This is a genomic window from Streptomyces sp. NPDC001728, from assembly GCF_040297565.1.
Lineage (GTDB): Bacteria > Actinomycetota > Actinomycetes > Streptomycetales > Streptomycetaceae > Streptomyces.
The window spans coordinates 456,009-511,655 of record NZ_JBEOZK010000001.1; the positions used below are offsets into that span (position 1 = coordinate 456,009).

Consider the following 55,647-nt stretch of genomic DNA (forward strand, 5'->3'; position numbering starts at 1 on the left):
GGCGCTGTCCAACGCCTTCCGGCACGCGGAGGCGAGCCGTATCGAGGTGGTCGTCGACGCGGGCGTCACCCTGCCGGACGGTTCCGCCGGGGTACGGCTCGAAGTCGCCGACGACGGCATCGGCATTCCGGCGGGCGGGCGGCGCAGCGGGCTGCGCAACCTGGCGCGGCGGGCCGAGTCGCTGGGCGGCGCGAGTTGGTGCGGACCGGGCACCGGGGAGGACGGCGGCGGCACGACGGTGGTGTGGGAGGCGCCGCTGTAGCGCCGGGGGAGGCAGTGCCCGGCGGGTCGGTCGGCGGAGCTAGTGGCCGTGCGGTCGGCGGAGCCGGTCGCCGTGCGCGGCTGCCGTCGCTTCGGCCACCAGCTGCTCGATGACGACGGCCACGCCGTCCTCGTTGTTGCCGACGGTACGGCCGGAGGCGGCGGCGATCACGTCGGGGTGGGCGTTGCCCATCGCGTACGAGCGGCCCGCCCAGCTCAGCATCTCGATGTCGTTGGGCATGTCGCCGAAGGCGACGACCTCCTCGGCCGTGATGCCGCGCTCGGCGCAGCAGAGGGCCAGGGTGGAGGCCTTGGAGACGCCATGGGCGCTGATCTCGATGAGGGCGGTGGGGCTCGACCGGGTGAAGGCGGCGTGGTCCCCGGCCGTCTCCCTCGCCACCGCGAGGAACGCGTCGGGGTCGAGCTCCGGGTGCTGGGCGAGCAGCTTGAGCACGGGGGCGGCGGCTCCCGGCGCCTCCTCGAAGAGGAGCTTCTCGGCGGTGGCGACGGTCGCGCCGGGGTCGAGGAAGAACGGCGGGTACTGCGGCTCGTAGTGGATGCCGGTGGTCAGCTCGACCGCGAAGGAGGTGCCGGGTGCGGCGGCGCGCAGGGCCGTTACGACATCGAGGGCGACGGGCCGCTCCAGCGGACGCACCTCCAGGAAGGCGCCGCCCGCGTGGAGGTCGACGACGGCGGCGCCGTTGGCGCAGATCGCCAGACCGTGCCCGTGGACGTGGTCGCTGACGACGTCCATCCAGCGGGCCGGGCGGCCGGTGACGAAGAAGACCTCGATGCCGGCCCGCTCGGCCGCGGCGAGTGCGGCGACCGTGCGCGCGGAGACGGACTTGTCGTCGCGCAGCAGCGTGCCGTCGAGGTCGGTGGCGATCAGCCGGGGAGCAGGGGCGGACAGGTGCGGGGAACGGGGAGAGGTCACCGCCCCATTCTTCCGCACCGGACGCACGGGCGTGCGGGGAGCCGCACATATGAGTGAGTGGATTCCGGCCTTCCGTTCCTCCGGGCGTACTTCGAGGTGCGGAAGAGGCCGGTGGGCTCTCAGTACGCGACCTCCATGACGGCCCGATGGGTGCGGGGGTCGTCGACCCGGGTCAGGAGGCAGTGCGCGAGATCGGCGCGGGAGAGGGACTTCGGGCGGTCCAGGTGGCCGTTCTCGGCGGTCCGGTAGCGTCCGGTCAGCGGGCCGTCGGTGAGCATCGGCGGCCGTACCACCGTCCAGGCCGTGTCCTCGGCCGCCGCCGAGGTCATGAAGGTCTCCATCCGGGCCATGTCGGCGTAGCCGTGCCGGTAGAGGCGCTGGATCACGTACCGGGTGACCAGCCGTTGCGGCAGCGGCACGTCGGGGGTGATCTCCAGGCCGGCGGAGGAGATGCAGAGCAGCCGGTCCACGCCGGACGCGCGCATGGCTTCGACGATGTTCCGGGTGCCCTGCGAGTAGACGGTCGTCGGGTGCTTGCGGTCGGTGCTGCCGAGGCAGGAGAGGACGGCGTCGTGCCCGGCGACGGCCTGCCGCCAGGACTCCGGGGCGAGCGCGTCCCCGCGCAGGACCGTCAGCCGGGACGCCTGGTCCGGGGCCGGGTCCGTCATCGGTGCCGGTACGGGCACCGGCACCCGGGCGGGGTCGCGGGCGACGGCGGTGACCTGGTGGCCCGAGGCGAGGGCCTGGGCGAGGAGCTGAGCGCCGGTGCCGCCGGTGACGCCGAAGAGCAGGAACCTCATGACGCCGCCACCTCCGTCGCCTCGGCTGCGTTCGCCGCCGCCACCTCCGCCAGGGCCTCGACGAGCGCGACGGCGACGGCCCGCTGGCCTTCGGGGGTGAGGTGGATCCCGTCGTCGAGCTGCAGGCCCGCGGTGGCCGCCCGGGTGTCGACGGTGAGTTCGGGACGGCCGAGGAGGAAGTCGGCGACGCCGTCGACGTCCTCGGCGCTCCAGCCGATCCCGGCGCGGCGGAAGTGGGGGTAGACGTCGGCCCGTTCCTGGTCGACGGAGCTGGGGGTGAGCCAGATCCAGCGGTCCGCCACCGGGGGAGCGGCGAGTTCGCGGAGGGCCAGGAGGTTGCGCTCGGTCTCGGGACCGCTGACCAGCCGGGTGCCGGGCCCGTCGGTGCCGTGGCCGATCCGCTGGGTGTCGTTCGCGCCGAGCATGCAGAGCACCCAGTCGGGGCGCAGGTGGGGCAGTGGGGGCAGTTGGGCGAGGGCCTGGGTGGTGGTGAGCCCGGAGACGGCGAGGTCGACGAGGACGACGCCGTCCGGGAGGAGGTGGCGCAGGATCGCGAACCAGGAGAGCCGGTCGGCGGTGGTGCTCTCGCCGAGCGCCACGATCCGCTGGCCGGGCAGGATGGGCAGCGCGCCGACCCGCTCGGCGAGGACGGGGTCCTTGAGGAGTTCGGCGGCGGTGTTCCTGGCCTGGTCGTCGAGGTCCCGCAGCAGGGCGCGGTAGGTGTCGGGGTCGAGGCCGAAGAGGTCGGCGAGGCGGGCGTCGGAGAGTTCGCCCAGGTAGCGCAGGGACTTCTCGGGCCGCTGGAAGCGGAGGAGTTTGGCGATCAGGGCGGGGTCGGGGGCGCGGCTGGGCTTCGCGCTGTTGCGGGTCTCGTCGGGGGTGCGGTTCTCGGTCATGTCAGGACCCCTTACGGGTGTTGGTGCTGGGGCTGCCGGTGCTGGTGCGCGTGGTCCGGGCGCGGTGCCGGGGCAGCAGGAAACCGGCGGCGATCAGCCAGCCGAGGCAGGTGAAGCGGGCCAGCGGCAGCAGCAGGGCGGCGCCGTCGAAGAGCAGGGTGAGGGTGGCCAGTTCCGCGACGGTCGCCAGCACCAGACCGGTCACCGCCAGGGCGCGGGGCAGCAGTCCGGCGAGGAGCCCGGGGACGGCGATTCCGGCCACGAGCAGGCCGAGCGTCACCACGTGCCCGGGGCCGCCGGTGGCGAAGGCCAGGTACTGGAGGGCCCGTACGAGCGGCGGGAGTTCGAGGACCTCCGTACGGGACAGGGTCCAGCTCACCAGCCCGCAGCAGGCCAGGAATCCGGCGGCGAGGAGGCCGCCGGCCAGGGCGATCGTGGCGCCGGGGGCGCGGACGCCGAGCCGGTGCAGCCGGGCCGAGACGGTGGCGGCGTACACGGCCAGCGGGATCGAGGCGGCGAACTGGAGGGCGCCGGAGATCTGGACGGCGTCGGAGTGGGCGCGGAAGTAGGCCACGATCTCGCCGGTCTCCCCGAAGGGGGAGGGGAACGGGTCGCCACCGGCGAGCACGGTGCTGAGGACGAGCCCGGCGAGGAACAGCGCGGTGAACACCACGGCGAGCACGCCCGGCGGCGGCCCTCCCTGCGCTTCCCTGCGCTCTCGCTCTCGGGAGACCTCGGTCGGCCGGGGGTCGGTCCAGCTCTCTGCAGACACGGGTACGGTCCGTTCTCTGAGAAGAATAGTTCACAGTGGAGAATCATTCTTTTCGCGTACCCTAACTCCGTGAGCAGTGACCGGCAACCAGTGGAAGACCCGGACGACGCGGCGGCGCCTCCGCCCGCGCCTCCGCGCGGTGGCGCGTTTCTGCTCGCCCAGCTCGGGGCGCACGCGGCCGGCCGCTTCGGCGAACGCGTCGGCGCCCTCGGCCTCGCACCCCCGGACGTCGGTCTGCTGCGGATGATCGCCATGCAGCCCGGCCGGAGTCAGCGCTCCCTCGCCGCCGACCTCGGCGTCGTGCCGAGCCGTGTCGTCGCGCTGATCGACAACCTGGAGCAGAAGGGTTTCGTCGAACGGCGGCGCAGCGTCGAGGACCGTCGTCACCACGAGCTGTACGTGTCCGAGGGGGGCCGACGGGCCCTCGAAGGGGTAGGGGAGGTGGCCGCCGCGCACGAGGACGAGCTGTTCGCGGCGCTGGACGAGGAGGACCGGGTACGGCTGACGGCGCTGCTCGGGCGGATCGCCGAGCAGCAGGGCCTCACGCCGGGCGTCCACCCCGGCTACCGGAACCTGCCGAAGCGCGCGGGCGGCCGACCGAACTGAGCGGGAGGGGCGCCCGAGGCGACCGGGAGGGGCGGCCCGAGTGAGCGCGAGCGGCGCCCGAAGTGAGCGGGAGGGGCGGCCCGTCCCGACGTGGCCGTAAACGTCCGTTCGTTTTTCGTTCGACGGGGAAGATCTCTGGGAGCGGAAGGCGTCTCAGGGGGGCGGGAGCATGGGCTCGGGCCGGAGAAGGGACGGGTGCGACTCCTGCGGGGTGCCGTACGGGACCTGGGTCGCGAGCCTCGGAATGGCGCTGTGCCCGGAGTGCGAGGGGACAGGCGCGAGCCTGCCCGCGCGGGACCCGGTGCTGGTGGGCGACGTCCTGGCGGGCCTGGTCGATGCCGTGGCGCACGGGCGGCAGCCCGAGCCGTCCGTCGCGAACTGCCGTCGGTGCGGGGCGTCCGCCGCGTGGCACCGCACGGTGCGCGGGCGCTGGATCATGATCGAGCCGGGGGAGCTGGCGGCCGGTGTCGTCCCGGCGGGCAGCCGCTGGCGCGTCGCGGGCGACGGAACCGCCGTGAACCTCGGCTCCGCCGTGCCGTCCGACACCTGCCGGGTGAGCCACTTCGACGTCTGCCCGGCCGGACCCGAGCCGGCCGGCTCCCCCGTCATGCGGGCGCTGTGGCGAGACCACGCCCGACGGACCGCCTGACCGGCGAGGGTTTCCCCGTCTGACCGGCCGCGTCCGCCCCCGGCCGTGTTCGCCCCCCCCGGCCGTGCCCACCCCGTCGGGCCGTGCCCCCCGCGGCCTCGCCCGGTCTCGCCAGGCCGGGCCCGCCCTCGCTCCGGCGTCAGCCCAGCTGGGCGAGCGCCTCGGTGGCGATCCGCTCGAAGACGGCCTGGTCGGCGGCGAAGTCGGAGTCGGGGATCGGCCAGTGGATCACGATCTCGGTGAAGCCGATCGCGCGGTGGCGCCCGGCGAAGTCCACGAACGCGTCCACGGACTCCAGCGGCCGGCTCCGGTCCGGCGTGAAGCCGGTCAGCAGCACCTTGTCCAGCTCGGCGACCTCCCGGCCGGTCTCGGCGCACGCCTTGCCGAGCTTCTCGACCTGGCCGCGCAGCGCCGCCACCGACTGCTCCGGGGTGCCCTCCTCGAAGATCTTCGGGTCACCGGTCGTCACCCACGCCTGCCCGTACCGCGCGGCCAGCTTCAGACCGCGCGGCCCCGTCGCCGCCACCGCGAACGGCAGCCGCGGGCGCTGGACGCAGCCGGGGATGTTCCGCGCCTCGTCGGCCGAGTAGAACGTGCCGGTCTCCGTCACCGCGTCCTCGGTGAGCAGCCGGTCGAGCAGCGCCACGAACTCGCCGAAACGGTCCGCCCGCTCCTTCGGCGTCCACGGCTCCTGGCCCAGCGCGGTCGCGTCGAAGCCGTTGCCGCCGGCGCCGATGCCTAGCGTGATCCGCCCGTCGGAGATGTCGTCGAGCGTCATCAGCTCCTTGGCGAGCGTCACCGGATGCCGGAAGTTCGGCGAGGTGACGAGGGTACCCAAGCGGATACTCTGCGTCACCATCGTCGCGGCCGTGAGCGTGGGGATGGCACCGAACCACGGCTCGTCCCGGAAGGTCCGCCAGGAGAGGTGGTCGTACGTGTACGCGGCATGGAACCCGAGTTCTTCGGCCCGCCGCCAGATCTTCTGTCCTTCGACCCACCGGTGGATGGGGAGGATCACCGTGCTCAGACGCATGACCCCGACGATACGCGCGCTTCCCGCTGCCACGGATATGCCGACGGAGCAGATTCGGGAAGCCACGCCCACGTCGCGATGGGGTCGCTACCGTGGCGTCATGGGCACGCTGGGTAGGGCCGAACTCAAGGCCATGATCGAAGAGGCGACTGTCGACGCCTACAACGAGGACGAGCAGCTGACTGGTCTGTTCGCCATGCTTGAGGAGTGCCTCGACCTGCCCTTCACCACCGCGGTTCTCGGCGTCGAGGTAACTGTGCACGGCGTCGGCCTCGCGCCCGACGGCAGGATCGTCGCCCTGTGCTCTCGTGGCCGCGTCCGGCAGTCGATCGGCATCCTGGAGCTGCCGTTGCCCAGCCCGGCGCCCGAGGGGGCGGAGTGGATCGAGGCGTACCGCCACTGGGTCGGTTGACGCCGGGCACCTCTCACTTCACGCGGAACTGGCTCGTACGAAAGGGCTGAACGTGGCTAAGGCCGTACAAGGCGCGCATCAGGGTGCCGGTGAACCGTCGCTGGCCGATCTCATCGAGCACAGCGCCGAGTTGAAAGGGAAACTGGTCACCTTCGCTCAGAGCGCCAGCTTCGACCGGTGGTTGACGCCCCTCCTGCTGGATGCCGCTGGGCCTGAACGGCAGCTGGACGAGGGTGAGGCGATCCGGGTCACCGACCACTTCATCCTGCGGTATCGGCTGCCGGACGGTTCGACCGTGGTGGACCGGTTCGTCGCCGGACGGAAGGACTTGACCGCGTCCGACCGGGAGATGCTGCTCGGCTGGCGTGACCCGGTCGAGGGCATCTTCGAGATCCAGCGCAAGGACGGGGATGCCGTTGTCCTGCTGAACCTTGTCGACGACCTGGAATACCGCACGCACTCGAATGTCGGGCCGGCGGCGTTCCGTGGAGTGTCCAAGGGGGGATTCCTTCACACCTGCCTGGTGCCCGTCCACTCGGTCGACGGGGCGTGGCTGGTGTCCGGCGCGATGTCGTACTACCCCAGGTCGAGTGCCACCGATATCGCGCAGGCGGCGCTCGAACTGGCCACCAGCCAACCCGAGCTGGTCTTCCGCAACCCCCAGAAGATCGAGCAGGGATGGCAGCGGATGCGGGAGGACCGGGCCGCGTTCATCGAGTTCTGCGGCGGCGACGAGTTGGCCCTGCCGCCTGCCGAAGCCCAGGACCTCCTCAACGCCTACTACCGTCACTGCCGGGAGGCCGCCGTCGCCGCACAGCCCGGTCATGCCCGACGCGGGCGGCTCCCTGGCCTGGACCTGCCCTTCTTCGAATTTCCGTGGGAACTGGCGGACTCGGACACCATCGGTGTCATCTACGACCAGGTCGACGGGCTCAACTTCTACGCCGACTACGGGATGCTGCGGGACCTCTTCGCAGATCCCGCCCTCACGGGCCGCGGGCGGCACCAGGATCTGCTGCGCACGTACCTGCGCGAGGAGTCGATCGCGCCATTGCCGATCCGCCGTCTGGTCGCCGCTCACCCGGAGACCGCCGACGAGGTGTTCCGGAAGCTTCTGCGGAAACCCGGCTTCACCTGGCGCGAGCACGGTGAGACGCTGCTGCGCCGTCGCAAGCCCTGGTATTACGAGAACGATCCCCGTCCGGGCGTCTCCGTCATCGGCGACCGCCTCAGCAGGCTCGCCGCCGATCGCCGGTAGGCACCGCCGAACGCCAGCAGGGTAATAGGTCATGTACTACACTTCCCCTATGGACACGCCTCGCCCTGGCAAGACCCGAGTCACCAGCGTCTCCCTACGCGCCGAGACCCTGGAGGCAATCCGCACACGCGCCGGCAAACAAGGCGTCTCCTCCTATATCGAGGAGGCCGTACAGCGGCAGCTCCAGCGCGAGGCCATCGACGAGTACATCGCCACCGCTGAAGCGGAGCACGGTCCTGTCGATTCTGCTGAGGTGTCGGACAAGGCCGAGCGCATCCGCGCCCACCACGCTGCCCACCACGATGAGTCCGCTCCAGCGGACGCCGCATGAGCGGGACTCTCGTTCTCGACAGCGAGGCCCTCTCCAAACTCTCCCGTCGGCACCGTGACATGACCGTATGGCTGGACGTCGCCCGCAGACTGGACCTGCTCGTCGTGACGAGCGCCGCCACGCTGGTGGAGGCACGCGACCCGAAGGTGCCGCAGGCGGCGTTCGACCATGCCGTTTCCCTGGCCAAGGTGCGCCCCGTCACGGAGGAGATCGCACGTGCGGCAAGCAGACTGCTCGCCGCAGAAGGCCTGCACGGTCACAAGTACGCCATCGATGCGATGCTCGCGGCCACGGCTCACGTGGAGCACGGCGACGTCACTGTCATCACGAGCGACACGGATGACCTGCGCCGACTGTGCCACCCTCGCATCGCCGTCGAGCCGATCTAAGCGCCCATGTCGGCCCTTCCTGCACCCTTGCCATGTTTCCGCAGGTCAGCGTGCGATGGGTGAACAAGGCTTGACTGAGGTCACGAGCGTGCCGAGCCGCATCCGATGGGTGGCCGTCGCAGCCGCGGTGAGCGTGGGCAGCGCGCCGAACCACGGGCCGTCCCGGAAGGTCCGCCAGGACAGGTGGTCATAGGTGTACGCGGCATGGAACCCGAGGTCCTCGGCCCGCCGCCAGGTCTTCTGCCCCTCGCTCCATCGGTGGATGGGGAGGATCACCGTACTCAAGCGCATGACGCCACCCTACGCGCGCGCGTGGAACGGGATCCGGACCTTCGAATACCAGGCGGGGCAGACCCCGTGCGGGGAAACTGTGCTCACTGCACGGACTGAGGGGAGCGGGATCGATGAACGAGGCCAGCGGTACGGGCGAGGCCAGCGGTACGGGCGAGGCAGGCAGTACGGGCGAGGCAGGCGAGACCAGCGCTACGGGCGAGGTCCCCGCAGCCCTCGGCCCCCGTTCCCGTGCCGCCCGTCGGCGCGACACCGCGCACCGGCTGGACCACGATGTCGACGTCTGGGTCGCCACCGCCTCGGCGGACGGCGTGCCGTATCTGGTGCCGCTGTCCTTCGACTGGGACGGGGCCGCTCTCCTGGTGGCCACCCCGGCGGACAGCCCGACCGGCCGGAACCTGGCGGCCACCGGGACCGCTCGGCTCGGGCTCGGAGCCACCCGCGATGTGACCATGATCGAGGGCGATGTCGAGGTGCTGGAGATGGACGCGCTGCCGGAGGAGCGGAGGGACCGCTTCGCCGCGCGCACCGGCTTCGACCCGTACGCGCTGACCACGGCGTACCGCTGGTTCCGCATCACCCCGCGCCGCGTCCAGGCCTGGCGTGAGGCGGATGAACTGCGCGGCCGTGAACTGATGCGGGACGGCGACTGGCTGGCCTGACCCGCCCCACCGCCGCGGTCAGCGGGTCTGGCGGCTCATCCACGGGGTGAGCGAGACGCCGGGGACGAGTTTCCTGTAGGTCTCGTCGCCGGGCAGCGGGACGATCAGCCACCAGCCGGGCGGGAAGAAACGACCCTTCACATGGGCCAGGCCGCTGTGGAGGGAGCGGACGAACGCGGGGACCGCGTCACGGGGAACGTCCTCGAACGCGATGCCCTCCACGACGATCCTGGCGTCGTCCTCAGGGAAGATCTGGACCGTGACCGACGGGGAGCCGCCCAGCTCCACGTACGCCTCGTGCGGCAGCGAACCGTCCGCGTCGAGGACGGCGAACGCGCCGGACGAGGTACGCCGGGACGTCTGGTCCGCGCCGATGTCGTCGGTCACCGTCATCTCCAGCCCGAACTCCCGGGCGATCTCACGGATCGCGACAACGGCGGCTTCGGTGGTGGGCAGGTGCGGGTGTGCCATGGGGGCGATCATGCCTCAGCCGGGAAAGCGCAGGAACTCCGGCGGTACGGCATCGGCCAGCCAGACACCGTTGGCGCTGACGCGGAACACGTGTCCGGCCCGGTGCATGGCTCCGGCGTCGACGCTGAGCACCACCGGCCGGCCCCGGCGCGCGCCGACCCGGGTCGCGGTCTCCCGGTCGGGGGAGAGGTGCACATGGTGGCGGGCCATGGGGCGCAGCCCCTCCGCCCGGATCGCGGGGAGCAGGGCGGCGACCGTACCGTGGTAGAGGTACGCGGGCGGTTCCGCGGCCGGCAGGTCCAGGTCCACCGCGATGGTGTGGCCCTGGCTGGCCCGGATGCGGGTGCCCTCGATCGCGAAGCGCTTCTTGTCGTTGGTCGCGACGACGTGGTCGAGTTCCTCGCGGGTGATCACGAAGCCGTTGCGTGCGGCGGCCTGGAGCAGCGCCTCGATCTCGGTCCAGCCGTGGGCGTCGAGGACGAGACCGATGCGCTCCGGCTGGTGGCGCAGGTGCTTGGAGAGGTACTTCGAGACCTTCACCGTGCGGCGTTCGTCCGGCGGTTGTCGTCGTGCGGTTCCGTTCATCGCGCCAGGATGCCGGAGCACGGTTTTCCGGTGCCATCGATTTCCGCTGGGATGTTTGATCCACAGCCAAAGTGACTTATCCACAGGCGAGTTGACGATTCTGTGGACAACGGAGCAGTGTTTTCAGATAGATTGAGTAACTTCACCATCGATTGGGCGATTTGCGGTAAGCGCGTCCAATGTTCTCTTGTGGACCTCTCGTTCCGTGGCGGCGGCGACGAAGGCCGCGACGCCCTCCGGCCCCACCAGACCCTGAACCGCCCTTATCGTCCCGGCCGGAAGGGTCACCGGGCGCGGCTCGTCGTCCTTCACGGCCGGCGCCTCGGGCGCCAGATGCAGCTGGAGATGCCGGGTCGCCAACAGGCGCATGGCGCGAGCCAGTTCGGCATCCACCGTCTGCTGGGCGAGCGGCCGGAGCCGCCGCACCATCGTCGCCGCCTCGGCCGCGTCCGCGTCCGTCGGCGGGCGGTGCTCCAGATAGCGCGCGAAGACGTACTCGGTGGTGAACTCCAGGAAACGGGAAGCTATGTGCTCCACCTGGTCCCGAAGTTCCCTCAGATGTGCGGTGATTGCCGCGAGCGGCACCCCGGCCGCGTACAACTCGGCCGCCACCGCGAGTTCCTGGGGACTCGGTACGAGGTACTCCTCGCGCTCCCGGTCCGGGAGCCGCTCCAGTACGCCGAGCTCGACGGCCTCCAGGATGGCCGCCTCGTCCGGTGTGCCGCCGAAGCGCGCGTCCAGCTCCTCGCGGGAGATCCGGTCCGCCTCCTCGTCCGTCCACGGCCCGTGCACCTCCGCGACGAGGCCCAGCACCCCGCCGAGGCCCCGGCCGGTGTCCCAGGCCTCCAGGAGTTCCTTGATCGAGGCCAGGGTGTAGCCCCGGTCGAGGAGGTCGGCGATCTGCCGGAGCCGCGCCAGGTGCGCGTCCCCGTACACGTTCGACCTGCCACGCCGCTCCGGACGGGGCAGCAGCCCGCGGTCCTGGTAGGCGCGGATCGTCCGGACCGTGGCCCCGCTGTGATGGGCGAGATCCTCGATCCGGTACTCCGGCTGTGCTGACTGCTCGGACAAACCCGCTCCCACCGACCGCTCGCTCCACCCCGTCGCCGCGAGGCCCCTCCTGCAGGGGATCGTACGGCCGCCGCCCCCGACCCGGCCCCGCGCGGGTCGGACGGCCCGCGCCGGTCCCCCTCGCTACGTCGGCGGCTGCCACCGTGCGAACGCCCGCAGTACTCCCGGGCTCAGCCGGGAGATGAAGTGCGCGCTCCGGGCCTCGGGGGTCACCGGGACCACCGCGCGGTCGTGCAGAACCGCACCCAGGATCGCGTCCGCGACCTTCTCCGGCGGGTAGTTCCGCAGGCCGTACAGCCGGGACGCCTTCCGCTGGCGCCGCTTCTCCTCCGCCTCGTCCGTGACGCCCGCGAACCGCGCGGTCGACGTGATGTTGGTGTTGACGATGCCGGGGCAGATCGCGGACACCCCGATGCCCTGGCCGGCCAGTTCCGCCCGCAGACACTCGCTGAGCATCAGCACCGCCGCCTTCGACGTGCTGTACGCGGGCAGCGCGCGGGACGGCTGGAACGCGGCGGCGGACGCGGTGTTCACGATGTGACCGCCCTGACCGCGCGCGGTCATCTGGGCGCCGAAGACCCGGCACCCGTGGATCACACCCCACAGGTTGACGTCGAGGACCCGCTTCCACTCCTCGCTCGTCGTGTCGAAGAAGGAACCGGTGAGCCCGATGCCCGCGTTGTTGACGAGGACGTCGACGATCCCGTACTCGCTCGCCACCTTGGCGGCCAGCTTCTCCATCGCCTGCTCGTCGGCGACGTCGACGGTCTCGCCCCAGGCCTCGGGCGCACCGATCAGCCGTGCCATCTCGGCCGTGCGGACCGCGCCCTCGGCGTCCCGGTCGACGGCCACCACCCGGGCGCCGGCCTCCGCGAAGGCGAAGGCCGTGGCCCGCCCGATGCCGCTGGCCGCCCCGGTCACCAGCACCAGCCGGCCGCCGAACCGCTCCGCGTACTCCGGCTTCACCCCGCTCTTCGCCACGGTCTCCGCGACCGGCTTCGGCGCCCTCGCCGCCGGTTCCTCGTTGGCCCGGACGAAGTCGCCGATCCAGGCCGAGAGCTGGTCGGGACGGGTGCGGGGCACCCAGTGCTTGGCGGGGATCGTGCGCCGGGTCAGGTCCGGTACCCAGCTGCCCAGGTCGTCGTAGAGCCGCTCGGAGAGGAACGCGTCCCCGGTCGGGGTGATCAGCTGCACGGGCGCGTGCGCGTACGCGTCGGCACGCGGTCTGCCGAGACGCGCCCGGACGTTGTCCCGGTAGAGCCAGGCGCCGTTCGCCGCGTCGCTCGGCAGCGACGGCGTCGGGTAGTCACCCGCGGGGACCTTCTCGACGCGCTCCAGGATCTTCGGCCAGCGCTTCCCGAGCGGCCCGCGCCAGGCGAGCTCCGGCAGGACGGGCGTGTGCAGCATGTACACGTACCAGGACTTGGCGCCCTGGCCCAGGAGCTGGCCGACCCGGCGCGGAGTGGGCCGGGTCATCCGCCGCTTGATCCAGTGCCCGAAGTGGTCGAGGGAGGGGCCGGACATCGAGGTGAAGGACGCGATCCGGCCCTCGGTGCGCGCGACCGTGACGAACTCCCAGGACTGCACGGAGCCCCAGTCGTGGCCGACCAGGTGGACCGGCCGGTCCGGGCTGACGGCGTCGGCGACCGCCAGGAAGTCGTCCGTCAGCTTCTCCAGGGTGAAGCCGCCGCGCAGCGGGGCCGGCGCCGTGGACCGCCCGTGGCCCCGGACGTCGTACAGCACCACGTGGAAGTCCTCGGCGAGGCGGCCCGCGACCTCCGACCACACCTCCTTGGAGTCCGGATAGCCGTGGACGAGCAGGACGGTGGGCCGGTCCGGCTCGCCGAGCTCGGCGACGCACAGCTCGATCCCGCCCGTCCGCACCCAGCGCTCCCGCGCCCCCCTGAGCCCCGCCGTCGGACCGTTGAGCCCCGCCATCAGACCGCCCTCTCGTTCCAGCGCCGCACGTGCGGCAGATCGTCGTCCAGCCAGAACGCGCTCTGCTCGGGGTCCCGGGAGTCGGTGACGACCAGGATCTCCTCGAACTTCGCGCCCGTACCCCGGAATCCGAGGTGCGGCTCGACCGCCCACAGGCCCGGCTGCGGCTCGTGGTCGGAGAACGTGTACGGCGACCAGAGCGGCGACCAGCCGTCCCGGTGCCCGTGCAGGGCGTCGCTCGCGAGGCCCTTGAGCGCCTGGGCGCCGAAGCCGAAGAACGTCGGCGACCAGCGGCGCTCCTTCACCCGGTCGATCTTGTGGGCTATGACCCCGAAGGGATAGGCCCGGTGCCGGTTCGCGTACCCCTGGCGGACCATGAGCCCGTCGACGTCCTGGTAGATCTCGCGGAGCGTACGGCGCTCGCGCACCTCGCGCAGGATCAGTTCGCGGTGGTCCTGGAGGTCGGCGAGCAGCTTGTCGTGCAGGGGGTTGAGGCCCAGGCAGCCGCTGTAGCCGATGTCGGCCGTGTGCCCCTTGTGGACCGGGGCCATGTCGAGGATGAACGGCATCCCCGCTTCCAGGCGCTTGTCGGTCGGGAAGAACTGCAACGGGATCTTGAAGTCGACGAAGGCCGTGCGGTCCCCGAACCAGGCGAAGGGCCGGTGGAACCAGTCCCGCACCCCTCGCTCGTACAGCCACTCCCGCTGCATCCGGGCGGCCTCGCGCTCGGTCACCCCCGGCTTGAGCCGCGCCGCGACGGCCTCGGCGCACTCGTATGCGAGCCGCTGCGTCTCCCTGAACCCCCGCAGCTCCGCGGAGAGTTCCCCTGTCACTGCTGAGGCCATGCCACCCGCCGTCCCGTGTGAGCGCCCGACTGCGCTACGCGTCCGTAACTTGACACCGATGAATGTGACAATGCCCGGCGGCTGCGTCAAGGGGTCGGACCCGGCCCTGTGGAAAACCGGCCGCTCCGGTCCCGGAATCCCGGGGAACCGCCCTACCGAACACCCCGGGAAAAAGACTTTCGTCTCGACCTCCCCTACTGGCTTGTACTCCTCTGGTCGGAGAAGGATCGAGCCGTTGGGCTGACGACCGCTGTGGCGCACGCCACTACCTTCGAAGCGTGACTGTGATCGCGACCGAAAGCCTCAGCAAGCGGTTCCCCCGGGTGACCGCGCTTGACCGGCTCTCCCTGGACATCGGGCCCGGTGTGACCGGACTCGTGGGTGCCAACGGAGCCGGCAAGTCCACCATGATCAAGATCCTGCTCGGACTCTCCCCCGCCACGGAGGGCCGCGCCGAGGTCCTGGGCCTGGACGTGCGGACGTCCGGCGCCGAGATCCGTGAGCGCGTGGGATACATGCCCGAGCACGACTGCCTCCCACCGGACGTCTCGGCCACCGAGTTCGTCGTCCACATGGCGCGGATGTCCGGGCTGCCCGCGACCGCCGCGCGCGAGCGGACCGCCGACACCCTGCGCCACGTCGGTCTGTACGAGGAGCGGTACCGCCCCATGGGCGGCTACTCGACGGGCATGAAGCAGCGGGTGAAGCTCGCCCAGGCCCTGGTCCACGACCCGAAGCTGGTCCTCCTCGACGAACCGACGAACGGCCTGGACCCGGTCGGGCGCGACGAGATGCTGGGACTGATCCGCCGGGTCTGGACCGACTTCGGCATCTCCGTCCTCGTCACCTCCCACCTCCTGGGTGAGCTGGAGCGGACCTGCGACCACGTCGTCGTCATCGACGGCGGCCGGCTCCTCCGCTCCAGCTCCACCAGCGAGTTCACCCGCAGCACCACGACGCTCGCGGTCGAGGTCACCGACTCCGACACCCACCCCGACGGCACGGCGGCGCTCCGCGCTGCCCTCTCCGCAGCGGGTGTCGTCCTCCACGCGGGCGTGGAGGACGGTCTGCCCGGTGCCGGGCACATCCTGCTCCTGGAGGCGCCCGGCGAGGAGACGTACGACCTGGTGCGGGACACCGTCTCGGACCTCGGTCTCGGTCTCGTCCGCATGGAGCAGCGCCGCCACCACATCGCCGAGGTCTTCAAGCCGGAAGCCGCCGAGGCGTCCCCGCAGCACGAGGAGGTGCCGGCCCGATGAGCACCCAGACTCCCCAGCCCTCCCAGGCCGCTCCCGACACGACCCGGATCCACAACATCGGTTACCGGTCGTACGACGGCCCGCGCCTCGGCCGGTCGTACGCGCGCAGGTCGCTGTTCTCGCAGTCCCTGCGCGGCGCGTACGGCCTGGGCCGCAGCGCCAAGTCGAAGGTGCTGCCGATGCTGCTCTTCGGCGTGATGTGCATCCCGGCGCTGATCTTCGTCGCGATCGCGGTCTTCACCAAGCAGTCCAAGCTGTCGATCGAGTACACGCAGTACGCGGTCTTCCTCCAGGTCGTCATCGGCATCTACCTGGCCTCGCAGGCCCCGCAGTCGGTGTCCCGCGACCTCCGGTTCAGAACCGTGCCGCTGTACTTCTCCCGCCCGATCGAGCGCGCGGACTACGTCCTCGCCAAGTACGGCGCGATGGCGTCGGCGCTCTTCATCCTCACGGCCGTCCCGCTGCTGATCATGTGGATCGGCTCGATGCTGGCCAAGATGGACTTCGCCGAGCAGGCCAAGATGTTCGGCCAGGGGCTCGTCTCCGTGGCCCTGCTCTCGCTGCTCTTCGCCGGCGTCGGCCTGGTCATGGCCGCGCTGACCCCGCGCCGCGGCTTCGGCGTCGCCGCCGTGATCGGCGTCCTGACCATCTCGTACGGTGCGGTCTCGACGCTCATGGGCATCGCCTACACCACGGAGAACAAGGGCGCCATCGAGTGGCTCGGCCTGTTCTCCCCGATCAGCCTCATCGACGGCGTGCAGACCGCCTTCCTGGGCGCACCGCCCATGTTCCCCGAGCTCGGGGGACCGGGTGCCGGTGTCGGCGTGGTCTATCTGCTGGTCGTCCTCGCGCTCATCGCCGCCTCGTACGGCATCCTGATGCGCCGCTACCGAAAGGTCGGGCTGTGACAACGCTCCACATCGACCACGTCTCCCGCTGGTTCGGGAACGTCGTGGCCGTGAACGACATCACGATGACGGTGGGTCCGGGCGTCACCGGCCTCCTCGGCCCGAACGGCGCCGGGAAGTCGACCCTCATCAACATGATGGGCGGCTTCCTCGACCCCTCCACCGGCGCCGTCACCCTCGACGGTCAGACGATCTGGGGGAACGAGTCGGTCTACCGCCAGATCGGTGTCGTGCCCGAGCGGGAGGCGATGTACGACTTCCTGACCGGCCGCGAGTTCGTCCTGGCCAACGCGGAGCTGCAGGGCCTCGGCGCCAAGGAGGCCCAGCAGGCCCTGGCCACGGTCGAGATGGAGTACGCCCAGGACCGCAAGATCTCCACGTACAGCAAGGGCATGCGGCAGCGCGTGAAGATGGCCTCGGCCCTCGTCCACGAGCCGTCGGTGCTGCTGCTCGACGAGCCGTTCAACGGCATGGACCCGCGCCAGCGCATGCAGCTGATGGAGCTGCTGCGGCGGATGGGCGCGGAGGGCCGCACGGTCCTGTTCTCCTCGCACATCCTGGAGGAGGTCGAGCAGCTGGCCTCCCACATCGAGGTGATCGTGGCCGGACGGCACGCGGCCTCCGGTGACTTCCGCAAGATCCGCCGGCTGATGACGGACCGGCCGCACCGCTACCTGGTCCGCTCCAGCGACGACCGGGCACTCGCCGCCGCGCTGATCGCCGACCCGTCCACAGCCGGCATCGAGGTCGACCACGCGGAGGGCGGCCTGCGCGTGCAGGCGGTGGACTTCGGACGGTTCACGGAACTGCTGCCGAAGGTCGCGCGCGAGCGGGGGATCCGTCTCCTGACGGTCTCGCCCTCGGACGAGTCCCTCGAATCGGTCTTCTCATACCTCGTCGCGGCCTGAAAGGAGCCTGACCGATGTACAACCCCACAGTCGCCCGGCTCACCTACCGGGCCCTCCTCGGCCGCCGCAGGGCGCTGATCCTCTTCCTGCTGCCCGGCATGCTGCTGCTCATCTCGGCGGCGATCCGCCTTCTCAGCGGTGCCGACGACCAGGCCGCGGCCGATGTCCTCGGCGGTTTCGCGCTGGCCACGATGGTGCCGCTGATCGGCGTGATCGCCGGTACGGGCGCGATCGGGCCCGAGATCGACGACGGCTCGATCGTCTATCTGCTGTCGAAGCCGGTGAAACGGCACACGATCATCTTCACCAAGCTGATCGTGGCCATCGCGGTCACGATGGTCTTCTCGGCGGTCCCGACGTTCATCGCCGGGTTCATCCTCAACGGCAACGGCCAGCAGGTGGCCGTGGCCTACACGGTGGCGGCACTGGTGGCCTCCATCGCGTACAGCGCGCTGTTCCTGCTGCTCGGCACGATCAGCCGCCACGCGGTGGTCATCGGCCTGGTCTACGCCCTGGTGTGGGAGGCCCTGTTCGGCTCCCTGATCGACGGCGCCAAGACCCTGAGCGTGCAGCAGTGGTCGCTCGCCCTGGCGCAGAAGGTCACGGGCGACGGCCTGGTCACCTCCGAGGTCGGCCTCACGACGGCGGTGGTGCTCCTGGTGGCGGTCACGGTCGTGGCGACCTGGTTCGCCGGCTACAAGCTCAGCAGGCTGGCCCTGGCCGGCGAGGAGTAGCGGGCGGGAAGGAGAGGGGGCGGTCCCGCCCCCTCTCCGCTCCCCTCAGACCTCAGACCGTCCGGTTGCGTGCGGCGAGCAGTCCCACGCCGACGGCGGTCGCGCAGACGACGAGGACCAGACTGATCGGCAGGGTCCAGGAGCCGGTGGCCTGGTGGAGGGCGCCGGCGGCGATCGGACCCGCCGCGGCCATCAGATAGCCGACCGTCTGGGCCATCCCGGAGAGCCGGGCCGCGGTCTTCGCGTCCCCCGAGCGCAGCACGATCAGGGTCAGGGCGAGGCCGAGCGCGCCGCCCTGGCCGACGCCGAGGAGCCCCGACCACAGCCAGGCACCTTCCGTCGGCGCCACCATCAGACCGGCGTAACCGGCCGCGACCAGGGTGGTGACCAGCACGATCAGCGGACGCTGGCTCCGCATCCGGCCGGCGAGCACGGGCACGACGAAGGCGCCCGCGATCTGGACCAGGTTGTTGAAGGCGAAGACGACACCGGCCGTGGAGCGGCTCATCCCGTGGTCCGTGAGGATGGTCGGCATCCAGGCGATCAGCACGTACGACCAGAGCGACTGCAGGCCCATGAACAGCGTGACCTGCCAGGCGAGCCCCGAGCGCCAGAGGTTCACCGGACGGGCGGCGTCGGCGGCCGGGACGGCCCGCACCTCATGTCCGGTACGGCCCCGGGCGATCAGCACCTGCGGCAGCCAGGCGACGGCGGCCACCGCGGCGAGCAGCGACCAGACGCCGAGCGAGGCCTCCCAGCCGCCGCCGAGTGCCTTCTCCAGCGGCACCGCGGCCGCCGCCGCCATCGTGGCCCCGGCGACCATCGCGCCCGTGTAGAGCGAGGTCATCGCCGCGGCCCGGTCAGGGAAGTCACGCTTGATCAGGCCCGGCATGAGCACATTGAGCAGGGCGATCGCGGTGCCGACGAGGACACCGCCGCCGTACAGCGCGTACGCGGAGGGCAGCAGGCGCGCGAGGATGCCGACGGCGAGCAGCAGCAGTGCCGCGAAGAGGACGCGTTCGGCGCCGAAGCGGCGGCCGAGCCACGGCGCCACCAGGGCGCCCAGGCCGAGGAAGAGCACCGGCACCGAGGTCACCAGGGAGCTCGCCGTCGAGGAGAGCCCGTAGTCGGCGGATATCTCACCGACCAGGGGCGCCACGCTCGCGAGCGCGGCCCGCATGTTCAGGGAGGCCAGCACGATCCCGACGAGCAGCAGCGCCGGATGCGCGAGCAGCGCCCGCCGGGCCGCCTTCCCCGCCGCCGTCTGCTCGACCCCGGCCTCGGCGTCGACGAGCAGGGGCGCCGGGGCGCCCGCCGGCTCCGTCGTCCGTGTTCCCTCGCTCACCGGGAGCCCTCCGTCAGCGCCGCGACCGTCTCCATGGGCGCCCGCAGCAGTTCGCGGGCCTGTCGCTCCGCAGCCTCGGGGTCGCCCGACTCGATCGCGGCGACCAGTGCCTCGTGGGCGTCTATGTCGACCGGGGGCATCTCCCGGTCGCCGAGGGCCTCCACCAGGACGTCGTGGACCTGTGCGGAGAAGAAGCGGTAGACCTCGACGAAGGGCGCGTTGTGTGTGGCGCCGACGACCGCGAGGTGGAAGGCGAGGTCCGCGTCCGCGTCCCGGTCGCCCTCCTCGCGCAGACCGGTCAGGGCCGCCCGCAGCCGCAGCAGGTCGTGGGTGTCCCGCCGGGCCGCCGCGAGCCGGGCGGCCTCGGCCTCCAGGGCGACCCGCAGTTCGAGGACGTCGGCGGCGCCCGCGTGCCGGACCTCGCGTAGGACGGCGGCCGGATCGGCGGTCGACCTGACGAAGGTGCCGTTGCCCTGGCGGGACTCCAGGAGGCCCGCGTGGACCAGGACCCTGACCGCCTCGCGGACGGTGTTGCGGCCGACGCCCAGCTGCTGGGCGAGCTCGTGCTCGGTCGGGATGCGGTCGCCGACCGCCCACTCGCCGTCCGCGAGCTGCGTACGCAGCTGTTCCACTACGGAATCCACCAGCGAGGTACGCCCCGCAGCTCTGAGTGCCATGCCGTTCCGACCCTCCATTTGCCCGGTTGCCCAGTCATCCTACAACTGACCCGGCCGGAGGACTCCCGACTACTGTGGGGCCGTACGCGGACCGAACACCCTCACCACCCTCGGGAGTCAGTCATGTCAGACCGCTTCGACGTCGTCGTACTCGGAGCTGGCCCCGGCGGCTACGTCGCCGCCATCCGCGCCGCCCAGCTGGGCAAGCGGGTCGCGGTCGTCGAGGAGAAGTACTGGGGCGGTGTCTGCCTGAACGTCGGCTGCATCCCCACCAAGGCACTGCTGCGCAACGCCGAACTCGCCCACATCTTCACCCACGAGGCGAAGACCTTCGGCATCAAGGTCGACGGCACGGTCTCCTTCGACTACAGCGAGGCGTTCCGCCGCAGCCGCTCGGTCGCCGACGGCCGCGTCAAGGGCGTCCACTTCCTGATGAAGAAGAACGGGATCACGGAGTTCGACGGCCGGGGCACCTTCCTCGACGCGAACACCCTCCAGGTCGCCAAGTCCGACGGCACCTCGGAGACGATCACCTTCGACAACTGCGTCATCGCGACCGGCGCCACCCCGCGACTGCTCCCCGGCACCGCCCGCAGCGAGCGCGTCGTGTCGTACGAGGAGCAGATCCTCGCCGAGGACGCCCCCCAGTCGATCGTCATCGCCGGCGCCGGCGCGATCGGCATCGAGTTCGCGTACGTCCTCAACAACTACGGCACCAAGGTCACGATCGTCGAGTTCCTCGACCGGATCGCGCCGCTGGAGGACGAAGAGGTCTCCAAGGAGCTGGCGAAGCAGTACCGCAAGCTCGGCATCGACGTCCTCACCTCGACCCGCGTCGAGGCCATCGACGAGTCCGGCCCGCAGGTCCGCGTCACCGTCACCGGCAAGGACGGCGTGCAGAAGGTCCTGGAGGCCGACAAGGTCCTGCAGGCCATCGGCTTCGCCCCGAACGTCACCGGCTACGGCCTGGAGGCCACCGGCGTCGCCCTGACCGAGCGCGGCGCGATCGACGTCGACGGCCGCTGCCGCACCTCCGTGCCGCACATCTACGCCATCGGCGACGTCACCGCGAAGCTGATGCTCGCGCACACCGCCGAGGCCATGGGCGTCATCGCCGCCGAGACCATCGGGGACGCCGAGACGATGGAACTCGACTACCCGATGATCCCGCGCGCGACCTACTGCCAGCCGCAGATCGCCAGCTTCGGCTGGACCGAGGCGCAGGCCCGCGAGAAGGGCTTCGACGTCAAGGTCGCCAAGTTCCCCTTCGTCGCGAACGGCAAGGCGCACGGTCTCGGCGACACCACCGGCTTCGTCAAGATCATCGCCGACGGCACCCACGGCGAGATCATCGGCGCCCACCTGATCGGCCCCGACGTCACCGAGCTGCTGCCCGAGCTGACCCTGGCCCAGCAGTGGGACCTCACCGTCCACGAGGTCGCCCGGAACGTCCACGCGCACCCGACGCTGGGCGAGGCCGTCAAGGAAGCGATCCACGGCATTGCCGGACACATGATCAATTTCTGAGGTTTCTCACGGCTTCGGTGATAGGCACTGAACCGTGCCGACCGAAGCCAGCGGAAACAGCGGAACCTCCCCGGGTGGCGAACCGTCCCGACCGATCAGGTCGTGGGTGCGTTCGTCACCCGGTACGCATCTCTGGCTCCTCGTCATCGCGATCACCAGCCTCGTCATCGCGCTGTCCCCCGAGGGCCTGGACGCCTACCTCCTCCACCGCAACAGCAGCAACCTCCACCAGCTCGCGCACCACCCGCTCCGGGCCCTGCTCGGCAGCGCGTTCTGGATCGAGGACCCGGCCGACCTCCTGCTGTACGCGGTGCTCTTCGAGCTGCTCCACGCCCCCGTGGAGCGCTGGCTCGGCACCGCGAAATGGCTCTTCACCGTCGCCACGGCGCACATCGCGGCGACTCTCGTCAGCCAGCAGGTCGTCCTGGTGGCCATCCGCCTCCACGACGTGCCGCGCAGCATGGCGCACGTCGTCGACATCGGGGTCAGTTACGGGCTCGCCGCCTCGGCGGGCATCCTCACCTACCGGCTGGCCCGGCCCTGGCGCTGGTTCTACCTCGCGGCGGTACTGGCCTTCTTCCTCGTACCGTTCGCCGCCGACCGCACGTACACCGACCTCGGGCACCTGATCTCGCTGGCGATCGGCCTGGCCTGCTACCCGCTCACCCGCGGAAAACCGTTCGACCGCGAACGGGGGCCCGCCGCACACTAGTTGTACGGGGGGCACGGGGGATCCCCCGGAAGGAGGGGCGGCCACTTCGAGCGCGCGGACGGTGTCCGCACGGGCCGCCCCTTCTCTTTCCCGAAGTGGGTCAGACCGACAGCAGGTCTTTCCCGAAGACGGGTCAGACCGACAGCAGGCGCTCCAGGACGACGGCGATGCCGTCCTTCTCGTTCGAGGTGGTCACCTCGTCCGCCACGGCCCGCAGCTCGGCGTGCGCGTTGCCCATGGCCACGCCGTGGGCCGCCCAGCCGAACATGGGGATGTCGTTCGGCATGTCGCCGAACGCGATCGTCTCCGCCCCCTTCACACCCAGCCGGCGCGCCGCGAGCGACAGACCCGTCGCCTTGCTCAGGCCGAGCGGAAGGATCTCCACGATCCCGGGCCCGGCCATGACGATGTCCACGAGACCGCCGACGGTCTCCCGGGCGGCCCGGGTCAGCTCGTCGTCCGTCAGTGTCGGGTGCTGGATGTAGAGCTTGGTCAGCGGCGCCGACCACACCTCCGCCGGATCCTGGTACGGCACGTACGGCAGCGGCCCTTCCTGGGCCTGGTAGCCGGCCCCGACCAGGACCTCGCCCTCCAGACCGTCACGGCTCGCGGCCAGCGCCAGCGGGCCCACCTCCGCCTCGATCTTGGAGAGGGCGAGCCCGGCCAGCTGCCGGTCCAGGGTCAGCGAGGTGAGCAGCCGGTGCTCGCCCGCGTGGTAGACCTGCGCGCCCTGCCCGCACACCGCGATGCCCTCGTAGCCGAGGTCGTCCAGGATGTGCCGGGTCCAGGGCACCGCCCGGCCGGTGACGACGATGTGCGCGGCGCCCGCCTCCGTGACGGCGGCGAGCGCGTCCCGCGTACGGTCCGAGACGGACTCGTCGGCGCGCAGCAGCGTGCCGTCGAGATCCGTCGCGACCAGGCGGTAGGGGAAGGGGCTCACTTGGCGATCGGCTCCAGGACCTCACGGCCGCCGAGGTAGGGGCGCAGCACCTCGGGCACCCGCACCGAACCGTCGGGCAGCTGGTGGTTCTCCAGGATCGCCACGATCGTGCGCGGTACGGCGCACAGCGTGCCGTTCAGCGTGGCCAGCGGCTGCACGGTCTTCTTGCCGCCCTGCTCCTCGCGCATGCGGACGGAGAGGCGACGGGCCTGGAAGCTGTCGCAGTTCGAGGCCGAGGTCAGCTCGCGGTACTTGCCCTGGGTCGGGATCCACGCCTCGCAGTCGAACTTGCGGGAGGCGGAGGCGCCGAGGTCGCCGGTGGCGACGTCGATCACCTGGAAGGGCAGCTCAAGACCGGTCAGCCACTGCTTCTCCCACTCCAGGAGGCGCTGGTGCTCGGCCTCGGCGTCCTCCGGCGCGACGTACGAGAACATCTCGACCTTGTCGAACTGGTGGACGCGGAAGATGCCGCGGGTGTCCTTGCCGTACGTGCCGGCCTCGCGGCGGAAGCAGGGCGAGAAGCCCGCGTACCGCAGCGGCAGCTTGTCCGCGTCGATGATCTCGTCCATGTGGTACGCCGCGAGGGGCACCTCGGACGTGCCGACGAGGTAGTAGTCGTCCTTCTCCAGGTGGTACACGTTCTCCGCGGCCTGGCCGAGGAATCCGGTGCCCTCCATCGCGCGCGGACGGACCAGCGCCGGGGTCAGCATGGGGATGAAGCCGGCCTCGGTGGCCTGCGCGATGGCGGCGTTGACCAGGGCGAGCTCCAGCAGGGCGCCCACGCCGGTCAGGTAGTAGAAGCGCGAGCCGGAGACCTTGGCGCCCCGCTCCACGTCGATGGCGCCGAGCGCTTCGCCCAGCTCCAGGTGGTCCTTGGGCTCGAAGCCCTCGGCGGCGAAGTCGCGGATGGTGCCGTGCGTCTCCAGGACGACGAAGTCCTCCTCGCCGCCCACGGGCACGTCCGTGTGGACGATGTTCCCGAGCTGGAGGAGCAGCTGCTTGGCCGTCTCGTCGGCCTCGTTCTGCTCGGCCTCGGCGGCCTTGACGTCGGTCTTGAGCTGCTCGGCCTTCTGGAGGAGCTCGGCGCGCTCCTCGGGGGTGGCCCTGGGGATCAGCTTGCCGAGCGCCTTCTGCTCGGATCGGAGCTCGTCGAAGCGGACGCCGGACGACCTGCGCCGTTCATCGGCGGAGAGCAGGGCGTCGACGAGCGCGACGTCCTCTCCACGGGCGCGCTGGGAGGCGCGAACACGGTCGGGGTCCTCACGGAGCAGGCGAAGGTCAATCACCCCACCAGGCTACCGGTGCGTGTTCGCCCGCCCCCACCGGATAACGTCACGCGTGTTGTCACGCGTGACGTTTCGCCCGAATTGATACCCGTGAAAATACCGGGAGCGGGGCAGGGGATTCAGTTATCCACAGGCTGTGCGGAAGATCTGTGGACAACGAAGGAGATCGTGGGGATTTCCCGCCGTCAGCCTGGGAATTCCGTGATCAAACGCCATTGAGGCACTCATTTGGGTGGGAATTGCTTACTCCGCTCGCTCCAACGAGTTGCTCGGACGCCGAGTGCTGACAGGGGTGTTGGGGCGGCGCTGTGGACAGCCGAGGGTGCCCGGGGGTGTGACTGGGGCGATTTGTCGACCTTGTCGAGGCGAGCTGTCGACTTGTCCCCAGGTCGAGTGCGGAGCCTGTGGATAACTGCTGTGGGTAACTGAAAAATATGCAGGTAGGACTAGTGGTTCGTACCTGTGGACGAACGCTCCCGCCTTCGGGAGCGTTCGGTCATCCTCTGATCAGGCCCGACCGTCCTGGGCCCTCGCCAGCCAGTCGGAGGCCGCCATGAACTCACTGTCCGAGGTACCGCGCCGCAGCGCCCGTACGTCCTCGACCACGACGCCCGCCCTCGGGTACGAGCCGAGGAAGCGCACCTGGGGGCACATCCGCTTGAGCCCCATCAGCGCCTCGCCCACCCGGCGGTCCGAGATATGGCCCTCGGCGTCCACGGCGAAGCAGTAGTTCCCGATCCCCGCCCCCGTGGGCCGGGACTGGATCAGCATCAGGTTCACCCCGCGCACCGCGAATTCCTGGAGCAGTTCGAGGAGGGCACCCGGATGATCGTCACCCAGCCACAGCACCACCGAGGTCTTGTCCGCACCCGTCGGAGCCGCCGGCCGGGCCGGCCGGCCCACCAGCACGAAACGCGTCTCTGCGTTCTCCGCGTCATGGATCTCGGTGACCAGCGCTTCGAGACCGTACGTCGCCGCCGCGAACTCCCCCGCGAAGGCGGCGTCGAAGCGGCCCTCCTGCACGAGCCGCGCGCCGTCCGCGTTGGAGGCCGCCGACTCCCACACGGCCTCGGGCAGATTGGCCCGCAGCCAGTTCCGCACCTGCGGCTGGGCCACCGGGTGACCCGTCACCGTCTTGATCTCCGAGAGCCTGGTCCCGGGCCGGACGAGCAGGGCGAAGGCGATCGGCAGCAGCACCTCGCGGTAGATCATCAGCGGCTTGCCGGAGGCCAGCTCGTCGAGGGTGGCCGTCACCCCGCCCTCGACCGAGTTCTCGATCGGCACGAGCGCGGCGGCGGCGTCCCCGTTCCGTACGGCGTCGAGCGCGGCCGGGACCGAGACCATGGGGACGAGTTCCCTCGTCGCGGCCTCGGGCAGCGTACGCAGCGCGGCCTCGGTGAAGGTGCCCTCGGGGCCGAGATACGTGAACCGGTTGGCGGACATACCGTCACCCTAGTGGGCCCGGGGGCCACGGGCGGCCCGTCCGGCGGGAGCCATGTGCCGGTGGGCCGTCGGGGCCGGAGGTCAGGACTCCAGGAGGCGCTGGCCCACGTACTCGCCCTCGGCCGGGCCGCCCGGGACCGCGAAGAGCCCGCTGGCCTCGTGGCGGATGAAGGCGGACAGCGCGTCGCCCCGGTCCAGCTTGCGCTGCACCGGGACGAAGCCCCTGAGCGGATCGGCCTGCCAGCAGACGAAGAGGAGACCGGCGTCCGGCGTCCCGTCGGGAGCGATGCCGTCGTGGAAGGAGAACGGCCTGCGCAGCATCGCCGCCCCGCCGTTCTGTTCGGGGGCGGAGATCCGGGCGTGGGCGTTGTCCGGGATCACCAGCTTCCCGTCCGGCCCGAACTTGTTCAGGTCGAGCGGGGTGGTCTCCGTACCGCCGGTGAGCGGGGCCCCGTCGGACTTCCGGCGCCCGATGACCTGCTCCTGCTGTCCCGACGGCAGCTTCTCCCAGTCGTCGAGCAGCATCCGGATCCGGCGCACCACCGCGTACGAACCTCCGGCCATCCACTCCGCCGCGCCGGTCGTCCCGGCCGGGACGAAGATCCGCCGGTCGAAGTCGGGCTCGGTGGGCTTCGGGTTCCTCGTGCCGTCGACCTGTCCCATCAGATTGCGTGCGGTCATCGGCTTCGCCGTGGCACCGGCCGAGCGGTTGAAGCCGTTCATCTGCCAGCGCACCCGGGCCGCGTCGCCCGCGTCCTTCTGGATCGCGCGCAGCGCGTGGAAGGCGACCAGTGCGTCGTCGGCGCCGATCTGCACCCACAGATCGCCCTCCGAGCGTCGCGCGTCCAGCGCGTCGGAGGAGAAGGCCGGCAGCGGGTCGAGCGCCATGGGGCGGCGCGTGATCAGCCCGGTGCGGTCGAAGAAGGTACGGCCGAAGCCGAAGGTGACCGTGAGGGAGGACGGGCCCGCGTCGAGCGCGACACCCGTGTCCCCGGCCGGGGCCTTCCCCGACATCAGCGTCTTCGCCGTCGCCGACCAGCGGCGCAGCAGCGCGACGGCCTCCTTGCGCCCGGCGCCCGGGGCGAGGTCGAAGGCGACCAGATGCCCGCGGGACTGGAGGGGCGTGGTGATGCCGGCCTGATGTTTCCCGTGAAACATCACCTCGGTGGAACCGACGGAGGCCAGCGCCCCGGCGCCGCCGGCGCCGGTCCCGGACGCGGTGTCGTCGCCCGACACCGCGGCGGAGACTCCGACGCCACCGGCCGCGCCGATGACGAGCCCGGCCGCGCCCGCCGCGCCGACGGTGCCGAGCAGGCGCCGCCGGGAGATCTCAAGGTTGTCGTTCTCGCTCACGGGTCAGCCGATCTTCACGTTCTTCTCGATGGTGGTCTGGTCGATCTCGGAGGTACGGACGGTCACCTGGATCCGCCACTCCCCGGGCATCGGGATCTGGACGCCGCTCGCGCTCCAGTGTCCGGTCTGGATCCGGTCGGGGGCGATGGGCAGCGGGCCGATGTCCTTTGCCTCCAGGGTGAGGGCCACCTTGATCTCCGGGACGTCCAGCGGCTTGCCGTTGGGGCGCTCGACGAAGAGGTGGAGCGCGTTGGCGCCGGTGCGGCCGGGGTCGAGGCTGAGCCGGACGACGCCCTTGCCGTCGACGCCGCCGGTGTCGAAGGGCAGCCGGATGTCGACGGGCCGGTCGGGCACGGCGGCCGGACCGGCGGCGGAGGTGCCGCGGCCCGCCTCCTCCTCGGTGCGGCCGGGCTCGGTCGAGGTGAGCACGGTGGTCACGGCGAGGAGGACGACGGCGACGGCCGCCTCGGTCAGCACCGAGCGGCGCAGACCGGCCCGCTCGGGGTCGGCGTCCCGCTCGCGCTTGCGCCGCGCGGTGGCGACGGCGGCCCGCTGCCGGGCGAGCTGCGCGGCCCGCGCGGGATCGGCGGCTTCCGCCTGCTCCTCGGCTTCCTCCCGGGCTTCCTCCGCGTCCTCTTCCCGAGCCTCCTCCGTGTCCTCTTCCCTGGCCTCTTCCTCGGACGTTGCCGGGGCGGCCAGGCGCTGGGTCCAGCGGCGGGAGATCCAGGCGATGCCGATCAGGACGGTCAGCAGGCCGACCTTGACGAGCAGCAGCTGCCCGTAGCGGGTCCCGGTGAGCGCCGACCAGGAACCGACCTGTCGCCAGGACTGGTAGATCCCGGTGGCCGCGAGGACGGCCACGGAGCCGAAGGCCACCCTGGAGAAGCGTTCGACCGCCGCGCGCGGGACACTCGGGGCCCGGTAGAGGGCGACGAGCAGCACCGTGAGTCCACCGAGCCAGGCGGCGACGGCCAGCAGGTGCAGGATGTCGACCGGCATGGCGATACCGGGCTGGATACCGGTCGAGGCGTGCTCGGCCAGGGCCCAGGTGCCGGCGATCCCCGCGGCGACGACGGTGCCGCCGATGCCGAGACCGAAGGCGAGGTCCTTCTTCTCCTTCGGGTCGGTGCGCCGGGCATAGGCACCGAAGAGGACGGCGACGAAGAGCGCCGCCGCGCCGAGCAGCAGCAGCCGGGAGGTGAGCGCCGCCCCGGTCTTCGTCTCCAGGACGGCCTTCAGACCGGCCAGGTCGAAGGCGTCGGAGAGTTCGCCGGAGCCGGTGTACGGGCTGCGCAGGAGCAGCATGGCGAGGGTGGCGCCGGTGAGGGTCAGCCAGCCCCGGACCACGGTCTGCTGGACGGGCCGGACGCTCGCGCCGCGCGGCCAGCAGACCAGGACGAAGGCGCCGCCGCCGACGAGGACGGCGAAGCCCGCGTACGAGAGGTAGCGCGCGATGCCGTAGAGGGCGCCGACGAGTCCGCCGCCGGCCGTCCGGTCGGGCAGCGCGACGGACGTCGTGGACGGGGCGCCGATGGAGAAGGTGAAGGCGCCCGAGATGGGGTGGCTGTCGGCCGAGACGGTCTGCCAGGCCACCGTGTAGGTGCCGTCGGGCAGTCCGGCGCGCAGTGCGACGCCGTAACGGACGACGGAGTCGCTGCACAGGTTGATTATCTCGCCGGTGTCGGCCCGGCGGCCCGCCGGGTCGAGGACCCGGATCGAGTCGGGGCTCATGGCGACCTGTTCGGAGAAGGTGAGGTTGACCTCCTTGGGAGCGGTGGCGACCACCGCCCCGTCCTTCGGATCGCTTCCGGTCAGCGCCGCGTGCGCGGACGCGGGGGCGGCACCGGCGAGCAGCGCGCCGAGCAGCGCGGCCGCGAGGATCAGCAGCCGGGCCAGGGCGGTACCGAGGCGCGGGGCGGTGGTTGTCATCTCTGGGTCACTCCGTCAGTTCTGTATGAACTCCGTCAACGCGCTGGGTGCTACTGCGGGTTGTGGTTGGCGGCTTCGACGGGAAGCTCGACCTTGATGGGGTCGGACTTCTCGAAGTGGAGCTCGATGCTGACCTTCTCGCCCTGCTTCGGCTTCTGCTTCAGCTCCATGAACATGATGTGGTTGCCACCACGTGCGAGCTTCAGCTCCCCGTTCGCGGGGATGTCGAAGGACTTCACCTCCTGCATCTTCTGGTTCTTCGTCTCGTGGATCGTGACGTCGTCGGAGAGGGTGCTGGTGACCGAGGTGAGCTTGTCGGCGGTGGCGCTGTCGTTGGTGATGGTGAGGAAGCCGCCGGCCATGTCCATCACCGGCTGCGGCATGAACGCGCCGCTGACCTTGAGCTGGGGCTTGTCCCCGTCGGACGAGGACGAACACCCGGATATGGCGAGTGCGGCGGCGAGAGCCACGGAGGCGGACAGGGCGGTGGTGCGGCGGTTCACGGGTTCTCCCCCTTGATGAGCTTCGGCAGGTCCTTGGCGTAGTCGTCGACGCTCGCGTCCTCGCCGTACAGGACGTAGCCCTGGTCGGTCGTCGGCGAGAAGGCGATCACCTGTGCTCCGTGCATGGAGACGACCTTGCCGTCCTTGTCCTTCTTCGCCGGGTCGATGCCGATGCCGATCTGCCGGGCGCCCGCCTGGATGGCGGAGAAGTCGCCGGTGAGACCGGTGAAGGAGGAGTCGCCCGCGGCGGGCAGCCACTTGGCCAGCTCGGCCGAGGTGTCCCGCTCGGGGTCGGTGGTGACGAAGACGACCTGGAGCTTGTCCTGGTCCGCCTTGGGGAGCTGCTTCTTGGCGATGGCGATGTTGCTCATCGTCAGGGGGCAGACGTCGGGGCAGTGCGTGTAGCCGAAGTAGATGAGCGTCGGCTTGCCCTTGGTCCGCTCCCGCAGGTCGTACTTCTGGCCCTTGGTGTCGGTGAGGACGAGCGCGGGCTTGGTGAACGGCCGGTCGAGGACGGTGGCGGCCTTGGTGGTGTCGTCACCGCCGGAGACCACGGCGACCGAGCCGGCGCCCCCGCCGGTGGGCTTGTCGTCGTCGCCGAGGCCGACGGCCGCGGTGATGCCCAGCGCGGCGACGATCGCGACCGTGGCGACGATCAGCGGGGTGCGCCGCCCGGGGCGGGCGGCGCCGTCGTCCCCGGGCTTCGGGGTGGGTGTCTTCTCTGCGGACATGCTGATTCTTTCCGCTTCTTTCCGGGTGCTCTGGATGAGGGGCGGCCGTCAGGCCGAGCGGCGGCGGCCGGCGAGGATACCGAAGGCGACACCGGCGACACCGGCGAGGATGCCGATGACACCGAGGATCCGGGCCGTGGTGTCGGAGGAGTCGGCGGCGGCCGTCTCCTTCTCCGCGGCCTTCTCGTCGTGGCCGGCCTTCCCGTCGGTCGTGGCGGACGGGGCGGCGCCGCCGTGGTGGTCCTCGGAGGCGGCGGAGAGCTTCAGGACGGGGGCGGGGTTCTGCGGCTCCTCCGCGCCCTCCTTCTGCTCCTCGATCCAGCGCACGACCTCCTTGTTGTCGTACGTCTGGATGGCCTTGAGGACGAGCTGGTCGGCGTCCTCGGGCAACTGGCCGAGGGAGAGCGGGAACTGCTGGAACTGGCCGGGGCCGATCTTCGAGCCGTCGGCGGTCCAGGTCACCTTGGAGACGGCCTCGTTGATGGTCTTGCCGTGCAGCTCCAGCGGCTTGCTGAGCTTGCTCTTGGTCACCACGGCCTTCCAGCCGGGGATGGGCTGCGGCATGACGGAGGCGAGCGGGTGGTCGAGCGGGAAGTTGACCTCCAGCTTCACGGTGGAGGCGTCGTCGCGCTCGTTCGGGACCTTGATGTTGACGGTGGCGTAGCCGCCCTTGGCGGCCTCGCCCTGCGGCTGCACGCTCACGTGCGCGAAGGCCGTGCCCGACAGCAGCACGACGGAGGAGAGGGCGATGCCGCCGGCGAGGGCGACCCGGGTGGCGGAGAAACGGGAGACGGTCACGGCAGAAGACACTCCAGCTCGGAGAGGAAGACGGTGGGTCCGGCACGCGGGAGGGGGAACCCGGGAGGACCCGGGGGGAATCCCGGTCCTGTGGCGTGCGGACGAGCGCGGTCCCGCTCCCGTTGAGCGGTCCGCGGCGGGCTGCGCCGGGCTGCGTCAGGCAGCGAGGACGCAGTCGGCGGCGGGCGGACCGCGCCTGATCACCGAGTGCTGGAGGGCCTCGGCCACCGGCGGCGGCGAGGAGTCGAAGGCGGTACGGACGGCGTGCGCCGGGCCCGTGCGCGGGGCGGCGGAGAGGCCGGTGAGGAGGGCCCGTACGAGACGCAGGGCGGCTCGCAGCGAGCGGACGAAGGCGCACTCGGCGAGTTCCGTCGCGCCCTGTTCGGAGAGTTCGACGAGCCGGACGAGGGCGCGGTCGCCGCGCCGCAGCAGCCAGCCCGTCGCGAGGGCGGCGAGCAGGTGCCCGAGGAGCATGGGCAGTCCGGGCAGCAGTTCACCGGCCGGGACGGCGGTGGCCGTGTGTCCCATGTGGGCGTGGGCGCCGGCGGCGGCCGGGTCGAGTCCCGCGTCGCGGATGATGCGGGTGGCGTCGGTCGCGTCGAGGGACGAGGTGCCCGCTCCGCAGACCAGCCGGGCGGCCATCCGGACGAGGGCGTCGTCGGCCTGGGGGCTCAGCGTGAGCTGGCGCTGCCCGAGGCCGAAGAGGACGTGCAGGGCGAGCTGGCCGCCGGTGAGGGCGCCGACCACGAAGCCGAGGGAGCGGTCGCGTCCGGCGAGGAGCACCGTGACCCCGAAGACCCCGAGGAATCCGGCGAGAAGGGTCCACAGGGCGATCCCCGCGCAGGCGGCCAGGGCGTGCCCGAGCGCGGACAGCACGACGCAGACCGCGGTGAACACCGCGGCCCTCAGCAGCCGTGGAGCGAGCGCGGGGGCAGTCATGGCGGGCCCATCATCGCACCACGGGCGGCACCGGCAGGAGGCAGGTCCGTAAGGTCGTTCTTGGGCCTCTTGGGGGTCTTCGCGGCGACATACACCGGCGTACCGGCGTGGTGCATCCGCCGAACGAGCGCTCTTGACGCCCTTCGGCGCTTACGAGGGGTTCCGTCCGGCAATAGGTATCGGTATGTCGAGCCGCTGCCGGGAGGCTGGAGCATGAGCATCTGGTGGTCACTCCATCTGCGGCGGGAGGCGGCGAGTGTGCCGCTGGCCCGGAGGCTGCTGCTGGGCACGATGGAGACGGCGGGTGTCGATCCCGATGTGTCCTACGAGCTGTCGGTGGCGCTGACCGAGGCCTGTGCCAACGCGGTCGAGCACGGCGGCGGCGGGGGCGGCTCCCGCGCGCCCGGCGGGGCGTATCGGGTGACGGCGTATCTGGACGGCGAGACCTGCCGCATCGAGGTGGCCGACTCGGGTCCGGGCTTCCCCGGCCGCGAAGTGCCTGCCGCGCCTTCGGACGACGCCGAGCACGGCAGAGGGCTGCGCCTGATCGAGGAGCTGGCCGATCACGTCCAGTTCGGCAACCGCTCGGGCCGCGGCGGCGCGGTGGTCAGCTTCGACAAGATCCTGAAATGGCGGGACAGCCCTTCCCTGCTGCTGGCGTGATCTCCGAAGGCCGGCCGGCGGTGTGGCCCCCGAAGGCCGGCCCCCGGCGTGATCCGCGCGGGCGCCGTACGGGACACCGGGCACGGGGAAGGGCCCCCGCCGGTCGGTCGGCGGGGGCCCTTCGGTTCCCAACGTACGCGGGGATCAGCCCTTCAGCGCGGCCATCCACGCCTCGACCTCGTCGGAACGGCGCGGCAGCCCGTCCGAGAGGTTCCGGTTGCCGTCCTCGGTGACGAGGATGTCGTCCTCGATCCGGACGCCGATGCCGCGGTACTCCTCCGGCACGGTCAGGTCGTCGGCCTGGAAGTACAGACCCGGCTCGACGGTCAGGCACATGCCCGGCTCCAGCGTGGTGTCCACGTACATCTCGGTGCGCGCGGCGGCGCAGTCGTGGACGTCCATGCCGAGCATGTGACCGGTGCCGTGCAGGGTCCAGCGGCGCTGGAGGCCGAGCTCGAGGACGCGCTCGACCGGGCCCTCGACGAGGCCCCACTCGACGAGCTTCTCGGTCAGCACGCGCTGGGCGGCGTCGTGGAAGTCGCGGTAGGCGGCGCCGGGCTTCACCGCGGCGATGCCGGCCTCCTGCGCCTCGTACACGGCGTCGTAGATCTTGCGCTGGAGCTCGGTGTACCGGCCGTTGACCGGCAGGGTGCGGGTGATGTCCGCGGTGTACAGCTCGGTGGTCTCCACGCCGGCGTCGAGCAGCAGCAGGTCGCCGGAGCGCACGTCGCCGTCGTTGCGGACCCAGTGCAGGGTGGTGGCGTGCGGGCCGGCGGCGCAGATGGAGCCGTAGCCGATGTCGTTGCCCTCGACGCGGGCGCGCAGGAAGAAGGTTCCCTCGATGTAGCGCTCGCTGGTGGCCTCGGCCTTGTCGAGGACCTTGACGACGTCCTCGAAGCCGCGGGCGGTGGAGGCGCAGGCCTTCTCCAGCTCGGCGATCTCGAAGGAGTCCTTGACGAGGCGGGCCTCGGAGAGGTGGACGCGGAGTTCCTCGTCGCGCTCGGCGGTGACCTTGTCGCTCAGCGCGGCCTCGATGCCGGCGTCGTGGCCGCGGACGTTGCGGACGGGGCCGGTGGCCTCGCGCAGCGCCTCGGCCAGCTCGCGGACGTCCTTGGCGGGGACGCCGAGAAGCTGCTCGGCCTCGGTGAGGGAGTGGCGGCGGCCGACCCACAGCTCGCCCTGGCCGTCGAGCCAGAACTCGCCGTTCTCGCGGTCGGAGCGCGGCAGCAGGTAGATCGTCGCCTTGTGCCCGTCCTTCACCGGCTCCAGCACGAGGACGCCGTCCTGGGTCTGGTCGCCGGTGAGGTACGCGTACTCGGTGGACGCGCGGAAGGCGTACTCGGTGTCGTTCGACCGGGTCTTCAGGTTGCCCGCCGGGATCACCAGGCGCTCGCCCGGGAAGCGGGCGGAGAGCGCGGCGCGGCGCGCGGCGGTCTTGTCGGCCTGGGCGATCGGCGCCAGGCCGTGCAGCTCGGTGTCGGCCCAGCCGGACTTCATGTTCTCGGCCAGCTCGTCGGAGACGCCCGGGTACAGGCCGTTCTTCCGCTGCTTGATCGCCTGTTCCTCAGTCTCTTCCGGGGTCTCCGGCGTGAGCTCCTCGGCCACGGGTCTGCCTCCTCTTGGTACGACACTGAACCCCCACCATCGTACGGTCGTACGGAAGGGGGCCCAGGGCCGGAAGGCCCATTACCGGAATGTCCCGCTCCGGTTATCGCCGCCTACGGTTTCGCGCCGGGCCGCTCACTCGAAGCGGGCGGCGAGCAGGACCACGTCCTCGTCGTCCCCGCCCCGGTCCAGGCCCTCGGGCAGCAGGGTCCGCAGAATGTGGTCGGCGATCGCCCCCGGGTCGTCCCGGTCCGCCTTCGGCACGCTCACCGCCGCCGCGTGGAGCCGTGCGAAGGCGCGGTCCATGGCGTCGCCGGTACGGCGCAGCAGCCCGTCCGTGTAGAGAAGCACCGTTTCTCCTGGTGCCGGGGACAGCTCCACGCTGGGCGCCTCCCAGCAGGAGAGCATCCCGAGCGGGGCCGAGAGCGAGGTCTCGACGAACTCGGTGCGCCGCTCACCGATGACCAGCGGCGGCGCGTGCCCGGCCCCGGACAGGACGATCCGGCGCCGCGCGGGTTCGGCGTACGCGAAGAGCGCGGTCGCCGAGCGGGCCGGTTCGGTGAGCCGGAGCAGGAGTTCCAGGTCGGAGAGGACGGCGACAGGGTCCTCGCCCTCCATCACCGCGTACGCCCGGAGAGAGGCGCGCAGCCGTCCCATGGCGGCGAGCGCGCTGGGGCCGGTCCCGGTGACGGAGCCGACGGAGAGCCCGAGGGCGCCCTCGGGCAGCGGCAGCGCGTCGTACCAGTCGCCGCCGCCCCGGGGTCCGGTGCGGTGGCGGGCGGCGAGCTGGACGCCGGGGACGCGGGGGAGCCGACTGGGGAGCAGTTCCTCGGCGACGGTCGAGACCCGGACGCTGGCACGCTCGACCTGGAGGAGACGGGCGAGGTGCTCGGTGGCGAGACGGCCGTAGAGCCCGATGAGGTGGCGCTGCCGGTCGGTGGGTTCGGCGGGCTCGTCGTAGAGCCAGACGGCCGCGCCGAGCCGGCCGGCCTCCTCGGTGGCGAGGGGCAGGGCGTAGCTGGCGGCGTAGCCGAGGCGGGCGGCGACCTCGCGGTGGCGCGGGTCGAGGCCTTCCTCGGTGCGGACGTCGGGGATGGCGATCGGGTCCGGCACCCGCTCGGGGCGGGCCGGATCGCGGAGGCCGTCCAGGAGGCGGCCGTAACTGCTGGTGCCGCGCGGGACGGTCTCGATGATCCCGAGGTCGGAGTGGGCGAGGCCGAGTCCGATGGTGGACGCGGGGCCGAGGCCGTCGGCCGGTTCGAGCACCGCCATGCCGCGGCGGGCCCCGACCAGGGCGGCGCCCGCGCCGAGCACCTCGCGGAGGGCCCCGTCGAGGGAGGCCGTCCTGATGAGGCGCTCGGTGAGTTCGTGGAGGGTGGTGAGGTCGGAGACCCAGGCCGCCAGGCGGTCCTGGATCAGCGCCCCGGGCGGGGGGACCGGGTCGGAGGGTGCCGCCGCCGCGGGGACCCCGGGGAGGGGCGCCGTAGTGTGCGGGGGCACGGGAACCGTGGAGTCGATTCCGGCCACTTTCGGCATCTGTGGGGCGCTCATGTCAGTCGGCTTTCCGACCGGTGCGTTTGACGCCATAGCATCGCAAACCCCCATGTCATCCTGAGCCGCTCGATGCATCCACATGTACACGCACAAGCGGAACGATGTCCAGCATTGTCCCCACGGGACTTGTGGTGTCCGTGAGGTCGTGCGAGAGGGTTGAAGTCGGCGGGAAGTTGGCCGAAAATTGTCCCCGGTGTGCACCTTTTGCGGTCGACTGGCGTCGTTTGAAAGCGCGTCATTCCGAGCGTGCTGGGTACGTAATCGGTGACAGGCAGGGGCAGTTGGAGCTGTCCTGGAACGCGACGCGGAACCCCGGCGTCTTATATGCCGCAGGCCGCAGCCCGTCACCGAGTGGCGGGGAACGTGTTCTGACCCGCCTCTGGTGCTGACCCGGCTCCACCTCGTTCTGACCTGGCTCCACGTGGTTTCCACCTGGTGACGGCCCGGACGGTCCCGCTGCGACGGGGCCGGGACCCCGCCGACCCGGTACGCGCTGATACGCACGGTGAAATGTCCTGCACATGGTGTGATGTGGATGGATTCGGCGTTCAACGGAAAGGAACGAGCGCTCATGCGCGAGATCCTCGGAAGGCGACGCAGGCTCCGGTTCCGGCGCAAGGCGAGGACCGCCCGGCTCGACGCGGCGGTCGCCTTCGCCGTCGAGTGGGACTGGCCCGTCCTGCCGGGAGTGGGCCTGAGAACGAAAGCCCGTAGGTCGGGGGACCTGGGCGCGACGGCCCGTACGGCCATGGGCCTGGGGCGGCCGACGGCCCGCGCGGTCGAGCCTGGCTCCGCTCCCTCGGGGGCGGTCGCCGCACCCTCAGGGGCGGGAGCGGCGAACCCCGCTGCGTCGGGGCCGGCCTGCGCCTGCCCCGATCCCGACTGCGTGGTGCCCGGCGCCCACCCCTACGACCCCGGTCTGCTCGCGGCCACCACGGACGAGCGCATGATCCGCTGGTGGTGGACCCGGCGCCCCGACGCCCCGGTGCTCCTCGCCACGGGCGGCGGCGCGCCCTGCGCGGTCAGCCTGCCCGCGCCGGCCGGCGCCCGGGCGCTCGCCGCGCTCGACGCGATGGGCATGCGGCTCGGCCCGGTCGTCGCGACCCCGACCCGGTGGTCGATCCTGGTCGCCCCGTACGGCCTCGAACGGCTCGGCGAGCTGCTGTACGCGAAGGACAGCGTGCCGAGTTCCCTGCGGTTCCATGGAGAGGGCGGCTATCTGCTTCTGCCGCCCTCGGTCTCCGGCACCGGACGGGTGCGGTGGGAGCGGGCCCCGCTCGCGGGATCGGCCCGGCCGTGGCTGCCGGACGTCGAGGCGGTCGTGGACGCGCTGGTGGAGGCGAGCACGAGCACACCGGGCGGCGGGAGCCGGCTGGCGTACTGACGGGCCCGGACGTTCACCCGAACGGGTGCGTCCTGGTCCACTTCTCCGGGAAACGGGCGTGCGGCCGACCGGGCGCACGCCCGCCGCCGCTATGTTCAGCCCACCGTTCGAGATCTCCTGCCCGAGATCTCCGGCCGAGCAGGAGCAGGTGGGGCGCATGGGTCCGGTGAACCTTCGTGTGATCGGACTCGGGGCCGTCGTCACGGTCGCCGTCCTGCTGCCGCTCGTCGCGATGGCGGGGCCGACCGGGGAACCCGTACGACCGGCGGACGCGAAAGCGGGGGCCGGAGACGACGCGAAGGCACGTGGCGGTGCCGGGGATCTGCTGGAGGGGCTCGGCCTCGGATCCCGTAGACCCGCGTCCCCCGCCCCGTCCACCCCCGCCGCCCCAGCCGCTCCGGGGCTCCCGGAGCGGGTCACGAACTGTGGGCCGGAACTGGCCTCCCCCGACGGGGTCGAAGCACAGACCTGCGTCCTCGCCGAGGGGCCCGACACCTGGGCGCGCACGTACTACCGGAACGCGGCCGGCCAGCAGCTCGACGCGTTTCTGACCCTGATGGCGCCCGGTGGGCGGACCGTACAAGTCCGCTGTGCCGTACCGGCGCAGGACGAACCGGGGACCTGCGAAACCCCCAGGGAGCGGGGGCGCGGCGCGGCCACGGCGTATACGGCGGTCGCGGAATTCGCGGGCAGCGGCGAGGGGGACAGCACCCCGCTGCTTCTGCGGGCGGGCAGCAACACCGCGGACAGCGAAGGAAGTTGAGCGTCGACGCTTCGGCCCTGCCGGAAGCGGACATGGAAAGGCCCGGTCGCTGGCGACGGGGGATGCACCAGCGACCGGGCTTCCAGAACGGTAACAAGAGATCTGCTGTTCGCAAATTCGATCTCGGTTATTCGGACAGGGATTTACCCGTCCGCAGACCGGGTTGTGGCGGAAGTCACCGACTGGTCGGTCTGTCAGTCACCGATACCGCCTGGGGTATCAGCTGAGAGTGACCTGACGGTTCGTGAGACCGCCCCGCGCGCGCCGCTCCTCCGCCGTCAGCGGGGCGTCCGAGGCGAGCGCCCCGGCGAGCCGCTCGGCGAACTCGGCGGCCGGCTTCTCGCACTCCTCCGCCGTCATCGAGGTCGGCAGGTCCCACACCGGGACCATCAGGCCGTGGGCGCGGAACGAACCGACGAGCCGGGTGTCCGCGCCGAGGGAGGTGCCTTCGCCGGCCTGGAGGCGGGCGAGGGCGTCGAGCAGCTTCTCCTCCGGGTACGGCATGACCCAGCGCAGGTGGTTCTTGTCCGGGGTCTCGCACCAGTACGCCGAGTCGACGCTGTCCAGCTTCACGGTCGGGATCGCGGCGGCGTTGGCCCGCTCCAGGGAGGCGGCGACCTCCGGGTCGGCGCCGTCGGCGGACTTCGGGATCCAGAACTCGAACCCGGTGTGGACCTCCGGGGCGAACGCGGCGTCGGCGTCCAGCAGGTCCTGGAGGCGCGGGCCCTCTGCGGGGACGCGGCGGGCGGGGACCGGGGTGCCCGGCTCGACCTCGAGGGCGCGCTGGAGCGTGTCGGCGAGGTCGCGGGCGAGGTCGCCGGAGGTGGAGTCGTTCTGCAGGGCGAGCAGCACGGAGCCGTCGTCGCGGCGGAGCGCGGGCCACGCCATCGGCAGCACGGTCGCGAGCGTCACGGACGGTACGCCCTCCGGGAGGCCGCCCTTCAGGGTGAGCGGCACGGTGGCGGCGGGCACCAGCTCGCGCAGCGCGACCCAGTCGCACTCGCCGGGCAGGCCCTCGAAGGGGCGCTGGACGAGCTCGGTCACGGCGTGCGCGGCGGCCCGGCCGTGACACGCCTTGTAGCGGCGGCCCGAACCGCACGGGCACGGCTCGCGCGCGCCGACGACCGGGATCTCCCCGCTGGTGACCTGTGCCTGGCCGGCCTTGCCGGCCTTCGTCTGGGGGCGCTTCTTGGCCATGGTGTGGCTTTCTCCCGATCGCGGCGTGCGGTGTCTGTTTCGGCCGCGAGCCTAGTCGCACGGGACACCACGGCCCTTCAGGCGGGCCGCGACGGCCGGTCGGGGCCGTGCGTGGTGCGGTCACGTCGGGCCCGTGGTCGGTTCCGCCCCGTGGTCGGCCCTGTGGTCGGTTCCGCCCCGTGGTCAGTCCAGATCGTCGTACGCGTCCAGGAAGTCGAAGCCCGAGCCGGCTCCGACGCGGGTCGCGAAGTCCTCGCGGCGGTGTCCTTCGGTGACCACCACCCAGACCGTGACCTCGCCGGTCGCGCTGTCCCGTACGCCCCAGTCCTGGGCCAGCGCGCTGATGATGTTCAGCCCGCGACCGCCCCGTGCGGTGACCGAGGGCGTCGACGGGACGGGTCGCGTCGGGCCTCCGCCGTCGGTGACCTCGACCCTGAGTCCGCCCGCGGGGTCCACCCGCCAGGCCGCCCGTACATCCCCGTCGCCCCGATCCGCCCGTCCCAGCGGCCTGCCGTACCGCCAGGCATTGCTGAGCAGCTCGGAAAGGATCAGCACCGCGTCGTCGACGACCGAATCGGACACCCCGCTGCGGTACAGCTCGTCCCGCATCCGGTGTCGCGCCTCACCCACGCCCGCAGGGCCATGGGGTACGGCCATGCTCGACGACGTGGGCACCTCCTGTGCCACCACCAACGCCACCCCCGAGACCTCCTTTGCCCCACGCCACCGTGTGGATGCCCCAATGGCCTGGACCGGAAACCGGCCAATCCGCGTTCGATGAGGCACTCGTGACGATCGCGTACGTACGGAATGCGCCGGGGCACACCCCTTACGTCATGTGGGCCCTTGTGGCACAAGGGAAAGGAGGGGGTCAGGGGGGTGCGGGGATCAGCCGCGGCCGAGCTGGGAGAGAACCTGCTTGGGACGGTTCGTGATGATCGCATCCACGCCGAGTCGCTCGCAGAGTTCCACGTCCTCCTCCTCGTCGACCGTCCAGACGTGTACCTGGTGCCCGGCCTTCTGGAGCCGCAGGATCACGGCGGGGTGGTGCCGCACGATCCGGATCGAGGGCCCCGCGATGCGCGCGCCCGCGGGGAGCCGTCCGTCGCGCAGCCGCGGCGAGACGAACTGGGTGAGCGAGACGGTGGGCAGCGTCGGCGCGGCGGTGGCGATCCGGGCCAGGGAGCGGGCCGAGAAGCTCATGACGCGTACGGGGGAGTCGGCGGGGGACGCGGGCGCGTCGAGGCCGAAACGCTTGAGGAGGTGGAGGAGCCGCTCCTCGACCTGGCCCGCCCAGCGGGTGGGGTGCTTGGTCTCGATGGCCAGCTCGACCCTGCGCCCGGCGTCGGAGACCAGCTCCAGGAGGCGCTCCAGGGTGAGGACGGAGGTGGACCCGGGGTCCCGCCGGTCGGGGCTCTCGCCGGAGTCGTCGCGGCCCTTCCAGGTGCCGAAGTCGAGCGCGGCGAGGTCGGCGAGTTCCAGGGCGGAGACGGCGCCGCGGCCGTTCGAGGTGCGGTCGACGCGCCGGTCGTGGACGCAGACGAGATGGCCGTCGGCGGTGAGACGGACGTCGCACTCCAGGGCGTCGGCGCCGTCCTCGATGGCCTTCACATAGGCGGCCAGGGTGTGTTCCGGTGCGTCCTCGGATGCTCCACGGTGGGCGACGACCTGGAGGGGGACGCGGTGTGGGTGCTGCCGTGCGTGAGTCACGGCGTCATGGTGCCATTGGCGAGGCGGCGCGGGCACACCGGAAGGAGTCCGTTCTGTCCCTATATAAAGGTGGGGGTGCGAACGCACAGCTCCGCCTTACGGCGGCCTGACGTCCTGTGGGAAAAGCTGGTGCAGCACCCTGGAGCCTTTGGGACCGGTACGGGACCAGTAGGGGCCAGTAGGGGACCACCTAGGTACCACCACCCCGCGCAGTCAATGAGGAGAGCGAGCTGTGAGCACCGAGAACGAGGGCACGGCGGTTCCGGCGGACCAGTCCGCCTCGTCCGCACCGGCGACGCCTCCCTCCCCGGCGACGCCTCCCTCCCCGGCGACGCCTCCGACGCCGGGGACGCCTCCCGCGCCGGCGGCGCACGAGCCGACGCACGAGCCGAGACAGGAACCGGCGCACGAGCCGACGCAGGCGCCGGGAGCGAAGCCGGAGGCGACTCCCGCCCCCGCCCCCGCCCCGGCGCAGACCCAGCCGCTGCCTGCGGCCCCGGCGTACCACCCGCCCACGGCCCCCGGCCACCCCGCTCCGGCCGCTCCCGAGCCGGTCGCGGCCGGAGCGACGGGTGGCTGGCCGCCGCCCCCGCCGGCCGTACCGGCCTGGGGCGCCCCGCAGCAGCCCGCGCCCGCCGCTCCCGGCGCACCGCGCAGGCGGACCGGCGGCGTCGTGGCGGCGGTCCTGGTCGCGGCGCTCGTGGCGGGCGGTGTCGGCGGCGGCATCGGCTACTGGGCGGCGCAGCGCGGCGACGACGGCGTGAGCTCGACGACGGTCTCCTCGGGCGAGGCGCCGGCTTCCTTCAAGCGGGAGCCGGGGACGGTCGCGGCGGTCGCGGCGCAGGCGCTGCCGAGCGTGGTCACGATCCAGGCGAAGTCCGGCGGGTCGCAGGGCGAGGGCGGTACGGGCACGGGCTTCGTGTACGACCAGGAGGGCCACATCGTCACCAACAACCACGTGGTGGCGTCGGCTGCGGACGGCGGCACGCTCTCCGTGACCTTCGCGGACGGCAAGTCGTACGACGCGCAGGTCGTGGGCCGGGCCGAGGGCTACGACGTGGCCGTACTGAAGCTCACGAACGCGCCGAAGAAGCTGAAGCCGCTGCCGCTGGGTGACTCGGACAAGGTGGCGGTCGGCGACTCGACGATCGCGATCGGCGCGCCGTTCGGCCTGTCGAACACGGTGACGACCGGCATCATCAGTGCCAAGAACCGTCCGGTGGCCTCGGGTGACGGCTCCGGCGGCAGCAGCTCGTACATGAGCGCACTGCAGACGGACGCGTCGATCAACCCGGGCAACTCGGGCGGCCCGCTGCTCGACGCGAGCGGCGCGGTGATCGGCATCAACTCGGCGATCCAGTCCACCGGCAGCGGCTTCGGCCAGTCCCAGGCGGGCTCGATCGGCCTCGGCTTCGCGATCCCGGTCAACCAGGCGAAGAACGTGGCCCAGCAGCTGATCAAGACGGGCAAGCCGGTGTACCCGGTGATCGGCGCGACGGTGAACATGAACGAGAAGGGCGACGGCGCCACGATCGCCTCCCAGGGCTCCGGCGGCACCCCCGCGGTCACCCCGAGCGGCCCGGCGGCGAAGGCCGGTCTGAAGTCGGGCGACGTGATCACGGGCTTCGGCGACCACCAGATCGACAGCGGCCGGACGCTGATCAGTGAGATCTGGACCCACAAGCCGGGCGACCAGGTCAAGATCACGTACGAGCGGGACGGCAAGACGGAGACGGCCACGGTGACGCTGGGCGAGCGCACGGGCGACAGCTGACGGGCGTCGTACGCGAGGGAGTCCCGCGTACGGGGGAGGGGAGCACCGGCGATCCGGTACTCCCCTCCCCCCGTTCCACCCCAAGCCGACCCATCACACCCCCACCCCCCGGAGCCGGTACGCTGTAGCCGCTCCGCCCCAGGTGGCCCGGGGCATGGGTGGGTTGCCCGAGCGGCCTAAGGGAACGGTCTTGAAAACCGTCGTGGCAGCGATGTCACCGTGGGTTCAAATCCCACACCCACCGCAGAGGAACGGCCCCCGACCTGCAGTCAGGTCGGGGGCCGTTCGCTTGTCCGTGCCGGGTGACGGCCCGGCGTTCCCGGTGCTGTGAGTCGGTCTGCGGATGCGGTGCGGGGGCGGTGCCGCGATGCTGGAGGGGCCGCATCAGCTGCTAGGAGGGCAAGGATGTCTGTGTTCGACAAGCTCAAGGGGATGCTCAAGGGCCACGAGGATCAGGCCTCCCATGGCGTCGACAAGGCCGGCGACCTCGTCGACGGGAAGACGCAGGGCAAGTACAGCGGACAGGTCGACACCGCCCAGGACAAGCTCAAGGATCAGCTGCGCGGTACGGGGCAGGGGCCGGACACGCCGCCCCAGCAGTGACGCGACGGCGCGAACCGAACGTCGGGGGCGCCCCGGACTCGTGTCCGGGGCGCCCCCGACGTCCACGTGTCCGGGGTGCCCCGCCGTATTCCACGCGACCGCGGCGCCCCTGACGTCCTTCAATGGACCCGTCCGAAGGGCGTCGCCGGAGAGAGAGGGTTCTGTCGTGGTGCGGATCGTGCTGGTGCAGGGGGACATCACCGCCGAGGCGGTGGACGCGATCGTCAACGCCGCGAACTCCTCGCTCCTCGGCGGCGGAGGAGTCGACGGCGCCATCCACCGCAAGGGCGGGCCCGAGATCCTCGCCGCCTGTCAGCAACTGCGGCGCTCGCACTACGGCAAGGGCCTCGCGACCGGGCAGGCCGTGGCCACCACGGCGGGGCGGCTGCCGGCCCGGCACGTCATCCACACGGTCGGCCCCGTCTGGTCGGCCGAGGTGGACCGCTCGGAGCTGCTCGCCTCCTGCTACCGCGAATCCCTCCGGGTCGCGGACGAGTCGGGTGCCCGCACCGTCGCCTTCCCCGCCATCTCCACCGGGATCTACGGCTGGCCCATGGAGGACGGCGCCCGCATCGCCGTGGAGACGGTCCGGGAGGCGCGTACCGAGGTGGAGGAGGTGCGCTTCGTGCTCTTCGACGCGCGCGCGTACGCCGCCTTCGAGGCGGCCGTGGGACAGCGGGACATTCCGTAGAACTCATTTCCCGTCACGGGTGTTCGTTCGATTCTTCGGTACGGGCGACTCGCCGTCGCGTTCCCGGCCGACGGCGATTGGCGGGAAATCTGCCGGAACGCTTCCTCCCCTGCGCCGCGCCGCCCCCACCTGTCCTGAATGCGTTCCGCCCCGGTGAGCTGGGTTTTTCTCGTGCTGACCGGGTTTATCGACTTGTCCTCACGCTTGCGGGGGAACAAGGCGCTCCGGGGTGGTTCGCCGGGGATTCGGTGGGCAACTCTGGATTCGCGACGTCGAGCACGAAAACACCGGGGCGTTCGGCCAACTGCCTTGGACATAGCCGTACTTCAAAGATTCAGAGCAGTGCCCGAGCAGTACAGAGAACCTCAGAGCAGTTCCGTGCGACAGCACCAGTTTTCAGTTCCCGGAGGAACACACATGGCAAGCATCCGTACCGCCCGCATCCTCGCCGCCACCGCCGCCCTGCCCCTCGCCGCCGCGCTCTTCACCGGGGTGGCCCAGGCCGACAACGGAGGATTCGCGGACGACGGATCGAACACGAGCGTCGCCACGATCATCGGCAGCGGCGTGGGTGGGGACAACTTCGGCAACTCGACGACTACGCAGCAGGTGGCGACCGGTTCCGGCGCCTCCAACCAGAACAACACCGCCAGTGTGAACGGCTCCGCCCTCACTCCCATCAGCCAGAACAACGCGCTGGTCAACTTCAACCACCCGTGGTGGTAGCCGGAGGCGCGGCAGCCGGCCCGACGGGGGGCGTGACCGTGGTGTGAGCGACGGCCTGTGCGCGGGTACTTCGGTACCGGCGCACAGGCCGTCGTGTGGTGTGCCCGCCTCCCGCGAGGGTGCGCGCTCGGTCGTCGACCTTGACAGGGAGATGGAATCTGACGGACAGTCAGAAACCTCGTCGTCCCACGGGAGGCCGTCTCCGTGCACCTCGCCCCGACCGAGCGGCAGCTGCGGCTGCGCGCCGAACTCCGCGCGTACTTCCGGGACCTGATGCCCGACGGTCCGCCGCCCGTCACCGACACCGCCGCCCAGCGCCGGCTGCTCCGCCGGATCGGCGCCGACGGGTTCCTCGGCCTCGGCTGGCCTGAGGAGTACGGAGGGCAGGGCCGCGGCCCCGACGAGCAGTTCGTCTTCTTCGACGAGGCGTACCGCGCGGGCGCCCCCGTCTCGATGGTCACCCTGAACACCGTCGGACCCACCCTGATGACCTACGGGACCGAGGAGCAGAAGGCCTACTTCCTGCCCCGGATCCTGCGCGGCGAGACGGTCTTCGCCATCGGCTACAGCGAGCCCGAGGCCGGCACGGACCTCGCCTCCCTCCGGACGCGGGCGGTCCGGGACGGTGAGTCCTGGCTGATCGACGGCCAGAAGATCTTCACCTCCAACGCCCAGAACGCGGACTGGATCTGGCTCGCCTGCCGCACCGACCCCGACGCGCCCCCGCACAAGGGCATCTCGATCGTCCTCGTCCCCACCGACGCCCCCGGCTTCTCCTGGACCCCGATCGCGACCGTGGGCGGGCTGACGACGACCTCCACCTACTACGACGGGATACGGGTCCCTGCGGGCAACCTCGTCGGGCCCGAGCACGGCGGCTGGGGGCTCATCACCAACCAGCTCAACCACGAGCGGGTCGCGCTCGCCGCGATCGGCATGCAGGCCGAGGACTTCTTCGCCGCCGCGCTCGACCGGGCGCGTACCCCCGATCCGGTGACCGGGCGGCGTCGCGCCGACGAGCCGTGGATTCGGATCCGAGCCGCCGAAGCGCACGCCCGGCTGGCCGCGACACGCCTGCTGAACTGGCGTTTGGTCGGGGACGTGGGGGCGGGCCGGCTGGCCCCGGGGGACGCGAGCGGCGTGAAGTTCGCGGGAACCGAGTCGGCGGTGGAGGTGTACCGCATCTGCCAGGAGATCGCGGGCGGTGCGGGGACGGTGCGAGCGGGGTCGCCGGGGGAGCTCGACGGCGGTGAGCTGGAGCGCATGAACCGGGCCGCGCAGATCAACACCTTCGGGGGAGGCGTGAGCGAGGTGCAGCGCGAGATCGTCGCGAGGATGCGGCTCGGCATGAAGGGGAGGGGGCGGCGATGAGCGGCGAGGAACGGTCCGCGGTGAGCGGTGCGGAACGGTCCGCGGTGAGCGGTGCGGAACAGCCTGCGGTGAGTGGTGCGGAACGGTCCGCGGTGAGTGGTGCGGAACGGTCCGCGGTGAGTGGTGCGGAACGGTCCGCGGTGAGCGGTGCGGAACAGCCTGCGGTGAGTGGTGCGGAACGGTCCGCGGTGAGTGGTGCGGAACAGCCTGCGGCGAGTGGTGCGGAACGGTCCGCGGAGAGTGGTGCCGAGCAGCCGCCCGCGCTGTACGAACGGCTCGTGAGGTTCGAGGGGCTGCCCGCCGCCACCGCCGGCACCGGCAAGGACCCCGTCAACCTGCCCATGATCAGGCACTGGTGCGAGGCCATGGGCGACACCCACCCCGCCTATCAGGGGCCGGACGCCGTCGCGCCGCCCACCATGCTCCAGGCCTGGACGATGGGCGGCCTCTCGGGACACACGGACCGCTCATCGGCGTACGAGGAGCTGTTCGGCCTTCTCGACGGGGCCGGTTACACCTCGGTCGTCGCGACCGACTGCGAGCAGGAGTACCTGCGGTCGCTGCGGCCCGGCGACGCGATCACCTTCGACACCGTCATCGAGTCGGTCTCCGAGCTCAAGACCACCAAGCTCGGGGCGGGGCACTTCGTCACCACCCGCACGGACGTCCGCGCGGACGGCGAACTCGCGGGCACCCACCGCTTCCGCATCCTCAAGTACGCGCCCGCCGCCCGGCCGCCCCGGAAGACCGGGTCCCCGTCCGAAGCGAAGTCCGCGCCCCGCCGCCCCCGCCCCGTCGTCAACCGGGACAACGCCGGTTTCTGGGAGGGCGTGGCCGACCACCGGCTCCTCATCCAGCGCTGCGGCGACTGCGCGGCCCTGCGCATCCCCTGGCTCCCGGGGTGCGCCGACTGCGGCTCGCCGGACTGGGACACGGTCGAGGCGAGCGGTACCGGGACGGTGTTCTCGTACGTGGTGATGCACCACCCGCCCTTCCCCGCCTTCGACCCGCCGTACGCGGTCGGGCTGATCGAACTCGCCGAGGGCGTACGGATGGTCAGCAACGTGGTGGGTGTGCCGTACGACAAGGTCCGGATCGGGATGCCGGTGCGGCTGGAGTTCCTGCGGGCCGACGAGGACCTCGTGCTTCCCGTCTTCCGCGCCGAAGGCGAGGCCTGACATGGATTTCACCCCCAGCGAGGAGCAGGCGGCCGTCCGGGAGCTGGCCGCCCGGATCTTCGCCGACCTCAGCACCCACGAGCGGCTCGGGGCGGCCGGTACCGGCACGGACGCCGAGCTGTGGAAGGCGCTCTGCGCCGCCGGACTCCCCGGCGCCGTCGAGGAGACCGGGCTGCTCGGCCTGGTCATGCTCCTGGAGGAACAGGGGCGGGTGACGGCGCAGGTGCCGCTCGCCGCCGGCTGCGTCTACGGGATCCTCGCCGTCGCCCGGCACGGTACGGAGGAGCAGCGCGGCCGGCTGCTGCCCGGCCTCCGCGACGGTACGACGGTGGTGACGGGCGCGTTCCCGGCGGCCGGTGGCGTCACCTCGCGCGACGGGCGGCTCAGCGGGGCCGTGGAGTGGGTGCCCTGGCTCAGGGACGCCACCCATGTGCTCGTACCGGACGAGGAGCGGACCCTGTGGCTGGTCCGTACCGAGGACGCGGCCCGGGTCGACCCCGTCGAACTCACCGCACCCTGGTCCGCCGGCCGGCTCGTCCTCGACGGGGCGACGGGGGAGCGGCTCGGAGGACGCGGTGGGGACGCACAACCGGACCCGCACCCGCACCCCGACCCCTACACCGACGTTCTCGCCGCCGCCCGGGTCGCCTTCGCAGGGCTCCAGGCGGGGGTCTGCGCGGGGTCGCTCGCCAGGGCCGTGGAGTACACCTCCGTACGGGAACAGTTCGGCCGCCCGCTCTCCACCCACCAGGCCGTACAACTGAGGGCAGCCGACGCGTACATGGACACCGAGGCCATCCGCGTCACCGCCTACGAGGCGGCCTGGCGCTTCGACGAGGGCCTGGACGTCGGCGAGGCGGCCCTGACGACCGCCTGGTGGGCCTCCGAGGCGGGCAAGCGGGTCGTGCACGCCGGGCAGCATCTGCACGGCGGCATGGGCGCGGACCTCGACCACCCCGTCCACCGGCACTTCCTCTGGGGCCGCCAGCTCGACGCCTTTCTGGGCAGCGGCACCGAACTCCTCGCCGAACTCGGCGACCTGCTCGCGGAAGGAGACCCGTCATGAAGGCCGGGGACGAACTGCCACCGCTGGCGGTCCCGATCACGCGCACCCTGATCGTCGCCGGGGCCGTCGCCTCCCGCGACTACCAGGACGTGCACCACGACGCCGAACTGGCCCGGGAGAAGGGCTCCCCGGACATCTTCATGAACATCCTCACGACCAACGGGCTCGTCGGCCGGTACGTCACCGACCACTTCGGCCCCCGCGCCGTCCTGCGCAAGGTCACCATCCGGCTCGGGGCCCCCAACCACCCCGGCGACACCATGGTCCTCACCGGCACGGTCACCGCGGTCGACGGGAACACCGCGCAGGTCAGGGTGGTCGGGGCCAACGGGCTCGGGTACCACGTCACCGGCACGGTCGCCGTGGAGGTGACGCCATGAGCGTCCGCCGACGGGACGGACTCGGCGGCCGGGCGGCCGTCGTCGGCATCGGCGCGACCGAGTTCTCCAAGGACTCCGGCCGCAGCGAGCTCTCCCTCGCCGCCGAGGCGGTGCGGGCGGCCCTCGACGACGCCGGGCTGACCCCCGCCGACGTCGACGGGCTCGTCACCTTCACCATGGACACCAACCCCGAGATCACCGTCGCCCAGGCGTCCGGCATCGGCGAGCTGTCCTTCTTCTCCCGCGTGCACTACGGCGGCGGGGCCGCCTGCGCCACCGTGCAGCAGGCCGCGCTCGCCGTCGCCACCGGGGTCGCCGAGGTCGTCGTCTGCTACCGGGCCTTCAACGAGCGCTCCGGGCGCCGCTTCGGCTCCGGGGTCCAGCAGCGCGAGCCCTCCGCCGAGGGTGCGGCGCTGGGCTGGCAGCTGCCGTTCGGGCTGCTCACCCCGGCCTCCTGGGTCGCCATGATCGCCCAGCGCTATCTGCACGCCTACGGGCTGACGCCGGACGCCTTCGGCCATGTCGCCGTCACCGACCGGCGCCACGCGGCCCGCAACCCCGCCGCGTACTTCCACGGGAAGCCGATCACCCTCGCCGACCACGCCGCCTCGCGCTGGATCGCCGAACCGCTGCGGCTCCTCGACTGCTGCCAGGAGACCGACGGCGGGCAGGCGATCGTCGTCACCTCCGTCGAGCGCGCCCGCGACCTGCCGAACCCGCCCGCCGTGATCGTCGCGGCGGCGCAGGGCGCCGGCCGGAAGCAGGAGGCGATGACCAGCTTCTACCGGGACGACCTGACCGGACTCCCGGAGATGGGGGTGGTGGCCCGCCAGCTGTGGCGGACGTCGGGGCTCGCACCGTCCGACATCGACGTGGGCATCCTGTACGACCACTTCACGCCGTTCGTGCTGATGCAGCTGGAGGAGTTCGGCTTCTGCGGGCCCGGGGAGGCGGCCGACTTCGTCGCAGCGGACGCGCTGCCGCTGAACACCCACGGGGGCCAGCTCGGCGAGGCGTATCTGCACGGCATGAACGGCATCGCGGAGGCGGTACGGCAGCTGCGCGGCACCTCGGTGAACCAGGTGCCCGGGGCGGCGCGGAGTCTGGTCACGGCGGGGACGGGGGTTCCCACGTCCGGGTTGATCCTGGGCACGGACGGCTGAGGAGACGGCCCCTGCGGTGGACGGGCGCGGCGCGCGGTCCTTCACTCGCGCCATGAGCACATACGCACGGGCTACTGATGGTCCGTCCTCGCCCCCGCCCCCGCCCCCGCCGTCGTCCTCGTCGTCGTCACGGGGGACACCCAGGGCGGTTCTCGCCGCCCTGGCGACCGTACTGATCGGGGCGGCCCTCTCCCTCGCCCCGCCCAGGGAAGCCTCGCCGCCCGCCGCCCACACCACCCCCGCCGCGCCCGCTCTCGCCCCCCAGGCCCTCGACCCTCCCGTGCGCTTCACCGGCAGGGCCTTCGACACCTGTGAGGCTCCCGGGCTCGCGGAGATGAGGGCCTGGCGCGGGTCCTCGTACGGGGCCGTCGGGATCTACTTCGGCGGCCGGGGGCGGGGCTGCCCCGGCCAGCGGGAGCTGAACCGCGCGTGGGTCTCCGCCGTCCACACCATGGGCTGGCGGCTGCTGCCGCTGTACGTCGGTTCCCAGGCGCCCTGCGTCGTCTCCGCCGCCAAGCGGCCTTTCGCCCTCGGCAGCAACCCGTGGGACCAGGGCACCCGGGAGGCGGGCGACGCGGTACGGGCCGCGGGGGCGCTGGGGCTGGGCACGGGCAGCCCGCTGTACCTCGACATCGAGGCGTACCGGGACGGCGACGCCCCTTGCGCCGCGACGACGCTCTCCTTCGTCCGCGCCTGGAACCGGGAGGTGCGGCGGCTCGGGTACCTGCCCGGGTTCTACAGCAGCGCCGACTCGGGAGTGCGGGACATCGAGGCACAGCGGCGGGCGGGGACGCAGGACATGCCGGCGGTGATGTGGTTCGCGCGGTGGCGGGGGCAGCCCTCGCTGTACACCGAGAGCGTGCTGCAGCCGGAGGCGTGGATGCCGCACGCGCGGATCCACCAGTACGCGGGCAACGTCTCGGAGTCGTACGGCGGGCACCGCCTCTTCGTCGACCGGAACGCGGTGGACGCCCCCGTCGCCCGGGTCGTCCCCACCCCCACCCGGACCTCGCCCCCCGACATCCCGGACGCCCCCGACGCTCCCACCGCCCCCGACACCCTCACCGCCCCCGACGCCCCCGACTCCGAAGACCTCCGACCCTGACGTGTCCCCGAGCGGTCTCCACCCAGAGGAGGTGGGGGCGTCCCCACCCCTACAACCTGAGGCGGACGGCGGGTCGGGACCTGGGGCCGATCCGCCGGGCACCCCTCCCCTCCTAGCGTGGAGTCATGACTCCGCCACCCTCTGGCCCCGTCTGCGCCGGTGCCTCGCAGTACGCGTCGTACCCGACCTTCTCCTCGTACGTACGGGCGCGTGGGCCCGTGCTCCTGCGCACCGCGCGCTCCCTGACCGCCAACCCCTGCGACGCGGAGGACCTGCTCCAGACCGCGCTCGCCAAGACCTTCATGGCCTGGGAGCGCATCGAGGACCACCGCGCCCTGGACGGCTACGTACGCCGGGCGCTGCTGAACACCCGTACCTCCCAGTGGCGCAAGCGCAAGGTCGACGAGTTCGTCTGCGAGGAGCTGCCCGAGCCCGTCGGGCTGCCGGAGCCGGACCCGGCCGAGCGCCAGGTGCTGCACGACGCGATGTGGCGCGCGGTGCTGAAGCTGCCGGAGCGTCAGCGGCAGATGGTGGTCCTCAGGTACTACGAGGACCTCAGCGAGGCCCAGACCGCCGAGGTGCTGGGGGTGTCGGTCGGGACGGTCAAGAGCGCCGTCTCCCGGGCGCTCGGCAAGCTCCGCGAGGACCCGGAGCTGACCCCCGTACGGTGACCCGGATGATCCGTACGGCGCCCCGGACGGGACCTGTACGGCGCCCCGGATCGTGACCCGTACGGCGTCCCGAACAGTCGGCGGACGCGTCCCCGCCGGCTTCCGCCAGTGATCACTGGCAATTTCCGTACTCTTGGGTAGTGACATACCGAGCGGTACGTGCGCAGAATCTCCACACCCCCTTACTGCCACGTAGCGCCCACCGGGAGGACGCCCCGTGTACAGCACCATGCAGGACGTACAGCTGACCGTGAGCCGCATCCTCAAGCACGGGATGACGATCCACGGGAAGTCCACCATCACCACCTGGACGGGCGAGCCCGAGCCGCAGCGCCGCACGTTCGCGGAGGCGGGAGCACGCGCGCACCAGCTGGCCAACGCCCTGCGCGACGAACTCGGCGTCACCGGCGACCAGCGGGTCGCGACGCTCATGTGGAACAACTCCGAGCATGTCGAGGCGTACTTCGCGATTCCCTCCATGGGCGCGGTCCTCCACACGCTCAACCTCCGTCTGCCCCCCGAGCAGCTGGTGTGGATCGTGAACCACGCCGCCGACCGGGTCGTGCTCGTCAACGGTTCGCTGCTCCCCCTCCTCGCCCCGCTGCTCCCGCACCTGCCGACGGTCGAGCACGTGGTGGTCGCGGGCCCCGGTGACCGCTCGGTCCTGGACGGCGCCGCCCCGCGCGTGCACGACTACGACGAGCTGATCGCCGGCCGCCCGATCACGTACGACTGGCCGGATCTGGACGAGCGCACCGCTGCCGCCATGTGCTACACCTCCGGCACCACCGGTGACCCCAAGGGCGTGGTCTACTCCCACCGCTCGATCTACCTGCACTCGATGCAGGTGAACATGGCCGAGTCGATGGCGCTGACCGACCAGGACACGACCCTCGTGGTGGTCCCTCAGTTCCACGTGAACGCCTGGGGCCTGCCGCACGCCACCTTCATGACCGGCATCAACATGCTCATGCCGGATCGTTTCCTCCAGCCGGCCCCGCTCGCCGACATGATCGAGCGCGAGAAGCCGACGCACGCGGCCGCCGTCCCCACCATCTGGCAGGGCCTGCTCGCCGAGGTCACCGCGAACCCGCGCGACCTCTCCTCCATGAAGCAGGTCACCATCGGCGGCGCGGCGTGTCCGCCCTCCCTGATGGAGGCGTACGACCGGCTCGGCGTCCGCCTCTGTCACGCCTGGGGCATGACGGAGACCTCCCCGCTGGGCACGATGGCGCACCCGCCGGCCGGTCTGAGCACCGAGGAGGAGTGGCCGTACCGGGTCACGCAGGGGCGCTTTCCGGCCGGTGTCGAGGCACGACTCGTCGGCCCCGGCGGAGACCACCTGCCCTGGGACGGCGAGTCCGCCGGTGAGCTGGAGGTGCGCGGCACCTGGATCGCGGGCGCGTACTTCGGTGGCGTCGACGCGGAGGCCGTCCGTCCGGACGACAAGTTCAGCGAGGACGGCTGGCTCAAGACCGGCGACGTCGGCGTGATCAGCCCCGACGGCTACCTCACCCTCACCGACCGCGCCAAGGACGTCATCAAGTCGGGCGGCGAGTGGATCTCCAGCGTCGACCTGGAGAACGCGATCATGGGGCACCCGGCGGTCGCCGAGGCCGCCGTCGTGGCCGTACCGGACGAGAAGTGGGGCGAACGACCGCTGGCGACCGTCGTCCTCAAGGAGGGCGCGACGGCGGACTACCAGTCGCTGAGGGCCTTCCTGGCCGACCGGGCCGGCATCGCCAAGTGGCAGCTGCCGGAGCGCTGGGCGATCGTCCCGGCGGTGCCGAAGACGAGCGTGGGCAAGTTCGACAAGAAGGTCATCCGCAGGCAGTACGCGGAGGGCGAGCTGGACGTCACGCGGCTGTAGCCGGCGGAGACGGGAAAGCGGTGCGGGAAGGGCAGGCCCTCCCCGTACCGCTTTCCCGCGCTCTGTCCGCCGCCGCTCTAGTTGGTGCCGATCTTCGCGAGCAGGTCGACGATCCGGGCCTGTACCTCGGCGCTGTTCGCACGCTCGGCGAGGAAGAGGACCGTCTCGCCGGAGGACAGCTTCGGCAGCTCCTCCGCGGCGAGGTCGGCCGAGGTGTAGACGACGAGCGGGGTGCGGTTGAGCTGCCCGTTCGCCCGCAGCCAGTCGATGATCCCGGCCCGGCGGCGGCGTACCTGCATCAGGTCCATCACCACGAGGTTCGGCTGCGTCTGGGCGGCCAGCGTGACCGCCTCGGTGTCCGTGGCCGCCCGCGCCACCTGCATCCCGCGCCGCTCCAGGGTGGCCGCGAGCGCCTCCGCGATGTCCTCGTTCTCCTCGATCAGCAGGACCCTGGACGGGTGCTGCTCGCTGTCGCGCGGCGCGAGCGCCTTGAGGAGTACGGCCGGGTCGGCGCCGTACGCCGCCTCCCGGGTCGCCTGCCCGAGCCCCGCCGCCAGCAGCACGGGCACCTCGGCCGCGACGGCCGCCCGGCGCAGCGACTGGAGGGCGGTACGGGTGATGGGGCCGGTCAGCGGGTCGACGAAGAGCGCGGCCGGGAAGGCGGCGATCTGGGCGTCGACCTCCTCGCGGGAGTGCACGATCACCGGCCGGTAGCCCCGGTCGCTCAGCGCCTGCTGGGTGGAGACGTCGGGCGCGGGCCAGACGAGCAGCCGGCGCGGGTTGTCGAGGGGCTCCGGGGGCAGCTCGTCGTCGACGGGACGCGGCGCGGGCCGGTTGGCGACCTCGACGGCGCCGCCGGGCCCGTCGAGCGGCTCGGGGCCCTCGGCGGAACCCTCGGCGGGCGCCCCTATGGCGTAGGCGCGCCCCTCGGACGCGGCCGGGGCGAGCCCGAGGGCTGCCTCCGGCGACGGCCCCTGCGGGTGGGGCCGGGCCTCACCGGCGGCCGGTACGGGGAGCGCCGTAGGGAGCGCGGGAACCGCCGGGACCGGAGGGTCGACCTCGGGCGGGGTGGCGAGCTTGCGCCGCCGTCCCGAGCCGTTGGAGGGGGCGGCGGGTACGGGGGTGACGGGAGGTGCGGCCGGGGTGGGAGGTGCGGCGGGGGCCGCAGGGGCGACAGGGGCCGGTGCGGCGGCCGGTGCGTTCGAGCCCGGCGGGACGAAGGGAACGCCCTGCCCGAGGGTCCGGACGCTGAACGCCCGCCCCTGGGTGGAGTCCTGCGCATGCGAGACCGACGGGGGCTGCGGCTGCGGCCTCGACATCGGCAGCTCGGGGGGCAGCGGTACGGAGCCGGTGCCGGTCGTGGTGGCCGTCCCTGTCCCGGTGGTGGTTCCGGTGGTGCCCCGCGCTTCCGGCGGAGGCGTGACGGCCCGACGGCGCCCGGTCGGCTCGGCGGCCGGGACGGGGCCCTGCGCCTGGCCCTGCGGCTGGACGTGCGGGAGGGGATGCGGCTGCGGAGGCGTGTGGTCGGCGCCGGGGACACCCCGTACGGCCTCGTGCTGCCCCTCGTCGGAAACCGGCAGCGGCCCGGCGAACGGCCCGTCGAGCGGCTCGTCGGCGCGGTCGGCGTCGGCGGGCGGGAGCGCGAACGGCGTCCGGGGCCCGGCCTCGGCCGCAGCCGCCCGTTCCTGCGCGGCGGCGAGGGCACGGCGCCGGCGCCCGCTCGGCTGCGCCTCGGGCGCGGCCTCGGCGGAGGCGACGGCGGGCAGGGCACGGGCCGGGGCGGGCATGCCCGAAGGGTCGACGGCGACACCCTGCGGCGGCACGGCGGCGCCGAGCGCGGCCCGCCCCTGCGCGCCCTCGGCGGCGGTGACCACGGCCCCTTCGGCGGGCCGCCCGCGCCGACGCCCGGTGGGCTCGACGACAGAGGCACCGGAGGCGGACGGGGCGACTGAGCCACCCGAGGCGGACGGCGCGGAG

General features: G+C 71.9%; 57 protein-coding genes and 1 tRNA gene (2 of these 58 running past the window's edge). 30 read left to right on the forward strand and 28 right to left on the reverse strand.

Annotated features, from left to right (window positions below):
- A protein-coding gene (locus ABT154_RS02005) for a GAF domain-containing sensor histidine kinase (protein WP_351851626.1) crosses the window boundary here: on the forward strand, positions 1–262 show its final stretch. It extends 1,451 nt beyond the left edge of the window; the window shows 262 of its 1,713 coding nt (coding positions 1,452–1,713); its start codon lies beyond the left edge, outside the window; the stop codon is at positions 260–262.
- Between the two features lie 39 nt (positions 263–301).
- On the opposite strand, the gene ABT154_RS02010 is transcribed toward ABT154_RS02005, so the two are convergent.
- From ABT154_RS02010 to ABT154_RS02025, 4 genes are all read right to left on the reverse strand, one after another.
- Positions 302–1,195, reverse strand: coding sequence for a Cof-type HAD-IIB family hydrolase (locus ABT154_RS02010; RefSeq protein ID WP_351851629.1), 894 nt, complete (start codon positions 1,193–1,195; stop codon positions 302–304).
- A gap of 119 nt (positions 1,196–1,314) precedes the next feature.
- Positions 1,315–1,995: an NAD(P)-dependent oxidoreductase gene (locus tag ABT154_RS02015; RefSeq protein ID WP_351851631.1), complete on the reverse strand. Its 681-nt coding sequence runs from the start codon at positions 1,993–1,995 to the stop codon at positions 1,315–1,317.
- Positions 1,992–2,891 (reverse strand): SGNH/GDSL hydrolase family protein, encoded by a 900-nt coding sequence (locus ABT154_RS02020; protein ID WP_351851633.1) that lies wholly within the window; start codon positions 2,889–2,891, stop codon positions 1,992–1,994. The genes ABT154_RS02015 and ABT154_RS02020 overlap by 4 nt, the downstream gene beginning before the upstream one ends.
- Before the next feature lies 1 nt (position 2,892).
- Positions 2,893–3,663 carry a hypothetical protein gene (locus tag ABT154_RS02025; protein WP_351851635.1) on the reverse strand — a complete coding sequence of 257 codons (771 nt, stop codon included), beginning with the start codon at positions 3,661–3,663 and terminating at the stop codon, positions 2,893–2,895.
- A 69-nt stretch (positions 3,664–3,732) separates the two neighbouring features.
- Here ABT154_RS02025 and ABT154_RS02030 point away from each other — a divergent pair, with 69 nt between their 5' ends.
- Both ABT154_RS02030 and ABT154_RS02035 read left to right on the forward strand, forming a co-directional pair.
- On the forward strand, positions 3,733–4,269 hold the full coding sequence (locus ABT154_RS02030) for a MarR family winged helix-turn-helix transcriptional regulator (RefSeq protein ID WP_351851638.1): 537 nt from the start codon (positions 3,733–3,735) through the stop codon (positions 4,267–4,269).
- A 244-nt stretch (positions 4,270–4,513) separates the two neighbouring features.
- Entirely contained in the window at positions 4,514–4,918 is a 405-nt protein-coding gene (locus ABT154_RS02035) for a DUF6083 domain-containing protein (protein WP_351851640.1), read from the forward strand.
- Positions 4,919–5,057: 139 nt separating this feature from the next.
- Here the strand turns inward: ABT154_RS02035 and ABT154_RS02040 are convergent, their stop codons facing one another.
- Positions 5,058–5,951: an LLM class flavin-dependent oxidoreductase gene (locus tag ABT154_RS02040; protein WP_351851643.1), complete on the reverse strand. Its 894-nt coding sequence runs from the start codon at positions 5,949–5,951 to the stop codon at positions 5,058–5,060.
- A gap of 100 nt (positions 5,952–6,051) precedes the next feature.
- Here ABT154_RS02040 and ABT154_RS02045 point away from each other — a divergent pair, with 100 nt between their 5' ends.
- The 4 genes from ABT154_RS02045 to ABT154_RS02060 are packed head-to-tail and all read left to right on the forward strand — an operon-like array spanning position 6,052 to position 8,341.
- Positions 6,052–6,363, forward strand: a complete 312-nt coding sequence (locus ABT154_RS02045) for a hypothetical protein (protein ID WP_351851646.1) — start codon at positions 6,052–6,054, stop codon at positions 6,361–6,363.
- Between the two features lie 52 nt (positions 6,364–6,415).
- Positions 6,416–7,621 carry a hypothetical protein gene (locus ABT154_RS02050; protein WP_351851649.1) on the forward strand — a complete coding sequence of 402 codons (1,206 nt, stop codon included), beginning with the start codon at positions 6,416–6,418 and terminating at the stop codon, positions 7,619–7,621.
- 49 nt (positions 7,622–7,670) lie between these two features.
- A complete protein-coding gene (locus ABT154_RS02055) occupies positions 7,671–7,952 on the forward strand; it encodes a hypothetical protein (protein WP_351851651.1) in 282 nt (93 codons plus the stop codon).
- Positions 7,949–8,341 carry a PIN domain-containing protein gene (locus tag ABT154_RS02060; protein ID WP_351851654.1) on the forward strand — a complete coding sequence of 131 codons (393 nt, stop codon included), beginning with the start codon at positions 7,949–7,951 and terminating at the stop codon, positions 8,339–8,341. Before ABT154_RS02055 ends, ABT154_RS02060 begins: the two co-directional genes overlap by 4 nt.
- A 45-nt stretch (positions 8,342–8,386) precedes the next feature.
- Here ABT154_RS02060 and ABT154_RS02065 read toward each other — a convergent pair whose 3' ends face one another.
- Positions 8,387–8,632, reverse strand: a complete 246-nt coding sequence (locus ABT154_RS02065) for an LLM class flavin-dependent oxidoreductase (protein ID WP_351851656.1) — start codon at positions 8,630–8,632, stop codon at positions 8,387–8,389.
- A gap of 113 nt (positions 8,633–8,745) precedes the next feature.
- On the opposite strand from ABT154_RS02065, the gene ABT154_RS02070 reads away from it, so the two are divergent.
- Positions 8,746–9,294 (forward strand): pyridoxamine 5'-phosphate oxidase family protein, encoded by a 549-nt coding sequence (locus tag ABT154_RS02070; protein ID WP_351851659.1) that lies wholly within the window; start codon positions 8,746–8,748, stop codon positions 9,292–9,294.
- 18 nt (positions 9,295–9,312) lie between these two features.
- Here the strand turns inward: ABT154_RS02070 and ABT154_RS02075 are convergent, their stop codons facing one another.
- The 5 genes from ABT154_RS02075 to ABT154_RS02095 form a co-directional block, all read right to left on the reverse strand.
- Positions 9,313–9,765 (reverse strand): hypothetical protein, encoded by a 453-nt coding sequence (locus ABT154_RS02075; RefSeq protein ID WP_351851662.1) that lies wholly within the window; start codon positions 9,763–9,765, stop codon positions 9,313–9,315.
- 15 nt (positions 9,766–9,780) lie between these two features.
- Complete coding sequence (locus ABT154_RS02080) at positions 9,781–10,350, reverse strand: RNA 2'-phosphotransferase (RefSeq protein ID WP_351851665.1); 570 nt, start codon at positions 10,348–10,350, stop codon at positions 9,781–9,783.
- 123 nt (positions 10,351–10,473) lie between these two features.
- Positions 10,474–11,421, reverse strand: coding sequence for a MerR family transcriptional regulator (locus ABT154_RS02085; RefSeq protein ID WP_351851668.1), 948 nt, complete (start codon positions 11,419–11,421; stop codon positions 10,474–10,476).
- A 123-nt stretch (positions 11,422–11,544) separates the two neighbouring features.
- Positions 11,545–13,359, reverse strand: coding sequence for an SDR family oxidoreductase (locus ABT154_RS02090; RefSeq protein ID WP_351851670.1), 1,815 nt, complete (start codon positions 13,357–13,359; stop codon positions 11,545–11,547).
- The gene (locus ABT154_RS02095; protein WP_351851672.1) at positions 13,359–14,204 is read right to left on the reverse strand and encodes a M24 family metallopeptidase; all 846 of its coding nucleotides are present in this window, start codon (positions 14,202–14,204) and stop codon (positions 13,359–13,361) included. Before ABT154_RS02095 ends, ABT154_RS02090 begins: the two co-directional genes overlap by 1 nt.
- A 284-nt stretch (positions 14,205–14,488) precedes the next feature.
- Between ABT154_RS02095 and ABT154_RS02100 the strand changes: the two genes are divergently transcribed.
- The 4 genes from ABT154_RS02100 to ABT154_RS02115 are packed head-to-tail and all read left to right on the forward strand — an operon-like array spanning position 14,489 to position 18,013.
- Entirely contained in the window at positions 14,489–15,463 is a 975-nt protein-coding gene (locus ABT154_RS02100; RefSeq protein ID WP_317874468.1) for an ABC transporter ATP-binding protein, read from the forward strand.
- A complete protein-coding gene (locus ABT154_RS02105; RefSeq protein ID WP_351851674.1) occupies positions 15,460–16,371 on the forward strand; it encodes an ABC transporter permease in 912 nt (303 codons plus the stop codon). The genes ABT154_RS02100 and ABT154_RS02105 overlap by 4 nt, the downstream gene beginning before the upstream one ends.
- Positions 16,368–17,279 carry an ABC transporter ATP-binding protein gene (locus ABT154_RS02110; RefSeq protein WP_317874459.1) on the forward strand — a complete coding sequence of 304 codons (912 nt, stop codon included), beginning with the start codon at positions 16,368–16,370 and terminating at the stop codon, positions 17,277–17,279. The genes ABT154_RS02105 and ABT154_RS02110 overlap by 4 nt, the downstream gene beginning before the upstream one ends.
- 14 nt (positions 17,280–17,293) lie before the next feature.
- Positions 17,294–18,013 (forward strand): ABC transporter permease, encoded by a 720-nt coding sequence (locus ABT154_RS02115; protein ID WP_351851677.1) that lies wholly within the window; start codon positions 17,294–17,296, stop codon positions 18,011–18,013.
- 52 nt (positions 18,014–18,065) lie between these two features.
- Here the strand turns inward: ABT154_RS02115 and ABT154_RS02120 are convergent, their stop codons facing one another.
- The gene (locus tag ABT154_RS02120) at positions 18,066–19,358 is read right to left on the reverse strand and encodes a CynX/NimT family MFS transporter (protein WP_502969418.1); all 1,293 of its coding nucleotides are present in this window, start codon (positions 19,356–19,358) and stop codon (positions 18,066–18,068) included.
- A complete protein-coding gene (locus ABT154_RS02125; RefSeq protein ID WP_351851680.1) occupies positions 19,355–20,035 on the reverse strand; it encodes a FadR/GntR family transcriptional regulator in 681 nt (226 codons plus the stop codon). The genes ABT154_RS02120 and ABT154_RS02125 overlap by 4 nt, the downstream gene beginning before the upstream one ends.
- A 123-nt stretch (positions 20,036–20,158) precedes the next feature.
- On the opposite strand from ABT154_RS02125, the gene lpdA reads away from it, so the two are divergent.
- Both lpdA and ABT154_RS02135 read left to right on the forward strand, forming a co-directional pair.
- A complete protein-coding gene (gene lpdA, locus ABT154_RS02130; RefSeq protein WP_351851682.1) occupies positions 20,159–21,562 on the forward strand; it encodes a dihydrolipoyl dehydrogenase in 1,404 nt (467 codons plus the stop codon).
- Positions 21,563–21,596: 34 nt separating this feature from the next.
- Positions 21,597–22,274, forward strand: coding sequence for a rhomboid-like protein (locus ABT154_RS02135; RefSeq protein ID WP_502969419.1), 678 nt, complete (start codon positions 21,597–21,599; stop codon positions 22,272–22,274).
- Between the two features lie 133 nt (positions 22,275–22,407).
- On the opposite strand, the gene ABT154_RS02140 is transcribed toward ABT154_RS02135, so the two are convergent.
- The 9 genes from ABT154_RS02140 to ABT154_RS02180 form a co-directional block, all read right to left on the reverse strand.
- A complete protein-coding gene (locus tag ABT154_RS02140) occupies positions 22,408–23,214 on the reverse strand; it encodes an HAD family hydrolase (RefSeq protein WP_351851686.1) in 807 nt (268 codons plus the stop codon).
- Complete coding sequence (serS, locus tag ABT154_RS02145) at positions 23,211–24,500, reverse strand: serine--tRNA ligase (protein WP_317874465.1); 1,290 nt, start codon at positions 24,498–24,500, stop codon at positions 23,211–23,213. Before serS ends, ABT154_RS02140 begins: the two co-directional genes overlap by 4 nt.
- Positions 24,501–25,007: 507 nt before the next feature.
- The gene (gene pheA, locus ABT154_RS02150) at positions 25,008–25,943 is read right to left on the reverse strand and encodes a prephenate dehydratase (protein WP_351851689.1); all 936 of its coding nucleotides are present in this window, start codon (positions 25,941–25,943) and stop codon (positions 25,008–25,010) included.
- An 81-nt stretch (positions 25,944–26,024) separates the two neighbouring features.
- Positions 26,025–27,296 (reverse strand): iron uptake transporter deferrochelatase/peroxidase subunit, encoded by a 1,272-nt coding sequence (gene efeB / locus ABT154_RS02155; protein ID WP_351851691.1) that lies wholly within the window; start codon positions 27,294–27,296, stop codon positions 26,025–26,027.
- Positions 27,297–27,299: 3 nt separating this feature from the next.
- On the reverse strand, positions 27,300–29,225 hold the full coding sequence (locus ABT154_RS02160; RefSeq protein ID WP_351851693.1) for a copper resistance CopC/CopD family protein: 1,926 nt from the start codon (positions 29,223–29,225) through the stop codon (positions 27,300–27,302).
- Positions 29,226–29,275: 50 nt separating this feature from the next.
- Positions 29,276–29,728 carry a copper chaperone PCu(A)C gene (locus ABT154_RS02165; protein ID WP_351851695.1) on the reverse strand — a complete coding sequence of 151 codons (453 nt, stop codon included), beginning with the start codon at positions 29,726–29,728 and terminating at the stop codon, positions 29,276–29,278.
- Positions 29,725–30,459: an SCO family protein gene (locus tag ABT154_RS02170; RefSeq protein ID WP_351851698.1), complete on the reverse strand. Its 735-nt coding sequence runs from the start codon at positions 30,457–30,459 to the stop codon at positions 29,725–29,727. Before ABT154_RS02170 ends, ABT154_RS02165 begins: the two co-directional genes overlap by 4 nt.
- Positions 30,460–30,507: 48 nt before the next feature.
- The gene (locus ABT154_RS02175; RefSeq protein WP_351851700.1) at positions 30,508–31,257 is read right to left on the reverse strand and encodes a YcnI family copper-binding membrane protein; all 750 of its coding nucleotides are present in this window, start codon (positions 31,255–31,257) and stop codon (positions 30,508–30,510) included.
- 156 nt (positions 31,258–31,413) lie between these two features.
- Positions 31,414–32,196, reverse strand: coding sequence for a hypothetical protein (locus ABT154_RS02180; RefSeq protein WP_332435481.1), 783 nt, complete (start codon positions 32,194–32,196; stop codon positions 31,414–31,416).
- Between the two features lie 213 nt (positions 32,197–32,409).
- On the opposite strand from ABT154_RS02180, the gene ABT154_RS02185 reads away from it, so the two are divergent.
- Positions 32,410–32,859, forward strand: coding sequence for an ATP-binding protein (locus ABT154_RS02185; RefSeq protein ID WP_351851704.1), 450 nt, complete (start codon positions 32,410–32,412; stop codon positions 32,857–32,859).
- 144 nt (positions 32,860–33,003) lie between these two features.
- Here ABT154_RS02185 and ABT154_RS02190 read toward each other — a convergent pair whose 3' ends face one another.
- Both ABT154_RS02190 and ABT154_RS02195 read right to left on the reverse strand, forming a co-directional pair.
- Positions 33,004–34,464: an aminopeptidase P family protein gene (locus ABT154_RS02190; protein WP_351851706.1), complete on the reverse strand. Its 1,461-nt coding sequence runs from the start codon at positions 34,462–34,464 to the stop codon at positions 33,004–33,006.
- 135 nt (positions 34,465–34,599) lie between these two features.
- Positions 34,600–36,051 carry a PP2C family protein-serine/threonine phosphatase gene (locus ABT154_RS02195; protein WP_351851708.1) on the reverse strand — a complete coding sequence of 484 codons (1,452 nt, stop codon included), beginning with the start codon at positions 36,049–36,051 and terminating at the stop codon, positions 34,600–34,602.
- Between the two features lie 538 nt (positions 36,052–36,589).
- On the opposite strand from ABT154_RS02195, the gene ABT154_RS02200 reads away from it, so the two are divergent.
- Both ABT154_RS02200 and ABT154_RS02205 read left to right on the forward strand, forming a co-directional pair.
- Positions 36,590–37,402 (forward strand): bifunctional DNA primase/polymerase, encoded by an 813-nt coding sequence (locus ABT154_RS02200; protein ID WP_351851711.1) that lies wholly within the window; start codon positions 36,590–36,592, stop codon positions 37,400–37,402.
- Between the two features lie 157 nt (positions 37,403–37,559).
- Positions 37,560–38,165, forward strand: coding sequence for a hypothetical protein (locus ABT154_RS02205; protein ID WP_351851714.1), 606 nt, complete (start codon positions 37,560–37,562; stop codon positions 38,163–38,165).
- Between the two features lie 219 nt (positions 38,166–38,384).
- Here the strand turns inward: ABT154_RS02205 and ABT154_RS02210 are convergent, their stop codons facing one another.
- From ABT154_RS02210 to ABT154_RS02220, 3 genes are all read right to left on the reverse strand, one after another.
- Complete coding sequence (locus ABT154_RS02210) at positions 38,385–39,362, reverse strand: DUF5926 family protein (RefSeq protein WP_351851716.1); 978 nt, start codon at positions 39,360–39,362, stop codon at positions 38,385–38,387.
- A 183-nt stretch (positions 39,363–39,545) separates the two neighbouring features.
- Complete coding sequence (locus ABT154_RS02215; RefSeq protein WP_351851718.1) at positions 39,546–40,148, reverse strand: ATP-binding protein; 603 nt, start codon at positions 40,146–40,148, stop codon at positions 39,546–39,548.
- A gap of 102 nt (positions 40,149–40,250) precedes the next feature.
- Positions 40,251–41,072 carry a glycerophosphodiester phosphodiesterase gene (locus ABT154_RS02220; RefSeq protein ID WP_351851719.1) on the reverse strand — a complete coding sequence of 274 codons (822 nt, stop codon included), beginning with the start codon at positions 41,070–41,072 and terminating at the stop codon, positions 40,251–40,253.
- 232 nt (positions 41,073–41,304) lie between these two features.
- Here ABT154_RS02220 and ABT154_RS02225 point away from each other — a divergent pair, with 232 nt between their 5' ends.
- The 13 genes from ABT154_RS02225 (at position 41,305) to ABT154_RS02285 (ending at position 53,670) form a co-directional block, all read left to right on the forward strand.
- Positions 41,305–42,846 carry a S1C family serine protease gene (locus tag ABT154_RS02225; RefSeq protein ID WP_351851721.1) on the forward strand — a complete coding sequence of 514 codons (1,542 nt, stop codon included), beginning with the start codon at positions 41,305–41,307 and terminating at the stop codon, positions 42,844–42,846.
- Positions 42,847–43,003: 157 nt separating this feature from the next.
- Positions 43,004–43,090: transfer RNA gene (locus ABT154_RS02230), tRNA-Ser, on the forward strand.
- Between the two features lie 161 nt (positions 43,091–43,251).
- Positions 43,252–43,449: an antitoxin gene (locus ABT154_RS02235; protein WP_351851724.1), complete on the forward strand. Its 198-nt coding sequence runs from the start codon at positions 43,252–43,254 to the stop codon at positions 43,447–43,449.
- A gap of 166 nt (positions 43,450–43,615) precedes the next feature.
- On the forward strand, positions 43,616–44,140 hold the full coding sequence (locus ABT154_RS02240) for an O-acetyl-ADP-ribose deacetylase (RefSeq protein ID WP_351851727.1): 525 nt from the start codon (positions 43,616–43,618) through the stop codon (positions 44,138–44,140).
- A 417-nt stretch (positions 44,141–44,557) separates the two neighbouring features.
- Positions 44,558–44,866, forward strand: coding sequence for a hypothetical protein (locus ABT154_RS02245; protein ID WP_351851729.1), 309 nt, complete (start codon positions 44,558–44,560; stop codon positions 44,864–44,866).
- A 204-nt stretch (positions 44,867–45,070) separates the two neighbouring features.
- Positions 45,071–46,237 carry an acyl-CoA dehydrogenase family protein gene (locus ABT154_RS02250; protein ID WP_351851731.1) on the forward strand — a complete coding sequence of 389 codons (1,167 nt, stop codon included), beginning with the start codon at positions 45,071–45,073 and terminating at the stop codon, positions 46,235–46,237.
- 263 nt (positions 46,238–46,500) lie between these two features.
- On the forward strand, positions 46,501–47,415 hold the full coding sequence (locus ABT154_RS02255) for a bifunctional MaoC family dehydratase N-terminal/OB-fold nucleic acid binding domain-containing protein (RefSeq protein WP_351852035.1): 915 nt from the start codon (positions 46,501–46,503) through the stop codon (positions 47,413–47,415).
- A gap of 1 nt (position 47,416) precedes the next feature.
- The gene (locus tag ABT154_RS02260) at positions 47,417–48,481 is read left to right on the forward strand and encodes an acyl-CoA dehydrogenase family protein (RefSeq protein WP_351851734.1); all 1,065 of its coding nucleotides are present in this window, start codon (positions 47,417–47,419) and stop codon (positions 48,479–48,481) included.
- Positions 48,478–48,861: a MaoC family dehydratase gene (locus tag ABT154_RS02265; protein WP_351851736.1), complete on the forward strand. Its 384-nt coding sequence runs from the start codon at positions 48,478–48,480 to the stop codon at positions 48,859–48,861. The genes ABT154_RS02260 and ABT154_RS02265 overlap by 4 nt, the downstream gene beginning before the upstream one ends.
- A complete protein-coding gene (locus ABT154_RS02270; protein WP_351851739.1) occupies positions 48,858–50,024 on the forward strand; it encodes a lipid-transfer protein in 1,167 nt (388 codons plus the stop codon). Before ABT154_RS02265 ends, ABT154_RS02270 begins: the two co-directional genes overlap by 4 nt.
- A 52-nt stretch (positions 50,025–50,076) precedes the next feature.
- Complete coding sequence (locus ABT154_RS02275) at positions 50,077–51,129, forward strand: DUF1906 domain-containing protein (protein WP_351851741.1); 1,053 nt, start codon at positions 50,077–50,079, stop codon at positions 51,127–51,129.
- A 125-nt stretch (positions 51,130–51,254) separates the two neighbouring features.
- Positions 51,255–51,800, forward strand: a complete 546-nt coding sequence (locus ABT154_RS02280; protein ID WP_351851744.1) for a SigE family RNA polymerase sigma factor — start codon at positions 51,255–51,257, stop codon at positions 51,798–51,800.
- A gap of 217 nt (positions 51,801–52,017) precedes the next feature.
- A complete protein-coding gene (locus ABT154_RS02285) occupies positions 52,018–53,670 on the forward strand; it encodes a long-chain fatty acid--CoA ligase (protein WP_351851746.1) in 1,653 nt (550 codons plus the stop codon).
- A 77-nt stretch (positions 53,671–53,747) separates the two neighbouring features.
- Here the strand turns inward: ABT154_RS02285 and ABT154_RS02290 are convergent, their stop codons facing one another.
- On the reverse strand, positions 53,748–55,647 hold the final stretch of the coding sequence (locus ABT154_RS02290; RefSeq protein WP_351851748.1) for a PAS domain-containing protein. Its footprint extends 2,096 nt past the window's final position; only the last 1,900 of its 3,996 coding nucleotides appear in the window; its start codon lies beyond the right edge, outside the window — the gene reads right to left on this strand; the stop codon is at positions 53,748–53,750.

Excerpts from the sequence above, each read along its gene's own strand:
- ABT154_RS02015 (WP_351851631.1), bottom strand. The coding sequence starts at position 1,995 with ATGAGGTTCCTGCTCTTCGGCGTCACCGGCGGCACCGGCGCTCAGCTC.
- ABT154_RS02020 (WP_351851633.1), bottom strand. The coding sequence starts at position 2,891 with ATGACCGAGAACCGCACCCCCGACGAGACCCGCAACAGCGCGAAGCCC.
- ABT154_RS02035 (WP_351851640.1), top strand. The coding sequence starts at position 4,514 with ATGGCGCTGTGCCCGGAGTGCGAGGGGACAGGCGCGAGCCTGCCCGCG.
- ABT154_RS02040 (WP_351851643.1), bottom strand. The coding sequence starts at position 5,951 with ATGCGTCTGAGCACGGTGATCCTCCCCATCCACCGGTGGGTCGAAGGA.
- ABT154_RS02045 (WP_351851646.1), top strand. The coding sequence starts at position 6,052 with ATGGGCACGCTGGGTAGGGCCGAACTCAAGGCCATGATCGAAGAGGCG.
- ABT154_RS02055 (WP_351851651.1), top strand. The coding sequence starts at position 7,671 with ATGGACACGCCTCGCCCTGGCAAGACCCGAGTCACCAGCGTCTCCCTA.
- ABT154_RS02060 (WP_351851654.1), top strand. The coding sequence starts at position 7,949 with ATGAGCGGGACTCTCGTTCTCGACAGCGAGGCCCTCTCCAAACTCTCC.
- ABT154_RS02065 (WP_351851656.1), bottom strand. The coding sequence starts at position 8,632 with ATGCGCTTGAGTACGGTGATCCTCCCCATCCACCGATGGAGCGAGGGG.
- ABT154_RS02070 (WP_351851659.1), top strand. The coding sequence starts at position 8,746 with ATGAACGAGGCCAGCGGTACGGGCGAGGCCAGCGGTACGGGCGAGGCA.
- ABT154_RS02075 (WP_351851662.1), bottom strand. The coding sequence starts at position 9,765 with ATGGCACACCCGCACCTGCCCACCACCGAAGCCGCCGTTGTCGCGATC.
- ABT154_RS02080 (WP_351851665.1), bottom strand. The coding sequence starts at position 10,350 with ATGAACGGAACCGCACGACGACAACCGCCGGACGAACGCCGCACGGTG.
- ABT154_RS02090 (WP_351851670.1), bottom strand. The coding sequence starts at position 13,359 with ATGGCGGGGCTCAACGGTCCGACGGCGGGGCTCAGGGGGGCGCGGGAG.
- ABT154_RS02095 (WP_351851672.1), bottom strand. The coding sequence starts at position 14,204 with ATGGCCTCAGCAGTGACAGGGGAACTCTCCGCGGAGCTGCGGGGGTTC.
- ABT154_RS02105 (WP_351851674.1), top strand. The coding sequence starts at position 15,460 with ATGAGCACCCAGACTCCCCAGCCCTCCCAGGCCGCTCCCGACACGACC.
- ABT154_RS02115 (WP_351851677.1), top strand. The coding sequence starts at position 17,294 with ATGTACAACCCCACAGTCGCCCGGCTCACCTACCGGGCCCTCCTCGGC.
- ABT154_RS02125 (WP_351851680.1), bottom strand. The coding sequence starts at position 20,035 with ATGGCACTCAGAGCTGCGGGGCGTACCTCGCTGGTGGATTCCGTAGTG.
- lpdA (WP_351851682.1), top strand. The coding sequence starts at position 20,159 with ATGTCAGACCGCTTCGACGTCGTCGTACTCGGAGCTGGCCCCGGCGGC.
- pheA (WP_351851689.1), bottom strand. The coding sequence starts at position 25,943 with ATGTCCGCCAACCGGTTCACGTATCTCGGCCCCGAGGGCACCTTCACC.
- ABT154_RS02160 (WP_351851693.1), bottom strand. The coding sequence starts at position 29,225 with ATGACAACCACCGCCCCGCGCCTCGGTACCGCCCTGGCCCGGCTGCTG.
- ABT154_RS02170 (WP_351851698.1), bottom strand. The coding sequence starts at position 30,459 with ATGTCCGCAGAGAAGACACCCACCCCGAAGCCCGGGGACGACGGCGCC.
- ABT154_RS02180 (WP_332435481.1), bottom strand. The coding sequence starts at position 32,196 with ATGACTGCCCCCGCGCTCGCTCCACGGCTGCTGAGGGCCGCGGTGTTC.
- ABT154_RS02185 (WP_351851704.1), top strand. The coding sequence starts at position 32,410 with ATGAGCATCTGGTGGTCACTCCATCTGCGGCGGGAGGCGGCGAGTGTG.
- ABT154_RS02195 (WP_351851708.1), bottom strand. The coding sequence starts at position 36,051 with ATGGCGTCAAACGCACCGGTCGGAAAGCCGACTGACATGAGCGCCCCA.
- ABT154_RS02200 (WP_351851711.1), top strand. The coding sequence starts at position 36,590 with ATGCGCGAGATCCTCGGAAGGCGACGCAGGCTCCGGTTCCGGCGCAAG.
- ABT154_RS02205 (WP_351851714.1), top strand. The coding sequence starts at position 37,560 with ATGGGTCCGGTGAACCTTCGTGTGATCGGACTCGGGGCCGTCGTCACG.
- ABT154_RS02210 (WP_351851716.1), bottom strand. The coding sequence starts at position 39,362 with ATGGCCAAGAAGCGCCCCCAGACGAAGGCCGGCAAGGCCGGCCAGGCA.
- ABT154_RS02235 (WP_351851724.1), top strand. The coding sequence starts at position 43,252 with ATGTCTGTGTTCGACAAGCTCAAGGGGATGCTCAAGGGCCACGAGGAT.
- ABT154_RS02245 (WP_351851729.1), top strand. The coding sequence starts at position 44,558 with ATGGCAAGCATCCGTACCGCCCGCATCCTCGCCGCCACCGCCGCCCTG.
- ABT154_RS02260 (WP_351851734.1), top strand. The coding sequence starts at position 47,417 with ATGGATTTCACCCCCAGCGAGGAGCAGGCGGCCGTCCGGGAGCTGGCC.
- ABT154_RS02265 (WP_351851736.1), top strand. The coding sequence starts at position 48,478 with ATGAAGGCCGGGGACGAACTGCCACCGCTGGCGGTCCCGATCACGCGC.
- ABT154_RS02270 (WP_351851739.1), top strand. The coding sequence starts at position 48,858 with ATGAGCGTCCGCCGACGGGACGGACTCGGCGGCCGGGCGGCCGTCGTC.
- ABT154_RS02275 (WP_351851741.1), top strand. The coding sequence starts at position 50,077 with ATGAGCACATACGCACGGGCTACTGATGGTCCGTCCTCGCCCCCGCCC.
- ABT154_RS02280 (WP_351851744.1), top strand. The coding sequence starts at position 51,255 with ATGACTCCGCCACCCTCTGGCCCCGTCTGCGCCGGTGCCTCGCAGTAC.